Below are 57,671 nucleotides of genomic sequence, written 5' to 3'. Positions count from 1 at the left end.
CGCGGCAGCGGACGGCGGCCCGGCCGGCTTCCTGACCGTCATGACGACGACCGACAGCGCCGAGAAGGCGGAGACGCTGGCACGCGGCGCGGTGGAGGCGCGGGTGGCGGCGTGCGCGCAGATCAGCGCGCCCGTCACGTCCGTGTACCGGTGGGAGCGGGCGATCGAGACGGCACAGGAGTGGCAGGTGCTGTTCAAGACGGCGGCCGCGCGGTACGAGGCGCTGGAGGCGTACCTCGTCGCGGCGCACGACTACGACACGCCGGAGATCATCGCCACGCCCGTCACGCGGGGCGGGGCCGGCTATCTCGCGTGGGTCGCGGAGGAGACGAGCTGACGTGGGAGGGCGATCCGGGGCACGGGACTCCGAGGCACGGGACTCCGGGGCACGGGACTCCGGGGCACGGGACTCCGAGGCACGGGACTCCGGGGTACGGGGGGCAGCGGGGCGGCGCGGCCGCGGGCGCCGGGGCGGACGGCGGGCCCGCGGCCGGCTGAGCGCCGCCGGTGCCGGGCTGGCGCTGTGCCTCCTCGTGGCGCCCGCGAGCGGCGCCGTCACCGACGCGGCCGATGACGGCGGCGGCGCGGGCGCCTGGACGAGCGAGGCCGCGGCCCGGTACTGGACGGCCGGGCGGATGGCGGCGGCCGCCCCGGCGGGCGCGGGCAGCGGCAAGAGCGCCGCTCCGCCGGGGGAGAGCGCCGGTGCGCCCGGCGCGCGCGCCACGGCGGGCGCCGCCCGGTCCGCCCAGCACTTCGGCGGCGTGCCCTCCGTCGGCGTGCTGTTCTCCGTCGACAAGGACGCACGGGCACACCACTGCACCGCGAGCGTCGTCCGTAGCCCGCACCGCAACCTGATCCTGACGGCCGGGCACTGCAAGCCGGGGTCCCGTGCGGCCTTCGTCCCGCAGTATCGTTCCGGCGCCACCACCCAGCCGTACGGGGTCTGGGCGGTCGAGCGCGGCTTCACCGACCCGCGACGCGCCGGCACCGGCCCCGGATCGGACCTGGACTTCGCGTTCGCGACGGTCGCGCCGGACAGCCGGGGCCGCACCCTGGAGTCGATGACCGGCGGCAACATCCTGCTGCGCACCCCCGGTTACACCACGGACGTCACCGTCATCGGCTACCCGACCGTCCGCAACGACCCCGCCGACCAGGCCGTCCGGTGCGACGTACGGACCGGCCGGCTCACCGGGCGGCGGCAGCTGCGCATGGAGTGCGGCGGGTTCTACGGCGGCACGTCGGGCGGCCCGTGGCTGAGCCGCTTCGACGAGCGGACGAAGACCGGGTACGTGGTCGGCAACATCGGCGGCCTGAACGGCGGCGGCCCGTCCGGCCCGGACGGGCACCGGACGTCCTACAGCCCGTACTACGGCTCGGAGGTCTTCCGGCTCTACGCCCGCGCGGTCGCGGCCTGAGGGCGGAGGCGCCCCCACGGCCGCCGAGGGGGCGCCGTCACCGCAGTGCCACCGACACCCCGTCCTCCTTCGGCCCGAGGAAACGCGGATCGGGCCGTACGGCGGCCTCGGCCGCCGCCTTCGCCGCCGCGAACACCTCGCGGGTCCCGCCGTAGTACCAGGTCACGTCGTGCCGGGCGTCGACGCCGACCCCGTACGCGTCGATACCGGCCGCGCCGCACAGCGCCAGCGCGCGCCGGATGTGGAAGCCCTGGCTGACCAGGACGGCCCGGTCCACGCCGAAGACCCGGTGGGCGCGGGAGCACGAGTCCCAGGTGTCGAAACCCGCGTAGTCGCTGACGATCCGGTCCGCCGGGACGCCGTGCGCGACCAGGTACCGGCGCATGGCGTCCGGCTCGTCGTAGTCCTCGCGGCTGTTGTCGCCGGTCACGAGGAGCGCGCGGACCGTGCCGCGCTGGTAGAGGCGGGCGGCGGCGTCCAGCCGGTGCGCCAGGTACGGGGAGGGCTCGCCGTCCCACAGCCCCGCGCCGAAGACCACGGCGACCGGCGCCGCCGGGACGTCCTCGACCGTACGGATCCGGGACGCCGCGGCGGCGTTCATCCACGTCGCCGGCAGCAGCGCCAGGACGCACGCCAGCACGGCGACCTGGAAGACCCGCCGCTGTCCGCGCCGCGTCCGGGGCAGCCGCACCCGGCTCCGTATGCGCCGTAGCCACCCTTCCCGCTGTGCCCGCTGTGGCTGGCGTGTCTGCTGTGACCGCTGTGTCATCCGTTGCCCCCGTTGTTCTTGTTGCTCTCGCAAGCAGCGACGCGCCGTGGCCTGGCATGGTTGCGGGAACGAGGGGGCCGGGCCCCCGCCCCGTACCGCACCCGAAGGAGCCCGCCCGGATGACCACCGAGCCCGAGCGCCTGCCGTTCTTCGTCTACGGAACGCTGCGCCCCGGCCGGGCCAACCACGCCCGGTGCCTGCGCGGCCGCACGGCGTCCGAGGAATCCGCGCTGGTCAGAGGCGTACTGCTGTACGAGGGACCAGGTTATCCGTACGCCGTGCCGGGCCCCGCCGAAGCCGTCGTGCACGGCGACCTCATAGCGCCGCGCGAGGACGTCTACGACTCCGTGCGCGCCGCCCTCGACCGGCTGGAGGGGTACGTGCCGGGCGGCCCCGGCAACCTCTACGAGCGGGTGGCGCGGGAGGCCGAGTGCGCGGACGGCCGGAGCGTACGGGCCTGGGTGTACGTGGCCGCCGCACCGCTCGCCGCCCGGCTGCGCGCGTCCGGCACACCGATACCCGGCGGCGACTGGCTGCGCGGACGCGCTGCGGGAACGGCGCACCGTACGGCCGCCCCGGCCGCCCGTCCGGCGCCGCCGCCCGGTTAATCTGGACGACTTCCCCCGAACCGCACAGGACCCGGCGGCCCCGCCAGTACCGGAAGCCCCGGCAGCCCCAGCAGCAGACAGGTGTGATCCCAGCGTGCCCCCTCCACCCCGAGCCCGGCGAACCCCCGTTCCCCAAGGCGGAACTGCACCTCCACATCGAGGGCACCCTGGAACCCGAGCTGGCCTTCGCCCTCGCCGAGCGCAACGGCGTCACCCTGCCCTATGCCACCGAGGACGAGCTGCGCCGCGCCTACTCCTTCAGCGACCTCCAGTCGTTCCTGAACCTCTACTACGCGCTGATGGCGGTCCTGCGCACCGAGGACGACTTCGCCGACCTGACCCACGCCTACCTGGCGCGCGCGGAGGCACAGGGCGTCCGGCACGCGGAGATCTTCTTCGACCCGCAGGCGCACACCGCGCGCGGCGTCCCCGTCGGCACGGTGATCGAGGGCCTGACGCGCGCCCTGGACACCGCCGAGGAGCGGTACGGCATCACCACCCGCCTGATCATGTGCTTCCTGCGCGACGAGAGCGCCGAGTCGGCCCTCGCCACCTTCGAGGCGGCCCGCCCCTACCTGGACCGGATCACCGCCGTCGGCCTGGACTCGGCGGAGGTCGGGCACCCGCCGTCGAAGTTCAGGGAGGTCTACGCGCTGGCGCGGGAGGCCGGGCTCAAGTGCGTGGCGCACGCGGGCGAGGAAGGCCCGCCGTCGTACGTCTGGGAGGCGCTGGACGTCCTCGGCGTGGACCGGGTCGACCACGGCGTGCGCTGCCTGGAGGACGAGCGGCTGGTCGCCCGCCTGGTCGCCGACCAGGTGCCGCTCACCGTCTGCCCGCTGTCCAACGTCCGGCTGCGCGTCATCGACGAACTGGCCGACCACCCGCTGCCCGCCATGCTGGAGGCGGGCCTGCTGGTCACCGTCAACTCCGACGACCCCGCCTACTTCGGCGGCTACGCCGACGACAACTTCACCGCGGTACGCGACGCCCTGAACCTGGACGAGGAGACCCTGCGCACCCTCGCCCGCAACTCCTTCCGCGCGTCCTTCCTGGACGAGCCGACCCGCGAGGCGTACCTCAAGGAGGTCGAGGCGCACGGGCGGGGCTGAGCGGGGCCCGGCCGCTGTTGACCTCAAGTCGGCTTGAGCTTCTAGGTTCTTCCTCACCAGGGCGCCACGCCCACCACCCACAGGTGAGGACACGACCGTGCAGTACTCGCACAGCGACGCCGAACTGGCCGGCCAGCCCATCGGTTACTGGGCCTGGGCCGCCCACACGGCGGCCGTCACCCACATCCGCGCCGGGCTGGCCCGCCACGGCCTCGGCCAGCCCCAGTGGTGGGTGCTGAACCAGGTGGTGGGCCACGCCGGCGGCCGCGACCGGGCCGAGGTCACCGACATGCTCAAGGACTATCTGGACACCGGCGCCGAGGGCATGGCCACGGCCGTCGACAGCCTCCTCGGCCGGGGCCTGCTCACCCAGGACGGCGGCCGGCTGCACATCACCGCCGACGGCACGGCCCTGCACACCCGCTGCGCCGCCCTCCAGACGGAGATGCGGGCCCGGATCCACGACGGCATCAGCGACGAGGAGTACGTCCGCACGCTGAAGGTGCTCCAGCGGATGATCCACAACGTCGGCGGGAAGATGCGGCACCACTGAGGCCCTCATTACCCCGGGAGTAATCGACCGCACGCCCCTCCCGCGACAGGATCGGCCCCGTCAAGGAAGCCGCATCCGCCGGAACCGCCCGCAGCAGCGAGGAGCACGCGATGACCGCCGAGCCCACCCCGCACACGCCGACTCCAGTCGCTCCCGCGCGATCCGCCGCCGAAGCCACCCGGACCGTCGTGCAGGAGTTCCTCACCGCCCGGCTGGCCGGTGACACCGGGCGGCTCACGGAACTCTTCGCCGACGAGGTCGACTGGCTGCTCGCCGAGAACCCGGCCGTCCCGTGGATACGCCCCCGGCGCACGGCCGCCGAATGCGCCGCCCAGGCCGAGGAACTGGCGGCCCACACCGTGCCCGAGCAGTCGCGCGCCTCCGTCGACACCTTCCTCGTGGACGGCACCGACGCCGTGGTGACGGGGCACGTGGCGGGAACGGTGCGGGCGACGGGCAAGTCCTTCGAGGGCCCGTTCGCCCTGCGCCTCACCGTCGAGAACGGCCGCATCACCCGCCACCACCTCTACGAGAACAGCCTCTCGATCGCCGAAGCCTGCACGCCGTGAAGGCGCCATGCATCGCCCCTACGTCTCCTCCACCCGTTCCAGCCGCACCGCGCACGTCTTGAACTCCGGCATCCCCGACACCGGGTCCAGCGCCGGATTGGTGAGGGTGTTGGCGCGGCCGGGCCCCGGCCAGTGGAAGGGCATGAAGACGGTGTCCGCGCGGATCGCCTCGCTGAAGCGGGCGGGGGCCACCGCCCGGCCGCGGCGGGAGACCACCGCGACCGGCCGGCCGTCCTCGATGCCGTACCGCCGGGCGAGCCGGGGGTGGATCTCCACGTACGGGCCGGGCGCCGCGGCGTTCAGCTCCGGGACGCGGCGGGTCTGGGCGCCCGACTGGTACTGGGCCAGGACGCGGCCGGTCGTCAGCACCACCGGGTAGCGGTCGTCGGGCTCCTCGGCCGCCGGGCGGTGGGTGACCGGGGCGAAGCGGGCCCGGCCGTCGGGGGTCGCGAAGCGGTCCAGGAAGAGGCGCGGGGTGCCGGGCTGCTCCTCGTCGGCGCAGGGCCAGAAGACGCCGTCCTCGGCGGCGATCCGGCGGTAGGTGATACCGGCGTAGTCGGCGGGGCCGCCGGCCGAGGCGCGGCGCAGTTCGTCGAAGGTCTCCTCCGGGTCGGCGGGGAAACCCTTCTCCCAGCCGAGGAGGGCGGCGAGGGAATGGAGGACCTGGAGGTCCGTACGGACGCCGGGGGCGGGGGCAGGGCGCGGCGCCGCAGCAGGACCCGGCCCTCCAGGTTGGTCGTCGTCCCGGTCTCCTCGGCCCACTGGGCCACCGGCAGGACCACGTCCGCGAGGGCCGCGGTCTCCGAGAGCACCACATCGGCCACCGCGAGGAAGTCCAGGCTCCGGAGGCGCTGTTCGACATGGGCGGCGCGGGGTGCGGAGACGACGGGGTTGGAGCCCATCACGAGCAGGGCGCGGACGTCCCGGCCCAGCGCGTCCAGCAGCTCGTACGCGCTGCGTCCGGGGCCCGGCAGGGACTCGGGCGGTACGCCCCACACCCCTGCGACGTGCGCCCGCGCGGCCGGGTCGGACAGCTTGCGGTAGCCCGGCAACTGGTCGGCCTTCTGGCCGTGTTCGCGGCCGCCCTGTCCGTTGCCCTGGCCGGTCAGGCACCCGTACCCGGAGTGCTCGCGTCCGGCGCGGCCGGTCGCCAGGCACAGGTTGATCCACGCGCCGACCGTGTCGGTGCCCTTGGACTGCTGCTCGGGGCCGCGGGCCGTGAGCACCATGGCGCTGTCCGCCGCGCAGAACAGGCTCACCGCCGCCCGGAGTTGCGGGACCGGTACGCCGGTGATGCGCTCGACCAGCTCCGGCCAGTGCGCCATCGCCGCGGCCCGCGCCGCCGGCCAGCCGCTGGTGCGCGCCGCGATGAACTCCTCGTCCGTACGGCCCTCCGCCACCACCAGGTGCAGCAGGCCGAGCGCGAGGGCCAGGTCGGTGCCGGGGCGCGGCGCCAGGTGCAGGTCGGCCTGGTCGGCCGTACGGGTACGGCGCGGATCGACGACGATCAGCCGGCCGCCGTTCTCCTTCAGCTCCGTCAGGTAGCGCAGCGCGGGCGGCATGGTTTCGGCCAGGTTGGAGCCGACCAGAATGACGCAGCCGGTGCGGGCGACGTCGGCCAGCGGGAAGGGCAGCCCGCGGTCCAGACCGAAGGCCCGCTGGTGTGCGGCGGCGGCCGAGGACATGCAGAACCGGCCGTTGTAGTCGATCTGCGACGTGCCGAGCACCACCCGCGCGAACTTGCCCAGCGCGTACGCCTTCTCGTTGGTCAGCCCGCCCCCGCCGAAGACGCCCACCGCGTCCTTGCCGTACACCGCGCCGGTACGGGACAGGCCCGCGGCGACCCGGGCGAGGGCGGTGTCCCAGTCCGCCGGTACGAGACGGCCGGTCGCCGTGTCGCGGACCAGCGGCCCGGTCAGCCGGGCGCCCGGCGCGAGCAGGTGGGCCGCGGTGCGGCCCTTGCCGCACAGGGCGCCCCGGTTGACGGGGAAGGCGGGGCGTTCCACGACCTCGGCGGGGGCGTCCGCGGCGCCCGCCGGGAGGAGGCGCAGGCCCATGCCGCACTGGAGGGCGCAGTACGGGCAGTGGGTGTCGACGGGCGCGGCCGGGCCCGGGAGCGTGTCCGAGGCAGGGTCAGGAGTCGGCTTCGGGAGTGCGGCCGCCGGGTCGGCGGTGGTGCGGGGGCTGGCGGCGTTCATGGGGCCAGCCTGCGACGCCCGTGTTTCCGCCGGTCCGGGACGGCGTTACGGGCCGGGGAAGCGGGCCTCACGGCGCCCGTACGGGGGAGGTGAGGAGGCCGGGGCACCGGACCCGTACCCCTCACGCCCGTCCCGGCGGCCCGTCAGCCACCGGAAACCAGCCGTCACACCCGCGCAACGGCCCGGCAACGCCCGGCTGCCAGGCTCCCCCATGAAGGCGTCGACCCCGCCCCCGCCGCCCGCGGCCCCTCTGTGCGCCGCGGTCCCCTTCGACAGTACGGCGCAGCTCATGACGGAGATCAGCGTCCAGCTCGGCGACCGGCTCAGCCGGGTCCGGCTGCACGGCCTGCCCCCGCGGCCCTCCGCCGCCCGCCCCCCGGAGGCCCGCCGCCCGGGCGCCCCCTGCCCGGCCGGACCACCGAACGACTCCCGTCCCGTCCGCCCACCGGACGCCCCCGCCCTCGTCGCCGTGGCCCACGGCAGCCGCGACCCCGCCGCGCTGCGCACCGTCACCACCCTCCTGGACCGGGTACGGGAGCTGCGCCCCGGGCTCGTCGTCCGCCTCGGCCACATCGAGCTGAACGCGCCCCTGCTCCCGGACACGCTGGCGGAACTGGACGGCCAGGCCGTCGCCGTACCGCTGCTGCTCGCCCGCGGGCACCACGTCGGCCACGACATCCCGGCCGCGCTGGCCGGCGCACCGCACCTCGCCGCGCGCCTCGCCCGCCCGCTCGGCCCCCACCCCCTGCTCGCCGAAGCCCTGCACGCCCGCCTCGAAGAGGCCGGCGCCCGGCGTCCGAGCGCCGTCGTGCTGGCCGCCGCAGGGTCCCGCGCTCCCGAATCGGCCGTCGACACGGCCCGTACGGCGCGACTCCTGTCCCAACGGCTCGGTGGCATACCCGTCCTGCCCGCCTACGCCTCGGCGCCCCCGGAAGGCGGCCCGCCCGGCACCCCGCTCTCCGTCCCCGCCGCGCTGCGCGTCCTCGCCGCCCGCGGCCACCGGCGGCCCGCCCTCGCCTCCTGCTTCACCGCTCCCGGCCGCTTCGCCGCCCAGTGCGCCGCGGCCGCCCCCGGACCCGCCGCCGCACCGCTCGGCGACCACCCCGCGCTGGCCCGGCTGGTCCTGCACCGTTACGACCAGGCACTCGCCGCCCGCGGCGGGTGCGTCCAGGACTCCCTCGGGGCGGCTACCGTCACCGTATGACGGGCACACGAACGACGGGCCGCGAAGCGGGCCACGACGGTACGGGGTACGGAGCGGCCGACACCGAACGCTGGGTCCCCGAGCCCGACAAACGCCCGGGCCGCACCGCCTTCCAACGGGACCGCGCACGGGTGCTGCACTCCGCCGCGCTGCGCCGCCTCGCGGGCAAGACCCAGGTCGTCACCCCGGGCAGCACCGAACACCTGTGGGACGCCAGCCCCCGCACCCGCCTCACCCACTCCCTGGAGTGCGCCCAGGTCGGCCGCGAACTCGGCGCGGCGCTCGGCTGCGACCCGGACCTGGTGGAGACCGCCTGCCTCGCCCACGACCTGGGCCACCCGCCGTTCGGGCACAACGGCGAACAGGCGCTCAACGAGGTCGCCGCGCCCTGCGGCGGCTTCGAGGGCAACGCCCAGTCGCTGCGGCTGCTCACCCGCCTGGAACCAAAACGGTTCGTCCCCGACACCGACGGCACGGCCGTCAGCGTCGGCCTCAACCTCACCCGCGCCGCCCTGGACGCCGCGACCAAGTACCCCTGGCCGCGCGGCGGCCACCCCACCGACCCCGGTTCGTCCAAGTTCGGTGTCTACGAGGAGGACCTGCCCGTCTTCACCTGGTTCCGGCAGGGCGCGCCGGAGGCGGCCCGCAGCTTCGAGGCGCAGGTCATGGACTGGGCCGACGACGTGGCGTACTCGGTGCACGACGTGGAGGACGGACTGCACGCCGGCTACCTGGACCCGAACTGCCTGCTCGCCGAGCCCGAACGTGCCGAAGTGTTCGCGATCGCCGCCGGACGTTACGCACCCGGCGCCGACCCGGCGGAACTGGGCGAAGCCCTCGACCGCCTGCTCGACCAGGAGTGGTGGCCGCACGGCTACGACGGCACGGCCGTCGCCCAGGCCCGCCTGAAGGACGCCACCAGCCAGCTCATCGGCCGCTTCTGCCTCGCCGCCGAGACCGCCACCCGCGCCGAGTGGGGACATCTGCCGGGCCGTTCCGGCACCGGGGGATTCACCCGGCACCGCGCCCGGCTCGTCGTACCGCCCGGAATCCGGCTGGAATGCGCCGTGTTGAAGGCGGTCGCGGAACGTTACGTCATGCGCCGCCCCGACCAGGAGGCGCTCCGCGCCGACCAGCGCGTCGTCATCGCCGAACTGGCCGAGGCGCTGGTCGCCCGCGCACCCGACGGCCTGGACCCGCAGTTCCGCGCCCTGTACGACCGGGCCGAGGCGGCGGGCGACGACACCGCCCGGATGCGCGCCCTGATCGACCAGATCGCCGCCCTCACCGACGCCTCGGCACGCTCCCTGCACGCCCGGCTCACCCGGCCACGGGGCACGCTCTGACCAGCGGCGCCCGCGCCGCCGGGCCACCATGGCCGGGACCGGTGCGCCCCCTGGGGCACGGGCCCTCTTCCCGCGGCACGCCGGCTGCGGGACGCTCAAGCTTGAGTGCCGCGAACCGGGGAAACAAAACAGGGGCACGACGGGGTGGACGGCCGCGGAACGCGATATGACAGATCCGCGTCACACGACCGGGCGGTGACACGCGGCCGCCCGCGCCGGGCAGTACGCGGCGCAAGCACTGCGGGGGGTAGAACGGGGACACGACCGGGGGCGTTCACGGACGCGGACGCACCGCGCCGCAGCGAGGAGGAAGCAAGTGGTCGACGCACACCAGACGTTCGTCATCGTCGGGGGTGGCCTGGCCGGGGCAAAAGCCGCCGAGACCCTTCGTGCGGAAGGCTTCACCGGCCGGGTGATACTGATCTGTGACGAGCGCGACCACCCGTACGAGCGCCCCCGCTCTCCAAGGGGTACCTGCTCGGCAAGGAGGAGCGCGACAGCGTCTTCGTCCACGAGCCCGCCTGGTACGCCGGCGCGGACATCGAACTGCACCTCGGCCAGCCCGCCGTCCACCTCGACCCGGCGGCCCGCACGGTCCGGCTCGGCGACGGCACCCTGATCGCGTACGACAAGCTCCTGCTGGCCACCGGCGCCGAGCCGCGCCGCCTGGAGATCCCCGGCACCGACCTGGTCGGCGTCCACCACCTGCGACGTCTGGCGCACGCCGAGCGGCTGCGCGGCGTCCTGCAGTCCCTCGGCCGGGACAACGGCCACCTCGTCATCGCCGGGGCCGGCTGGATCGGCCTGGAAGTGGCCGCCGCCGCCCGCTCGTACGGCGCCGAGGTGACCGTCGTGGAGCCCGAGCCGACGCCGCTGCACAGCGTCGTCGGCCCCGAACTGGGCAGCCTCTTCACCGACCTGCACCGCGAGCACGGCGTCCGCTTCCACTTCGGCGCCCGGCTGACCGAGATCACCGGACAGGACGGCGTGGTGCTGGCCGCGCGCACCGACGACGGCGAGGAGCACCCGGCCCACGACGTGCTCGCCGCGATCGGCGCCGCCCCGCGCACCTCCCTCGCCGAACAGGCCGGGCTCACCCTGGTCGACCCGGCGCACGGCGGCGGCGTCGCCGTGGACGCCGCGCTGCGCACCTCCGATCCGCACATCCACGCGGCCGGTGACGTCGCCGCCTTCCCGTACTCGCTGCTGCCCTCGGAGGACGGCGAACCGGCCGGGCTGCGCGTCGAGCACTGGGCCAACGCCCTCAACGGCGGCCCCGCCGCGGCCCGCGCCATGCTCGGCCAGGACGTGACGTACGACCGGATCCCCTACTTCTTCTCCGACCAGTACGACATCGGACTGGAGTACTCCGGCTACGCGCCCCCGGGCTCGTACGACCAGGTGGTCTGCCGCGGCGACGTCGGCAAGCGCGAGTTCATCGCGTTCTGGCTGAGCGAGGGGCGGCTGCTGGCGGGCATGAACGTCAACATGTGGGACGTCACCGGGCCGATCCAGCAGCTCATCCGCTCGGGCCAGGTCCTCGACCCGAACGCGCTGGCCAACCCGCAGGTGGCCCTGGACTCGCTGCTCTGAGCCCGCACCGCCGGGCGCGTCCGCGCGCCCGGCGGGGGAGAAGGCGCACGAGAACCCGCACCGCAGCCGACACCCAGGGAGACACCCACCCGTGAGCGGAGTCACCGTCACGCTCGACGACGTCCAGGACGCCGCCGCCCGCATCAAGGGCGTCGTCCACCGCACCCCCGTGCTCCGGTCCCGCACCCTCGACACCCTCGTGGGCGCCGAGGTGCACCTGAAGTGCGAGAACTTTCAGCGGGCCGGTGCCTTCAAGTTCCGCGGCGCCTACCACGCCATGTCGCGGCTGGCGCCGGAGCAGCTCGCGCGCGGCGTCGCGGCGTTCTCCTCCGGCAACCACGCCCAGGCGGTCGCCCTGGCCGCCCGGGAGCTGGGCAGCAGCGCCGTCATCCTCATGCCGGAGGACGCGCCGCGCTCCAAACGGGACGCGACCGAGGGCTACGGCGCCGAGATCGTCACGTACGACCGCTACACCGGCGACCGGGCCGCGCTCGGCGCGCGGCTCGCCGCCGAACGCGGCCTGGCCCTGATCCCGCCGTACGACCATCCGCACGTCATCGCCGGCCAGGGCACCGCCGCCCTGGAGCTGATCGAGGACACCGGCCCGCTGGACGCCCTGCTCACGCCGGTCGGCGGGGGCGGTCTGATGGCGGGCTCGGCCGTCGCCGCCACCGCGCTCGTCCCCGGCATCCGCATGATCGGCGTCGAGCCGGAGACCGGGGACGACACCCGGCGCTCGCTGGCGGCCGGGGAGCGGGTCCGCGTCCCCGTACCGCGCACCATCGCCGACGGGCAGGCGCTGCCGGAGCCCGGCGAACTGACGTTCCCGATCAACCGGCGGCTGCTGGACTCGGTGGTGCTGGTCGGCGACGACGAGATCAGGGCCGCGATGCGGCTGGCCTTCGAACGGCTGAAGATCGTCACCGAGCCGAGCGGGGCGACCGCGCTGGCCGCCCTGCTGGCCGGGGCCGTCGACCCGCTGCCGCGCCGGGTCGGGGTGGTGATCTCCGGCGGCAACATCGGGCTGGACCGGTTCCTGGAGCTGATGGCCTGAGGACCCGGGAGGCCGAGGACCCGGGGACCCGAGGGCCCGAGGGCCTGAAGACCCGAGGACATGAGGACCCGGGGGCCTGAGCACGGCCGTACCGGGCGTTCCGGCAGGTTCCCACCGGGTCCGGCGTCCCCCGCCGGGCGGGGGCGGCGGGGACTGTCGTACCCCACCCGTAGAATTCAGGGGTGGCTGGCAGGATCAACGATGACGACGTGAAGGCGGTGCGGGACGCGGTCCCGATCGACGCCGTCGTGTCCGAGTACCTCCAGCTGCGGAACGCGGGTGGCGGCAACCTCAAGGGCCTGTGCCCCTTCCACGACGAGAAGTCCCCGTCGTTCCACGTCAGCCCGGCCAAGGGTCTCTACCACTGCTTCGGCTGCCAAGAGGGCGGGGACGTCGTCGACTTCATCATGAAGCTCGACCACCTCTCCTTCGCCGAGACCATCGAGCGCCTCGCCTCCCAGGCCGGCATCACGCTGCGCTACGAGGAGGGCGGCTACACCCCGGGCCGCCAGCAGGGCGAGCGCACCCGCCTGGTCGAGGCGCACAAGATCGCGGCGCAGTACTACGCCGAGCAGCTGGACGGCCCCGAGGCCGAGATCGGCCGCAAGTTCCTCGCCGACCGCGGCTTCGACCAGGCCGCCGCCCAGCACTTCGGCGTCGGCTACAGCCCGGCCGGCTGGGACCACCTCACCCGGTTCCTGCGCGGCCGCGGCTTCAGCGACCAGGAACTGATCCTCTCCGGCCTCTCCCAGGACGGCCGCCGCGGCCCCATCGACCGCTTCCGCGGCCGTCTGATGTGGCCGATCCGGGACATCGCCGGCGAGGTCGTCGGCTTCGGCGCCCGCAAACTGCGCGACGACGACAACGGCCCGAAGTACCTGAACACCCCGGAGACCCCCTCTACCGCAAGTCCCAGGTCCTGTACGGCATCGACCTAGCCAAGAAGGAGATCGCCAAGACCAGCCGGGCGGTCGTCGTCGAGGGCTACACCGACGTCATGGCCTGCCACCTGGCCGGCGTCCGCACCGCCATCGCCACCTGCGGCACCAGCTTCGGCGAGGGCCACATCAAGATCCTCCGCCGGCTGCTGATGGACAACTCCGGCTCCGAGGTCGTCTTCACCTTCGACGGCGACGCGGCCGGCCAGAAGGCCGCACTGCGCGCCTTCGAGGACGACCAGAAGTTCGCCGCCCAGACGTCCATCGCCATCACCCCCGGCGGCATGGACCCCTGCGACCTGCGCCTGGCCGAGGGCGACGCCGCCGTCGCCGGGCTGGTGGAGGCCCGTACGCCGCTGTTCGAGTTCGCGCTGCGCCAGGTCGTCGCCCGGCACAACCTCGACACCACCGTGGGCCGCGCCGCCGCCCTCGACGAGGCGGCGCCCATCGTCGCCAACATCAAGAACAGCTCCATCCAGCACGAGTCCGCCGTACAGCTGGCCGGGATGCTCGGCATCCTCGACACCCAGTTCGTCGTCCGCCGGGTCGGCCAGCTCGCCCGCTGGGCCCGCGACCGCGGCCGCGACGGCCAGAACGGCCAGGACCCGTCCCGTACGGGCCGCCGCGCCGGACAGCAGGCCCCCGAGGGCGCCCAGCCGCCGGCCGGCCCGCGCGGCCCCGCCCTGAACCTCCGCAGCCCCGCCCACCGCGTCGAACGGGAACTGCTCAAGCTGGCCCTCCAGCGCCCCGACCTGGTCTCGCCCGCCTTCGACGCGTACGGCGTCGACGAGTTCACCGCGCCCCCGTACGCCACCGTCCGCCGCTGCATCGAGGACGCGGGCGGCGCCCTGTCCGCCGCGGGCGACACCACCTACCTCGCCCGGGTCCGCGAAGCCGCCCCCGACGACACGGTCCGCGCCATGGTCACCGAACTGGCCGTGGAGCCCCTGCACACCCGCCGCGACCCCGACGAGGCGTACGCGGGCGTCCAGTTGGTCGCCGTCCGGCTGGCCGCCGTCAACAGCCGCGTCACGGAGATCCGCGGCGCCCTCCAGCGCCTCGGCCCGAACGCCGACCCCCAGCACCTGGCCGCCGTCCAGAACGAGCTCTGGGTCCTCCAGCAGTACGGCCAGTCCCTCCGCGAACGGGGCTACGCGGCGCTGTAGCCGCCTGCGCCCGGCGGCCGGGCACCGGAAGCCGCCGCCCGCCCGAACGGCCCCGTACGCGCGGGCGGCGGCCGCGGACGCCCCGCACCCCGGCACCCGTACCCCGGCGCCCGTACCCCCGCACCCACCCCGCCGTAGCCGCGCGGTCACCGTCCGGACCCAAAAGTGCCCGCACGCCCCTCGTGGCGGGACTGTGTCGTACTCCACACTGAGGAGCGGTGCCTGAGTCCTCGGAGCGCGGCGGGCCCGGACGTACGGAACCGGAAACCCCCGCGGAACCGCTCTTGATGTACGGGACGGACAGCGGCTCGGCCGCAGACGGTCCCGGCCTTTCCGCCGCCTCAGCAGCGATCACACTGGAGGTCGCCCCCGTGCAGACCCGGACCCTCGCCGACGCGCCGGCCGCGGATACGGCCACCGTGCCGCAGCAGGCCGAGCCGCCCGCACCCGAAATCCTCGTGGAGGAGATCGCCCCGGAGCCGCCGCCCCGCCCCGAGGCCGGCGGTCCGTCCTCCGACCTGTTCCGCCAGTACCTGCGCGAGATCGGCCGGATACCGCTGCTCACCGCCGTGGAGGAGGTCGAACTGGCCCGCCGCGTGGAAGCCGGCCTGTTCGCCGAGGAACGGCTGCGGCTCGCCCCCGACCTGGACTCCCAACTCGCCCTGGACCTCGACAAGCTGGTCGTCCTCGGCCGGATGGCCAAGCGCCGCCTCATCGAGGCCAACCTGCGCCTCGTCGTCTCCGTCGCCAAACGCTACGTCGGCCGCGGCCTGACCATGCTCGACCTCGTCCAGGAGGGCAACCTCGGGCTGATCCGCGCCGTCGAGAAGTTCGACTACGCCCGCGGCTACAAGTTCTCCACCTACGCCACGTGGTGGATCCGCCAGGCCATGTCCCGCGCCCTGGCCGACCAGGCCCGCACGATCCGCGTGCCGGTGCACGTCGTCGAGCTGATCAACCGCGTCGTCCGGGTCCAGCGCCGGATGCTCCAGGAACAGGGTTACGAGCCCACCCCCGAGGAGGTCGCCGCCCAGCTCGACCTGCTCCCGGAACGCGTCAGCGAGGTGCTGCGCCTCGCCCAGGAACCGGTCTCCCTGCACGCCCCCGTGGGCGAGGAGGACGACGTGGCCCTGGGCGACCTCATCGAGGACGGCGACGCCGCGTCCCCGGTCGAATCGGCGGCCTTCCTGCTCCTGCGCGAACACCTCGAAGCGGTCCTGTCCACCCTCGGCGAACGGGAGCGCAAGGTCGTCCAACTGCGGTACGGCCTGGTCGACGGCCGCCCCCGCACCCTGGAGGAGATCGGCCGGATCTTCGGCGTGACCCGCGAACGCATCCGCCAGATCGAGTCCAAGACCCTGAACAAACTCCGCGACCACGCCTTCGCGGACCAACTGAGGGGCTACCTGGACTGAGGGAAGCGCACCCCCTGCCCCCTACGCCCCTCATCCCCTACTGAGCGGACAGAAACGCCCCCGCGTAGCTCTCCTCCCGCACCGCGATGTACTGCTGGCGCACCGCCTGTCCGACCGGCAGGTCGTCGCCCGGCTCGAACACCTGGCTGGCGGCCGCGGGCCAGCGCGGCGGCTCGTGCGGAGCCAGCGTGCCGTGCGCCACGCCCAGCGCCCAGGCCGCCTGCCGCGCCGCGCCCAGCGCCGCGTAGTCCGCCGGCTGCGGCACCACGACCTGCGCGCCGAACAGTCCCGGCGCCGCCGCCTGCACCGCGCCCAGCTCCGCCGCCGCGCCCAGCAGGAACACCCGGCGCACCTCGACGCCCCGCCCGCGCAGCACGTCCAGCGCGTCCGCGAGCCCGCACAGCATGCCCTCGAAGGCCGCCCGCGCCAGATGCTCCGGCTTCATGCTCTCGCGCCGCAGCCCGTGCAGCGATCCCGCCGTGTGCGGCAGGTGCGGCGTCCGCTCGCCCTCCAGGTACGGCAGCAGCACCATGCCGTACGAGCCGGGCGTCGACTTCAGCGCCAGCTCGGACAGCCCCTGGAGGTCGGTGCCCAGCATCTCGGCCGTGCCGCGCAGCACCCGTACCGCGTTGCTCGTGTGCACCACCGGCAGGTGCATCCCCGTCGCGTCGGCGAACGAGGTGATCGTGCCGTTGGAGTCCGCCAGCGCCTCGTGGTGGATGCCGAAGACCGAGCCCGAGGCGCCCAGCGACACCACCGCGTCGCCCGTACCGACCCCCAGCCCGAAGGCGGCCGCCATCGTCTCGCCCGTCCCGGCGGAGATCAGCAGCCCCTCGGGCGTGAAACCGGCGGTACCGGACGGCCCCAGCACCTCCGGCAGCCGCACCTGGTGCCCGAGCGCCAGCTCCACCAGATCCGGCCGGTACGCACCGGCCGCCGCCGACCAGAACCCGGTGCCGGACGCGCCGCCCCGGTCCGTCGTACGCCGTGCCGGGCGCCCCAGCAGCTGCCACACCAGCCAGTCGTGCGGCTGCAGCACCTCGGCGACGCGCGCCGCGTTCGCCGGCTCGTTCCGCGCCAGCCAGCGCAGCTTCGTCAGCGGCTGCGCGGCGTGCGGGACGGCACCGACGGCCTGCGTCCAGGCGGCCCGCCCGCCGAGCGCGTCGATCAGATCGGCAGCGGCGCTCTGCGCCCGCTTGTCGTTACCGACCAGTGCCGCCCGTACGAGCGCGCCGTCGGCGTCCAGCGGCAGCAGCCCCTGCTGCTGAGCGGAGACCCCGATCGCCTGCACGCCCTCCAGCAGCCCGTTGCCCGCGGCCTCGCCGAGTGACATCAGCCACGCCTGCGGGTCGACCTCGTGTCCCTTTTCGGCGGGGTGCGGCGCGTACCCCTGCCTGATGACGGCACCCGTGTCCGCGTCGCAGACGACGATCCGTGTGCTCTCGGACGAACTGTCCAGCCCGGCGACTATCCCCATGCCCCCAGATGATGCCCCATGGACGGGACGGTACGGCTGCCAGGTTCACACCCCCGGGGCGGGGGCGGCGGACGCGGACGGCCGGTCCCGGCCGTCCGGCCCCGGCCGCCCGCGCGGTCCCTTGCTCAGGTGTTGCTGGTCCCCCAGTCGTCCTCACCGCTGCCGCGCTGCTCGCGCAGCGCACGGATGCGCTCCGCCACCGGCCCCGGCATCCGGTCCCCGACCTTGGCGGACACCTTGTCGAACGCCTTGGTGGCCACCTCGCGGCCGCCGAGCGCGGCGGACTCCGCGGTGTTCCGGACGGCCGGGTTCTGCGCGATCCGCCGGGCACTCTTGCGGAGCTGCTCGTACCGCTCGCGGCCCGCCTTGCTGCCGAGCACGTATCCGATGGCCAGTCCCGTGATGAACGTCAGCCGGTAGCGCATCGTCGCTCCACCTTCCCTCTCGTCGGTCTCGCTCGCGCGCACGGTGCGGGGTTTCGCCGGTCCGCGCCGCCCGCCTACCCGCGGGTCCGCAGGGCTGTGCTGCCCGCCTACCCGCGGACCAGAAGATCATCCGGGACCACCCGCGGCCATACCGATTGGCGGAGCACCCCCTGCTTGCGCTAATGTATGTGCAGCAGCGAGCGCACGCCGTCCGGAGGCCCCGGACCGGAGTGCATTCGAGGCACACAGAGCATTCCCCTGTAGCTCAATTGGCAGAGCAGCCGGCTGTTAACCGGCAGGTTACTGGTTCGAGTCCAGTCGGGGGAGCTCGGTCCCCTGTAGCTCAATTGGCAGAGCATTCGGCTGTTAACCGGAGGGTTACTGGTTCGAGTCCAGTCGGGGGAGCAGGACGGAAGAGGACCCCCGCGGGGGTCCTCTTTCCTGTGCGCGGGAACCGAACACGGGTCGGCCGAAGTCCTCTTGAACGAGCATGGCAGCCCAGCGAGGACCCACCCGCGCAACAGATCGTATGAGCGGCTATGCTGCGGCAGACGGCGCGCACAAATGTGCGCGGCGCGCCGTATCGGGGCGGTAGCTCAGCCGGTTAGAGCAGCGGACTCATAATCCGTCGGCCGTGGGTTCGAGTCCCACCCGCCCCACCGCTGCACCTAGGTGCAGAAACGATGTGGCCTGCGGAAACGTCTCGTCGAGGAAGTTTCCGCAGGAACTTCTGCCACACATGCCCCCGTGGGCGGGTCGTCATGGTGAGCGTCAAGACCCACGTGAAGCAGTCGGGCGCCTTGACCCACAGGGTCGTCTGGCGCGTCGGCGGAGGCCCTGATGGGGCGGGGTAGGGCGCGAGCTTCGATGAGCGATCGCGGACAGCAACGGCCGCCCGGAGCTAAGGGCAAGGGGTTCGTCGAGGAGTCGGCCGAGCCTGAGCGTCCGGTAGGGGAGATTTTCCCCGCACGCGCCCGCAGGTACGTTGAGCTACTCACGGACGTATCCGGGCATAGCGTGCGAACCCTAAGAGGAGATCCGTAGAAAACCACACGGTCCCGTGGCGAGGAGGTCTTCCTTGAGCCGGAGGAGTACGAGCTCCTGTGCGCGCACCTGAAGACCGACGCTGTCGATCCCGTCGACGCCTTGATCGGCACCGGCCTGCGCTGGGGAGAGGCGACGGCAGTCAGGATCAGGTGAAGCTGTTCCAGCGAGCCTGCCGGGGCGAGTAGCCGCAGGACCTGACCTTCACCGCCCCCGGCGGAGGGTCCTGGCACTCCGGCTTCTTCTTCGCGAACCGCTGGAAGCCCGCTTTGGACGCCGCCAACGCCGCCGGCCTGACGAAGAGGCCCCGCATCCATGACCTCCGCCACACACACGCCTCGTGGCTGATCGCCGGAAAGGTCCCGCTTCCCGTGATCCAGGGAAGACTCGGACACGAGTCCATCACCACCATGGTCGACCGGTACGGCCATCTCCTGGAGTCCGCGGACGACGAAGTGGCGGCGGCCGTGGAGTGGGCTACGAATCCGGTTGGGGCGATCCCGTCTGCTGACGGGTTCGGGAGTGCGGCCTGAGCCTGAGAGGGCGGCCCGCTGTCCGCGCCCCTTCCTTGCTTCCTCCTGGGGCAGGCCCCGCGAACGTGGCCCAGGTATTCGACTCCCCTAGGCTCCCTCTATCGAGAGGCCCCGTGACCTTCGGAAACGTAGGTTATGGGGCCTCTCCGTGTCCATAGTGTCGGCACCGTGTCAACACGCCTCCGCCATAGCCGTGCCATTCATGGCTCCCTCAGACCGCGACTCGTCCCAGTGGCTGGGCGAACTGCGCCTCGTACAGCCGCGCGTATGCGCCCCGGCTGCGAGCAGCGTGTTGTGGGTGCCGTGTTCGACGATCCGGCCGGAATCCATGACGAGGATGACGTCTGCGTCACGGATGGTCGATAGACGGTGGGCGATGACGAAACTTGTGCGCCCGGCACGCAACTGGGACATGGCTTGTTGGATGAGGACCTCGGTGCGGGTGTCCACCGAGCTGGTCGCCTCGTCCAGGACAAGGATCTCGGGCTCGGCCAGGAAGGCTCGGGCAATAGAGATCAGCTGCTTCTCGCCGACGGAGAGATTGGAGCCTTCGTCGTCGATGACGGTGTCGTAGCCGTCCGGGAGAGTGCGTACGAAGCGGTCGGCGTGGGTGGCGCAGGCGGCCTCGACGACCTTGTCTCGGGAGGTGCCCTCGGGGGCTCCGTAGGCGATGTTCTCGGCGATGGTGCCCCCGAAGAGCCAGGCGTCCTGAAGGACCATGCCGATGTGGGAGCGCAGCTCCTCGCGGGACATGGCGGCGATGTCGACGCCGTCGACGGTGATCCGGCCGTCGCTGAGCTCGTAAAACCGCATCAACAGGTTGACCAGGGTGGTCTTGCCCGCACCGCTCGGACCGACGACGGCAACGGTCTGGCCGGGGCGGACGGCCAGCGAGAGGTTCTCGATGAGGGGCTTGTCGGCCTCATAGCGGAAGGAGACGTCCTCGAAGGCGACGCTGCCACGGACGTGCTCCGGTCGCACCGCATCGGCCGCGTCGGGAGTCTGTTCCTCGGCATCGAGGAGTTCGAAGACGCGCTCTGCGGAAGCCACACCGGACTGCACCAGGGTGGCCATCGACGCAATCTGCGTCAGCGGCTGGCTGAACTGCCGCGAGTACTGCACGAAGGCTTGGACATCGCCGATCGACAGCGAACCACTGGCGACTCGAAGGCCACCCACGACCGCGACCATCACGTAGTTGAGGTTGCCGATGAACATCATCGCGGGCTGAATCATGCCGGAGAAGAACTGGGCCTTGTAGGTGGCCCGGAAGAGCTCCTCGTTCTCCTTGCAGAATGTCTCCGCGGATTCCTGTTGCCGGCCGAAGACCTTCACCAGCGAGTGTCCGGTGTACATCTCCTCGACGTGCGCACTGAGTGTGCCCGTCGACTGCCACTGCACGACGAAGTGGGGCTGCGCCCGCTTGCCGACCTTGGCGGAGACCACGACCGACACCGGCACGGTGAGCAGCACAACGAGAGCCAACAGCCAAGAGATCCAGAACATCATCGCCAGCACCCCCACAAGCGTCAGCAGTGAGACGACGATCTGGTTGAGGGTCTGCTGGAGCGTCGTGGCGATGTTGTCGATGTCGTTGGTCGCGCGGGAGAGCAGCTCACCCCGCGCCCGCTTGTCGCAGTAGCTCAACGGCAGCCGGGACAGCTTCTCCTCAATCTGCTCGCGCAGCCGGAACACTGCCCGCTGTACCACCGAGGTGACGGTACGGGCCTGGAGGTAGCTGAGGACCGATGCCATGACGTAGATCAGCAGAGCACACAGCAGAATCCGTCCGAGCGCGCCAAAATCGACTCCGTGGCCCGGCACGACGTCCATCGACCGGACCATGTCGGCAAGGGACTGCTGCCCGTGCTCGCGCAGGGTCTCAACCGCCTGTCCCTTGGTCGTGTCGGCAGGCAGCTGTCGACCCACCACCCCCGCGAAGATCAGGTCCGTCGCATGACCGAGGATCTTCGGTCCGACGACGGAAAGAATCACACTGCCGACTCCGAGCACCAACGAGGCCAGTAGCAAGAGGCGTTCTGACCGCACCACGGAGAGGAGCCGTTGGAGAGTTCCCCGCGCTCCGGTCGTCATGCCCTGTGCCGGGTTGCTCATGCGGCTTCCTCCTCGGTGAGCTGGGAGAGCACGATCTCCCGGTAGATCTCGTTGGACTCCACGAGCGCGGTGTGCGTTCCGGTGCCAACGATGCGTCCCTCGTCGAGGACGACGATGCGGTCGGCTTCGCGGATGGTTGATACGCGTTGGGCGACGATGAGTACGGTCGCGTCACCGGTCTCGCGAGCAAGGGCGGCCCGCAAGCGGGCGTCAGTGGCGTAATCGAGGGCGGAGAAGGAGTCGTCGAAAAGGTAGATGTCCGGCTTGCGTACCAGGGCACGGGCAATGGCCAGCCGCTGGCGCTGGCCGCCGGAGACGTTGGAACCGCCCTGCGCGATGGGAGCCTCAAGCCCTCCCGCCATCGCCTCGACGAAGTCGCGGGCCTGCGCGACCTCAAGGGCATGCCACAGCTCCTGGTCGGTGGCGTCCGGGCGGCCGTACCGCAGGTTTGAGGCGACGGTTCCGGCAAACAGGTACGGCTTCTGAGGCACGATGGACACGGCTGCGGTCCGTGTGGGGGCGTCGAGTTCGCGTACGTCCACGCCGTTGACGCAGACGGTTCCGGACGTGGCGTCGAACAGTCGGACAGCCAGTCCGAGCAGCGCGGACTTACCGCTTCCGGTAGAGCCTACGACGGCTGTGACCTCGCCGGCGCGCGCGACGAGGAGATGTCCTTGAGGACCGGCTCATCGGCGCTCGGGTAGCGAAACTCCACACCGGTGAACTCCAGACGACCGCGCCCATGCAGTTCCGTGACCGGTGCGAGGGGCGGCTCGATGCTGGAGTGCGTCGACAGGACCTCATGGATGCGCTCGGCGCACACCTCGGCCCGCGGCATCATCATGACCATGACGGTGGCCATCATCACCGACATGAGAACCTGTGCCAGGTAGCTCAGGAACGCCGTCAGCGCACCGATCTGCATGTGCCCCGCGTCGATTCGGTGACCGCCAATCCACATGACAACGATCCCGGCACCGTTGACCACCAGCATGACAGCGGGGGACATGAACGACATGAGACGTCCGGCGCTCAAGGACGTGTCCCGAAGCCCGGTGTTGGCATCGTTGAACCGTTCGCGCTCGTGCCGGTCCCGGACGAAGGCGCGGATGACGCGCATGCCGGCGATCTGTTCCCGCAGTACCTGGTTGACCTGGTCGATCTGTTCCTGCAATCGGCGGGAGAGCGGGTGCATGACGCGGAGGATCAACACCACGACGAGGGCAAGTACCGGGACGACCGGCAGGAGAAGAGCGGACAGCGGCGGGTCCTGCCGGAGGGCCATGATGAGGCCGCCGACGCTCATGACCGGCGCCGACACCATGAGGGTAAGCGCCATGAGCACCAGCATCTGGACCTGCTGGACGTCATTGGTGGTCCGGGTGATCAGGGAGGCCACCCCGAAGCGGTTCAACTCGACGCCGGCGAAGGACTGGACGCGCCCGAAGACGGCGGCTCGGAGGTCACGGCCCACAGCTGCGGAGACCCGGGCCCCCAGAAGGACGGCGCCAAGAAGACAGATGACCTGCAGCAAGGTCACCGCGATCATGACACCGCCGGTGCGCAGTACGTACGCCGTGTCTCCCTCGACGATGCCGTTGTCGATGATGTCCGCGTTGAGGGTCGGCAGATAGAGTGTCGCGACCGTCTGCGCCAACTGCAGCAGTACGAGCAGTGCCATCGGCCGGGCGTGCGGCCGTAGGTGGGACCTTGCGAGTCGAATGAACACGCGAACACTTTCAGAATCGAATTAATCGGACATGTCGGGTGCAATCGCCGCTTGTGGACGGCGCCGCATGCAGGCGGTCCCCTCGGCTCCCCGCGGGTGAGCCCCGCGGTGGGTGCAACGTTAAATTGTCGGGCTCGCCCGCGAAACGGGGTTCAGTGGCAGATGGCTGGCATTGCGGCGCCATACATTGGCAGTGGCGTGCCAGCGGGGAATGTGGCGCAGCGGTGCGGGCAGATGGCAGTGTTGTCCGTGCACGATGGTGCACGGGGGATGCAGTAGGGGGATTCCGTTTATACGGCGGCTGATGTTGCCGTATTGGCCGTCCCTGACCCTCGACATGGTTCAACTGCAAGAGCATGCAATTGCTCGGGGGTAAGGAATGGCGAAGGTCGGGTACGCTCCGTCGGACCTTGATTCGGTCCCAGAAGTGGATGCACTGTTGGAGCGCCTTGGTTTTGGGGCGTACGACAGGACGACGCTCGCTTCCGCTCCCGGGCGCAACGATGCGTGGACCGGCACGACGACCGAGGGCCGCAAGGTCTTCGTCAAGCGGCTGAGAGGGCCCGAGGACGATGTCCGCGGGCGCATGGCCAGACTGCTTGCATTCGAGGATTTCGCCGGCAGTAGCCAGCTCGGCATGCTGAAGCGCCCAGCTCTGCTGGGTAGCGACTCCGATGCCCGACTGTGCGTCTTCGAATGTATCGAAGACGCACAGAATGGTGCGGAACTCATGGTCGATCAGTCGTTCAGCGACACCCTGGCCTTTACGGCCGGACAGGCCGTCGGCAGCCTGCACGCCGCTGATCCCGGTGATGCGGACCTGGAGACCAAGCCGCCTTCCCTGCCCGCACCGCGGCTCCTTCGCGGGATTCCGGAGAGCCTTTTCGGTAACATCAGCTTCGGGCAGATTTCGGCGTGGAGCCTGATGCAGAATGACCCGGCGTTGATCGAGGGTGTGGAGGCGCTCCTCGAAGCGGAGCGCGACGCCGAAAAGGTGCCGTCCCACTGCGACCTGAGAGTCGACCAATTCCTTGTCCGAGATGGCCTGCTGTATATCGCCGACTGGGAAGAATTTCGCCTTGCGGATGCGGCCCGCGATGTCGGCGGGTTCGCCGGAGAATGGCTCTACCGGTCGATCCTGGACATTGTCACCACGCGTGGGGATGCCGAGGGCGGCTCGGCCTTCGTGGACTTCGAGTTGACCCACGAGTTGATCGTCAGCCGTGGCGTCGAAAAGCTGGAGCGGCTCCGTCCCCTCATCGAGAACTTCTGGCGTGGGTACCGCAGCGTGCGCCCGAAGGTCGATCCCGGGCTGCAAGAGCGTGCGACGGCCTTCGCCGGCTGGCACACCCTGGACCGGCTCATGGCAAGTGCACCACGCAGCGCCCGCCTCTCCGGGATCGAGCGGGCGGCCGCCGGAGTGGGGCGGGCGGCCCTGCTCGCCCCCGCGAAGTTCGCCACCACTCTTGGATTGGAGGAGATCGTATGACGGTATCGGACACCGTGTCCCTGCCCGGGCAGCTTCACCGAATACTGGAGCAGGTACGGATCAGCGACGACCGCACGGCTGCCACCGTGGGGCATCGAGAAATCGAGGCGGACAATCCGCGCGATCTGCAACGGCTGCTCTCGGGCGCGCTGTACGACGTCCTCCACGCAGGACTGGACGCCGAGCCCGGATCGCTTCCCTTCCACATCCGGTCGTCGGAGTTCGAGAAACGGTTGTTCGATGCGGTTCCCCATCGGACGACACAGGTGTCCGGAGTCGTCTGCGCCGCTCCTGAGGCGGAGGACAGCCAGGTTCTCCTCCAGCGTGACGGGGTGCGGGTGTGGACGGCACGAGAGAAGGTACTGACGCCCGGCCCGCTGACCGAGGGGCAGCACGTGAGGGTCTCGGCTGCGGCGGCTCGGCCCGCTCTCTCGCCAGGGTTCTTCCTCGTGGACGGCTCGCAGCCGGTGCTGCGGCGCGGCCAGGTGCTGCGGGTGTACATCCATCTCACCGATCCGGACCTGGCTGTGGAGGCGTGGCGCGCTGTTCTTCGGCTGCTGGAGGCCAGGCAGGCCCACTATCGAGCCAAGGTGTTGTCCACCGAGCGGCTCTATCCACGCAGGGATGCACTGGTGGTGTATCTGCGGGACGGGTCGTGGGACCTCGCGGGAGTCCTGGCGGAATCTCTCGGCGATCTGCCGGGTCTGGGTGACGGCGTCTCGCTGTTCGCGCGCCCGCTGGCGAAGGGCGTCGCGGCGGCCTGGGAGCCCAGCGACCAGCGCACGGGAATGCGCGGACTGAGTTTCGGTCAGCACCGGGCGGGCGCACTCGCCCAGGCATTGATCGACCACGGAACGGGGTCGGGCCCGCTGCACGAGAAGATCGCCGAACGGTTTGCCGAGGCCCGGATCGCCCTGGGCGACATGGCGTCCAATACCGATTCGCCAACAGCCATCGGCTGAGACAACCATATCCCTCGCGCAAATGCGCACTACCCGCACAGAACCTGCTTGGTGCGGTTGCAGGGAGCGAGTGCACGCGCTCCCCGCTTCCGGCCCAAACGGGTACGGAAAGCAACAAACAGGTGACCACCAGAAAGGGTCAACGATGAACCGCAATGCCGCCACCATGGAACTCGTCGCTGGTTACGGCGCGTACGCCGACGTGACCGAGCTGAACGCGGTCGCAGCCTCGGACGCGCCGGCAACCACCTTCGTCTGTGTCTCCGTGGTCTCCCTGGAGAGCTCGACCGGTTGCCTCACCCTCGGTTCCGCCGCGGCGAGCGCCATCACTTCGACCTTCGACAAGGGATGCTGAAAACCTTCGAAGAGGTCTGCCGACAGCGCGGAATGCGTTGACGGGCTAGGAACTCATTTCTTCCACGCCGGTTGCTCCGGCCTCAAGAAAGCAGGTTTCACCATGACCCCAAACACGATCGCCATGGAGCTCGTGTCCAGCTACGGCGCGTACGTGAGCGCGGACGGTCTGGCCGCCGACGCCGTGACCGATGCCCCGGCCACCACGCCGGGCTGCATCGCCAGCATCGTCTACTCCATCGAGAGCGCGGCCTCGGGCTTCTCGGTCTCGCAGGCCGTCACGGCCACGTTCGACCACGGTTGCTGAACAGACCGTTGCCGGACAGATTGTGGTGAGCCGCAGCGGGTGCCGGTGGAGACGGCACCCGCTGCGGCGGTCTGTGTGTTCTCAGGACTCTTCCCCGAAACCTCGTCTGTCAACCCACACGGCCGGCACCAGAAATACCTTGGAGAACTTCCGTGGCTGTGATTTCCGTGCTCGTTCCCTTTGTGCCGCACCGGCCCGAGCATATCGTTCCGTTTGCGGCGTACCTGCAGTGGAGCCCGGCACACCGCCTGTGGCAGGGACAGTCGACGCTGGTCGAGTCCAGTCAGGCATTCGCTTTTGCGGCCGGGGCGGGCTTCCGGGTGCCGGTCGGGACCGGCGTGACGCTGATGCCGCTGCGTCATCCCTATGAAGCCGCCGTCCAGGCCAGGTCGCTCGCCGCCACGACCGGCCATCCCATGGTCGCGGGGTTCGGACCCGCCGCAGCAATATTCCAGCAAGGCCTGATGGGTGCGCCCTACACCAGCCAGCTGACCGCTGTCGCCGAGTACGTCTCCGCGGTCCGGGGCCTGCTCGAAACCGATGGTGTCGAGCAAGACGGCGACTATTTCCGGATGCGCACCGGGCTGCATCCCCTGCCGACCCCTCCCGTAGAGGTCGGGCTCGGCGTGCTCCGGCCCCGTATGGCACGCCTGGCCGGCGAGCTGGCCGATGTCGCGATCACCTGGCTGACCCCGGCGGACTATGTGCGGGACGTGGTGGCGCCGGCTCTGCGTGAGGGCGCGGAGCGCAAGGACCGCGAGGCTCCGCGTGTGGTGTCCATCGTGCCGATGGCGCTGAGCCGTCCGGACCGGGACCCGGTGCAGCTCGCGACCGCCAGCAACACCGGCCACCTGAGGATGCCGCACTACCGTGACATGCTGCACAAGGCCGGTATCGAGACGGATCCCGCTGACCTCGCCGCCGGTGCCAAGGGGCTGGTGGACGGCGGAGCCTTCCTCTACGGGACGGTGGAAGAACTGGCCGAGCGCATCCGGTATTTCTGGGCTTCCGGAGTCGACGAGGTCGTCGTCAACCTGACCGGGGTTTACGCCACGTACGGTCCCCAGGCCACGCTCAACGAGCTCGACGAGATCGTCAGGAAGGCCGCACCGTGACTGCCGCCGGAGAGGAACTGCCGTCGCTGGGCCTGTCCCGGCTTCTTCTGGTGGTCACCGGTTCCTATTCGGCCGCGACCATGCCCTTCTGGCTCAACTGGCTCGGCGAGGTATACCCCGCGACCGAGGTCAAGGTGGTGCTGACCCACAGCGCGCAGCGGTTCGTCACCCGGCAGGGCATGTCGGGCCACCGCTCGGGAGAGGTCCTCGTCGACGCCTGGCCCGATGACGACGGCCCCGCGCGGCATGTGGAATGGGCGGAATGGGCGGAAGGGATCCTGGTCTACCCGGCGACGTTCCACTTTCTCGCGCGGCTCGCCCTCGGCCTCGCCGACAGCCCGGCCCTGCTCGCCGCCCAGTGCACCACCGCGCCGGTGGTCGTGGCACCGGGTCTGCCACCGGGCGGCTGGCAGAGTCCCGCGTGCGCTGGGCATGTGGCCGTCCTGTCGGCGCGGCCCAACACGGTGGTCGTGCCGCCCCACCCGGGGACCAGCAAGACCACTGGACGACCGGATGCCTGGGCACCTGCGCTCTTCCCCCGCGCCCTGGGCGAGTTGGCGTGTCTGCGCAATGACCTTGCCGCAGACTCCTGCGAGGAGGCACTGGGATGACGTCCGCGGAGACCACCGACCGCGACGCTTCCCACGTGTACGGCACGGGGTTGCTGCGCACAGCGATCCGGCCCCGCCCCGACGGCGGCTGGCTGTGGAGCCGCGAGCCCGGCCCGCAGGCACCGCATGCCTTCACCACAGTGCCGCCTGCGCTCGCGGCGCTGATCAGGGGCCTCGGACACGGCGGTCCGTACCATCTGGTGCCGGGTCGGGAGGAAGGCACCAAACGCCATTACCAGGTGACGGGCAACGAGTCACTGGCCATCCGCCTGCTGCGGGACGGGCCCACAGCGCAAGCGGAGGCCGCACTGCGGGGCGTCGGTACCCTGCTCGGCCGCCTGCACGGGCTGACGCCCCACTCCAGCGTCCCGCCCCGCCGGCCGGCCGGCCTGGGCCGCCTCACCCGCTGGTTGTCGGACGAAGCGGAGGGCGGCCCGGCGCGCAAACTGCTGCGGACGTCCCTCGGAGAACTTCGCTGGGGCATCCTCGACGCGTGGTGTTCCGAGGTCGCCGCAGACACCAGGGGCGTCCTCTCCCACGGCAGCCCCTCCCTCGGCGCGACGGTCATGTGTGCGACCGGCGCGGAGCTGCTGACGGGCGAGGATCTCTGCCTGGCCCCGTGGTACGTCGACCTGGGCTGGGTGGCAGGAGAGCTGGTGGAACTCGCCTGGCGCCAAGGAGGCACTCACTCACGCTGGCAGGCACTGCTGACGGCCCTCTACGCCGGCTACGGATGTGACCTCGGTACCCGTTGGAACCGTGCGGCCGCCCTGCGCAGCGCACTGCACCTGCACGACTTCAGCGCCTACGTGGCATGGCATCCACAAGAGGTCCAGCGCTACGCCGGATTTCTGACCTTTCTCATCGACCTGTGACGACAAGGCCCCAGACTGTGACAACGAGACGGAATCCGACAGCCGAGGACCCGAGTGGCCCGGAACTGGTGCGCGCGGTGCTGTCGAACGGACTGCGGATCCTGCTGGCCCCGGTGCCTGAGGTACCCCGCGTCGCCGTCTGCGTCACCTACGGGGTGGGGTTCCGTTCCGAGCGACCGGGCGAGGAAGGGCTGGCCCACCTCTTCGAGCATCTGATGTTCCGCGGCAGCGCAAGCCTGCCCGACGGCCGGTTCTACGAGCACCTCCGCCGGCTGGGCAGTGAAGCCAACGGCACCACGCACCAGGACTACACGGACTACTACCAGGTGGTCCCGTCAGCCGGGCTGGAGCTGGCGCTCTTCAGCGAAGCGGACCGCATGCGCGCCCCACGGTTCACGGCGCGTGGCCTTGCCGAACAGATAGCGGGCGTCGAGGCCGAGATCCGGGAGCGCACCCTCGACCGTCCCTACGGCGGCTTTCCCTGGCCACTGCTTCCTCAAGCCCTATACAGGCTGCATCGCAACGCCCATGACGGATACGGCGACATCGCCCGGCTGAAACAAGTGACGCTGCAGGAATGCGCGGACTTCTTCGACGCGCACTATGCCCCCGGCAACGCAGTCCTCACTCTGGCGGGTGGATTCGACCCCCAGAAGGCACTTCTCCTGGTGGAGCGCCATTTCGGCGGCATACCGCCGCGCCCGTGCCTCCCGAGCCCGGAGCTGGACGAGCCGGCCGGCGGCACGGGCACCACCCTGACCTGCGCCGAACCGGGGATACCTGCCACAGCCGTCGCCCTGGGGTTTCACCTCCCGGGACCGGACCGGGAGGTGAACCGCTACCTCGCCACCGTGGTCATCGCCGGGATGCTGAGTGGGAACGGAGCGGCAGACGCCACGGGACGCGTCTGGAAGGCCAGCGGCAGCTGCGGTTTCTTCGGTCCCTTCGACGCCGTGAGCCCGGACGCGCTCATCGTCGCCGGGCTGCTGCCCGGCGGAGCCACACCTGAAGAGTTCACAGCGGCTGTGCGGTGGACCCTCGAACGATGGGCCGGCGGGGATGTGACCGTCAGCGACGTGGAGACGGTGAGGGGCCGCCTGAGCGTGGAGCACGCGAGGAATCACAGCGACCTCGGCGCACGTAGCCGAGCCCTGGGGCGGTTGGAACACCTCTACCGGCATGCGGAGTTGCTCGACGAGATACCGGAGCGTCTCGCGACTGTGTCCACCCACGACGTGACGGATGCCGCGCGGGCTCTCGCGACCGCGCGGCACGGTCTGCTGGTGATCGACCCTGCCCCCGTACGGAGACGGCCTGTGGCCTCCGGCATGCCCGAGAAGCAGGGCGGGCGTCAGCCACGTCGGCCGTACCGCGCACCAGGACGGCCGGTCCGTGGAGACCAGCAGCCGTATCCAATTCCCTTGTTGGGCAAGCACGGGCGTGCGGCGTTCCGCTCAGCGCGGGACGAGGTGCTGCCCCATGGGCTGCGAGTCTCGGCCGTCGAGGATTCCAGGGGGCGGTGGTCGAGGCACGGCTGCGGCTTCCCCTCGGCTCACTCGGCCTGACCGCGCCGCATGCCGTCGGGAAACTCCTGCGCGACAGCGCGGTACCCGGCTTCCCAGCTGCCCTGACGGCGGTCGGCGGAGCCTTCGCCGTGCGCATGAACGGGGACGGACAGTGGCTCGAAGCCCTTGCCCATGTTCCACGCGATGCCCTGGAGACGGGGCTGGCACCCATCGCAGCAGTGGTGGCGGCCGTCGCTGCGGACGGCCCCGGACCGGTGGCCGACAGAGAAAACGGCATGGCGGAATACCCCGCGGACGCCGGGCAGCTGATGGAACAGGCTCTGTGGCGCGGAGCCCGCGAACCGGACGGACAACGTCAGACGACAGGCCCCAGCGTTCAGGGCGGCTGCTTGGCCATCGTGGGAGCCTTGCCCGCGGATGCGGCGCTGAGTCTGGTGAAACAGGTGCTGCCCGCGGCAGCCCATGTCACAGGAGGCACCGCCGGCTGCGGCGAAATTCCGTGGAAATGCGGCGAGCTGACGCATGTGGAGCAGCAGCCGGGTTCCGCGGAGGCGGGATTCCTCCTCTGCTCCCCGGAAACACCCGCCTGCGATGACGAAGCCGCGCGCTACCTCACCACCGCGCTCTTCGGCGGCTACTACGGATCAAGACTGGCCACGGCACTCGGCAGGCTCGGGACGCCCATTACCGAGCTTCTCGTCGGACGTGACCGCTTCGTGGGCCAGCCGCGGGCGTGGATACGAGCAAGGGCAGCCGTTGCGGATACGGCACGGCTGTTGGACACCGTATGCCGGGAGGCGGACCGCCTGGCCCACGAACCGACCGGTGCGGTCGAGCTCGCGCAGGTGGCTGAGTTCTGTGCCGCGCAGATGACATCGGTCTTCGACTCTCCTGCTGCGCTTGCCGACGGCCTCGCCCGGTTCGGCGCACTCGGCTGGTCGCCGGAGTCGGTCACCACGTTCCCCGACAGGCTGGGCGCTGTCACTGCCGGACAGGTGACCCAAACGGCCGCGCAGCTCTTCCAGCACGAGCTACGCGGCGGAGTCCTGATGGGGGATCCCGCGACGCGGGAGGCACTGCACTCCGTGTGGGCGCGATGGGGGCGCTGAGGAAGTCATGACACACGGTTGGCGCCTCCGGACGGCGTTGGCGTCCGGAGGGCAGCACCTTCTAGTCACCGGCCGAAGAGCCCACGGATGCTCCGAGTGCTGCCGCGTCGGCTGCGATCGCCTGCAGTGCGGCCAAGTGATCGGTGAGAGCCTCCCTGCCCGCAGCGCTCAGACGGAGCCAGGTCCTGGGTCGCTTCCCGACGTAGCCCTTGCGCACCTTGATGTACGAGGCGGAATCCAGGGCTGCGATCACTTTGCTCAGAGCGGACTGGGACACCGCGCACCCCTCCTGGACGGCACGGAACTCCGCCTCGGCGCAGCCGGAGAGAAACGCCATCACCGCGAGCCGGGTGGGGTGATGAATCAGCTCGTTGAGCGCGGGAGGGCGTGGGCCGCTGCTCATTTCGCACCCGTCATGGCGCGCTCCCGCTGCAGCAGCAGCCAGTTCACCAGACCACCGCTGACACCCACCGTGATGAACAGGCCGGCCAGTCCGAAGACGAAGGACAGCACGGTGGCCAGCGCGAGCGGAGCCAGGTACGCCGTCGCGAGACGTCGCCTGCTGATGAACCGCGGGACGGTCTGGATGATTCCGGGGCGACGTTCGATCCGCTGGGCGAAGACGACCTGGACGGCCAGCATGACGGCACCCGCGAGTTGACAGCCGGCCGTCAGCTGCCACGGGGCGGTGACGAGAACCCACTGGAGACCGATCAGTGTGAACCCAGCGGCGAACAACAGCCCGTTGAGGGCTGGATACCACGCCGGCAGAGGCTGGGGCCGTTCGACGGCCGCCGCCCGGGCGGCCTCGGCGATGCGCAGTGCCGCTGCGGCCCTGGCGGCGCTGGGTGCGGGTGTGTCCTCCATTGGCAGACCTCCGAACTCCGGTAAGAAGCAGACACTTGAATTCTGGCATTTACATTCCCAGTAGGCAAGTACTAGCGTGGTGGGCATGCGGGCCGGTGCGCAGCGCACGGCCCGACGTGGGCACAGTCGTGCCGTTACACAACACCGCAAGCGCGATGGGGGGACGTCTGTGTTCCATGGGTTGAGCAAGGGGACCGACGACAGGCTGGTGGAGGGGACATGACGGTGACTGCGGACGCCGTTCCGTTGGCGGACGGCGGAACGTACGACCTCGCGATTCAGGCCACCGGGCTGCGGATGCGGTACGGACAGCGGGACGTCCTCGACGGACTGGACCTTCAGGTCCGCCGCGGAGAGCTGTTCGCGCTGCTCGGCCCCAACGGGGCCGGCAAGAGCACCACGATCGAAATCCTTGAAGGTTACCGACGCCGCTCCGCGGGCACCGTCGAGGTGCTGGGGACGGATCCCGAGTGGGACGACTCCGCTTGGCGGGCGCGGATCGGTATCGTGCTTCAGTCTAGTCGGGACCACGGCCGCTGGCAGGTCGGGGACATGCTCGCCCACTTCGCCCGGCACTACGCCGACCCCTTCGACCCAGCCGAGCTGATGGAGCGGGTAGGTCTCACGGCGCAGGCATATCAGCCGCTGAGCACGCTCTCCGGCGGGCAGCGCCGACGACTCGATGTCGCCATGGGCATCGTCGGCCGCCCCGACCTGGTGTTCCTGGACGAGCCGACGACGGGCTTCGATCCCGAGGCGCGCCGTGACTTTCACGAGCTGATTGCGGAACTGCGCAACGAACGCGGCATGACCATCGTACTCACGACACACGACATGACCGAGGCCCAGCAACTCGCCGACCGCATCGGCATCCTGCAGACCGGCCGCATCACCGCAGTCGGCACGCTCGACGAACTCGCTGCGGCGGCCAGCGCCCGCTCCGAGGTCCGGTGGACGGACAAGCACGGAGTGGCACAACGGCTGTTCACCGCGGACCCGTCACAGACCCTCTGGGAGCTGCACCGGCAGTTCAACGGCCCGATCCCCGGAATCGAGGTGCGACGCCCAACCCTTGAGGACGCTTACCTCGGCATGGTCGGCGCCGACCTGCCCGAGGAGGCCCACACCGACCTCACCGCCGCCCGTACGGAGACATCGTGAACGCATTCCGCCTCGGCCTGCAGCGCGGCGCTATCGAGCTGCGTCAGGTCCTGCGCACCCGCAAGGACCTCTACGCGTATCTGTCGACTCCCGTGGTCTTCCTGGGCATCAGCTATTGGCGGGCCGGAGGGGGCAAAGGCGAGATGACACAGTTGTCGCTCGCTGGCGGCATCGCCTCGACCATCGTCATGTTCGGTCTGATGACGGTGCCGCAGTTCCTCTTCGGTGACCGGGAGGACGGGACGCTGCTGCGACTGCGCGGTATCCCCGGAGCGATGACGTCCTACCTCACGGGCAAGACACTCTTCGTCCTGGTCAACCTGATTGCTTCGGTTGTGCTGCTGCTCGTGGGCGGCGCATTGCTGCTGGGAGCCGATCTCCCGAGCGATCCGGGACAGTGGGTCACCCTGTGCTGGGTGGTGCTCCTGGGTATCGCTGCCGTGGTACCGATGGGCGCGGCCATCGGAGCGATGCTTCCTGCGGCGCGGGAAGCCCTGGCCCTCTACATGCTGCCCGTCTTGGGCCTGATGTTTGTCTCCGGCGCCTTCTCGCCGCTGCGGAACCTTCCGTCCTGGCTGCAGAACTTCGCCTCGGTGTTCCCGCTACGCTGGATCGCCCAGGGGGTACGCTCCGCATTGCTTCCGGACACCGCGAAGGTGTTGGAACCCGTAGGGAGTTGGCAGCACCTTCCCATGCTCGGGGTGCTCGCCATCTGGGTGGCTCTGGGCTTTCTGCTGGCTCCCGGGTTGCTGCGCCGGATGACCAGCCGAGAGTCCGGCAGCCGACTCTCCGAACGGGAGCAGAAGCGGATAGCCAAGGCGGCTTACTGAGGAAGCGGGTCGGGTCTGTGCGGGTTATCGCCTGGTTTCGCGCAGACCCGGCCCAGGTTCCACCATCAGGCTCTCATGTATTCGCGTGCCACCAGGGCGGCTTCGGTACGGCTTGTCACGCCGAGGCGTTCGTAGAGGTCGGCGACGCGTCGGTGGAACGTCCGCAGCGATACGCCCAATTCACGCGCCCGAGCCAGGTCTTTTCCTGGCTTGAGGATGAGATTGATGAGTTGTTGGTCGGTGGGTTCCAGGCAGAGACGCACTTCCGCGAGCTGCCCGAGTGTGGTGGCCTGTTTCCACGCCTGCGAAAAGAGTCCCCGCACCACGGCCACCAGATCGGCCTCCGTCGTGACCATGGCGCCGTCGTCCGGGTCTTCGGGGTTCGTGTAGAGGAGAGCTGAACGGTTGTCGCAGATCAGCAGGTTGCTCTGCAGACCTGGTGCGGTACGGATCTCTGCACCGGCAGCGCTGATCTGCCGGACGTATGCGCGAATTGAAGCATCATCCAGCGCGGCGGAGTCTAACAGGTAGCGTATTGCCACACCCCGTCGGATCCAACGCAGCGTCAGGTATTCATGAAGCTCGAAACGGGCGGGTGTCAGCCGGTCCAGCCGGAGGGCAGCGAGCACGTCACGATGGGTGGCGAAGGCCAGGTCTTCGATCTGTTCGCGTATTTCCGCCGTACCGCTCAGGCGGTCTATGCGGACGCCCTCTTGACGCCGTTCCCTCGGCGCCGTAGCGATACCGTTGAGAAGTGGTTCCGCGTTCAACACGTTCCCCCCACGAGGCTCACAAGCCCCCTGCATGCGACTCGGTCTGGTCAGGACTCGTCCGCTCGATGGCGATGAGTCGGAATCACCCCACTCGATCGCAATGAGCCGGAATCGGTCTCCTGATCATAATGAGTCGTAGATGGGTATTCCACTGTTTCCGCCTGGTTTTTGCGGGCTTATACCAAGTCTTGCCCAAGTATCGCAGGCAAATATGAGCCATTTGCTGCCGCGTCTGCACTGGCGCAACAGAAAGCCGGCGCAGCATGCCGGACATCCAGGACAAATGAAAGGTTTTTCATCGATGGTCTACTTGCCGCTGCCGAACCGCCCGTCGCCCCCTGACCTCGCCCCCGTCCGAGACGCCATTCAGAGTGCGCTCAATGACGCCGATGAGGCGGAACGTCCGGGTTTGCGAAGGGCGCTCGACATTGTCAACGAGTTCACCCCTGCCGACGGGTCGCCTGCTACGGAGGAGTGGGCGCGGAAGGCGCTTGCCGTGGCCGGGGTCGACCCGAGGGTTAAGGAGATCAAGGCGATCCAAGCACTCCGGACGGCACGACCAAGCCTGGGCATGAAGGAAGCTACCGCCCTGGTCCGCTCCCTCAGGGCGTAGCTCCCCCGATCGGCCCGAGCCGGCGCCCCTGAACCCCGCACACGTCTCCCTGCGGGCGAGGGGCGCCGGTGGAGCGCATCCCCTTCACGTTTCCTGACCGACGGCACGCATACCGCCCGGTAACACTCCGGCGTCGGCGGGCCTTAGCTTCGCTTCTGTCCCTGCTCCGCGGTCGTCTGCGGTTGGTCGGCGCATGGGCGGAGACGTGGAACGGTCATCTTGAACAGGCGAGGATGACAGGCCGGAGCGGCGCGCAACGCGCAAAGCCAGCCCTCGCGTACGGGAGAGGGCCCTGACGTGAAGCCTTACCACCGATGCGTGAGGCGGAACCGCAGCAGGAGGCCCGCGCCCTGCTCAGCGCACGAGGATCAGGCCGCAGCTGTATGCACGCGCGTGGCCGATGCCACAGGTGAGGGCGGCGACGAATGTCTTCGGGTCGGTGACCGTCAGGGTGCCCTTGATCTCTGCACGGGCGATGCGTAGCCCCTTGTGCGGCGCTGGGCTGGAGACTCGTGGGAGCATGCGCAGAGCGAGCCGTTCGGTGTCCGTGTCGGCGCCGATGCGGGTGACACCGTTGGGGGCGACCGCAGGTTCGTCGGCCGGTTGCAGACGTTGCGAGAACCACGTCCTCACGTGCTCGGGGCGGGTGTGGGCGACGCGGACGCCGCGCGTCGTAGGTGAGCCCGGCGGAGGCGGAACGCTACGGACCGGGTTGACGACCGTACGGAAGTCGACACGGTCACCGGTGCGGAAGGTGCGGTCCACGGTGAGGGGCTCGGGCGCCTCGGACAACACTCTCCGGGGAAGGTGGCTCCAGTCGGCGGGAACGGACGACTGGATCACCAGGTTGAGCCGTGCCTGCCGGAGATCGACGGTCCAGGTCGAAAGGACGCCCATCTGGGATCGGGCGTCGCTGCTGCCGTTGTCCACCCAGCCGGCGAAACCACTCATGACGGTTCGATGCATGTCCTGCGCGTCGATGAGTGATTTGGCGGCGAAAGGGTGCCGGGCGTCCAAGGTCAGCAAGGTCTGGGTGGCGACGAACCGGGCTCCACCGCCCTGGCTTGGCAGCGCGTCCGATGTAGGGGCTGTCGTGTTCACAGGATGATGTCCCATCCGCGGGCGTGCGAAGCGATGGTGATGCGGTGCCGAGTCTCCCAACGGAGGCTATGGACGGCTGCGTCCGAGCCGAATTGCACAGGCTGGTCCGCCAGGGGGCCGACGCCGGGGAGCGGGTGCGGGCTCTCGATCCAAGCCCACGGTCGAGCGCCCGTCACGGGAGGCGGTGGCTCACTGCCGTAGGAAGGTTCTTCAGGGAGCAAGGAATGTGTCTCGAAGGCTTCCATGAGGTTGCCTGGAACGACGCCGAGGGCGAGTTCCCCCGAGGGCGGGCAGGCTTTGCGCCCGAGCCAGAGCAGGTGCTTCGGATGCTCCAGAGCGTGCGAGATCCGCTCCAGGAGCGCTGCGTCCGGGTGCTGCAAGCCGACGAGGAAGGTGGCGTCGGCCAGGTACCAGCGTTCCGTGATGAGGGCGTGGCGGCGGACCTGTCCCGAAAAGAGGGCTCCCGACGTCGGGTCTGCCGTGACGTACTTCGGCGAGCCGTACCAGGCTTCCAGCTCTTCGCGCCCGAACGGGCCGGGTTCCGAACCCGTTGGCGCGGAGACCGCAGCGGTCTTCGCGGCACGCTGGTGGTCGGTGAGGAGGTCCCGGGGGCGCAGCGGAAAGGTGCCTCCACCGACCGTGTGGTAGTCGCGAAGAGGTGTGCCGGGCCGGTCGGCCCGGACTCCGAAAAGGACCTCTGCGAGTTCACCGAGAGGTTGCTCCCGTGGGAGGCCGAGAGCAGCGGCGCACAGGCCGATCACGCCGGACTTCGTGGGACGGGTGTGCGTGTCACGGCGCGCGAACCGGCCGTTGAGACCCCAGGACTGCAGAGGTGCGGCCAGCCGAATGAGCAGGACGTGCGCTTCGTTCACGGGGTAAGGTCCTCTGCCCGTTCCACCACGGTCAGTGATCCCGGCAGTTCCAGTTCCTCCAGCAGCGTGTCGATCTCGGGGTCGTACGTGATCACCCGTTGCGTACGCAGATCTTCGCGGCGGCGACTGACGAAGGCGTGGTGACGCATCAGCCGGCGAACGGCCGCAGGGCCTGCCGGCCCCTCCCCACCGGCCGACACCGAGCCTTCATCCACCGGCCGCTGGTAGGCCGAAGCGTAGTTGTAAGGGCGCTCTCCCTCGAAGGCGAGGACGAGCGCGGGAAGTGATCCGGTGGAAGCGGTGGAGTTCTTCTTCGCTTCAGGGAACGCCTCAACGAAGGCGTTTACGAACTCTTTCTCAGCCTCGGACGCGGCCGTCTCGGCTTCCCGCTCCTCCATTCCGGCGGCCCGCAGATTCGTGCGCAGCTGCGTGCGGTCGAGGACGGCGTGCCGGTAGAAAGTGCCGGAGATCAACGACTGGTATCCGGTCATGCCGGCGCCCGCGTCGTCGGAGGAGTCGAGGAAGCTGAGGGCGTTGCGCTTGCGGTCGAGCTTCGCGTCGTCGGCCGCCGCGTAGAAGTCCTCGATTTGCTCTGCTTCGTGCACGGTAAAGGCGTGCCCGGTCTGGACGGCGCCGTCCACGTTCGGAGAATCGGGGATCTCGGCCAGAAAGCGGCCGTAGAGGGCGATGTCCACGGCGTCGCGGGGGGCCAGTGCGAGCAGAACGGCGTCACGTGTGGCTTTGGGCAACGGCGGCAGGGAAACAGAGCCGGCAGGTTCCACAGCAGGCCTCTCCTCCGTCCCTTCCGCCTCGGACGTCGAAGCCGTCTTCTTCTTGGCGCCACGGCGGGCCTTCTTCACTGCTTCCACGTGAGCCTGGGCTTCGAGGTATTCATCGCGCCACTCCTCGACCTGTGCTGCGTGTCCGGCGATGTGGCTCGCGATTCTTGCCGCGGCATCGGACGGCGCAAAGACGAGGACCTTGGTCAGGTTGGCCACCGTCCTCTTCTTCGGATCGCCGAATTTGAGGCCGCTCGCCTCCATCACCGCACGGGTCGTGACCAGGGCCTTCTCCTTTTCCCAGCCGTACGCGGACTCGAGCTCGCGGCCGGCCAGGAGCGCCCACTCCCGGGTGCGGACGCCCATGCTCCGTCCCTTGAGCGCCCCGCGACCTGCGTTGGCACGGTTGCGGGCGTGGACCCGCTCAGCGCGTCGGCGGGCCTGGCTGGTGATCATGTGGCGCTCCACACCGCCATAGACAAGAGATTTTGGCTGCGCGTTTTCGTCGCGCACCGGGAGGACGGCCGCCAGCGTCTCGATGAGGTGCAGGGAGAGGTACTGGCTCCGAGGGGCCTCGGTCACGAGGTGGTGTCCTTCCGCATTGTCGATTCGTTGTGTGTGTTCCGGCCCAGCGCCGGCGGGGTGTGGAACTCGACCGACCAGCCATAGGCAATACGTGCCTTGCGGTCGTTCCACTTGATGAGGTCCTCGGTCAGCTCAGTCCAGAAGGGCGGTGGTTGTTCGCAGGACCGCAGCCGGGTGACCACATGCTGGAGGTGACGCCAGGGAATGCGGCGACTGGCCACAACACGGTCCAGGAGGCGCTGGGCTCCGGGATTGTCCGGCCCGCGCCCGGTCCCGTCTCCGATCCGGCGGGCTGCGGCACCGAGGCTTCCGTGGCCGTACGAGGGAGTCGAGTGTCCTTGGTGGTAGATGGCGAAGAGGAAGGCCATCCGCTCGAACAGGTCGCGGTAGTCGTCACCGCCGTACCAACCCGCGCGGATGTGGGCGTTGGTATCACCTCTGGCACGGCGGAGCGAGGCAAGGGTTCCGTACTCGCGGTTGCGGACGAGGGTGGTGAGCCAGGCAGTGAGCGCCGCGCTGTCGTGCGGGGCCCGGGGGTGCTCCAGGCCTGCCCCGGCAGGTGGGTGGTGCTCAGTCACGGGCGATCTCCCCTCGCAGTTCGGCCGGGGCCCAGTCACCGGACATGTCTTGGTCGAAGCGTGCGATGGCCCGGGCCCGTGCACGGTGGTTGCGGTCGTTGGGCGGCAGGGTGTCGAGATGCTGAAACATCTGGGTACGAGCCGTTGTCATCAGACGCGATGCGTAGGCGATAAGGGGCTCGGACACCGGGTCGTCGTCTTCCGGCCCTCTGTCGATCACTTCGTCCAGCAGTTCGTGGAAAGGGTTCTCCGCTGCGGGCCAGAAGGCCGACCGGGCGTCGAGTCGTGCCACTTGTCCGGCCTCGTCCGCAGCTCTAACGGCTGGGAAGGCCGTCTCGGCGGCCAGGATGGCCGCGTTCTTGAGGCTTCTCGCGATGTGTTCGGCGATATCGGAGCCCCGGCGGGAAGCTCGGTAGAGGTGGGCGGCCATACCGGGGGCGTAGGGGTAAGCGCCTTGCGTCCAGGCGACGGGCAGTGTCTTGTTGGCCAGCAGGCCCACTGCCCACAGTTGGTACGGTGCGCCCACCCCTTTTCGCTCGTAGGGAAGGGACCGGAGTCGCGCGTACAGGCCGGTGCGGTCATCTCTGACGGCGCTGTAGAGAGCGTGGGCCTCCTGCCAGAGCGCCCTGCTGGGAGACGGCCATAACGGCTTCTTTGTTCCGTTCGTCGTCTTGCTGAACACCGCGTCTTGCAAATGCAGGTCCGGGTCGAGCTCCAAGAGCTCACCGGCGCCGATCAGGACTCTGTCGACGACGATCTGTCCGTGTGGTCCGTGGCCCGCGTGCAAGAGCACGGACCGACCGAGCGCGCTGTGGAGGTCTGCGGGCCCACGGGGCACTCTGGGCTTCGCCTTTTCGCGGAACGTGCGGCGCTCGGCCATGCCGGTGGTCCAGGATGTGTTGAGTGTGCCCTCCGGGCCGTGGGGCGGGTAGAGGTTCAGGCGTAGTGTCTCGCCGAGTGTCTGCCCCAGGGCGACGACGCGGATTCTTGGAGTGAGCCGGCCTGCGGCTAGATTGGTCACTGCGGCGCCGAGCTGCTTCCCGGACATGCGGGCTCGCCCGTACGGGCCGTACACGTGCTGCGTGAGTGTGGCACGGAACGCGTGCGCTGCCGGGAGCGGGTTGTCGAGCGCAAGGTGATGGTGGTCGAAGTGCTGGTTGTAGTCACCAGCGTGCTCGATGATCAACTGAGCCGTTCCCGTGCCGCTCTCGTCGAGGTCTGCCGCCAGCTGGGAGTTCTGCACCAGAGGGCTCGTGGGATGGAACAAGTCCCACGAGTCGTCCGGTTGGCGAGCCAGCCATGCAGCCGCAGGAGCGAGATTGTGCCTGCCGATCACCCAGGTACGCCATTCGTCATCCGAGGACGGACAGGTGCCGGAAGCGAAGCAGATGGCCAGCAGGTGCTCGATGACGGCGACGTTCTCACCTGGTGACGCGCAGTTGAGGAAAGCCAGTTGGTCGGCCAGTGCAAGGAGTGCGCGCAGAGAGTGGTGGGCGGTGGCGCCATCGACGGCCACGGTGGGGATACAGGGTTTGTGACGTGGGTCCCAGGTGGGCCGTTTCCTCGGAGGTCCGCCGGGCGGGAGGGCTTCGGGCAATGCGCAACCTACCGTTCTCTTGGGCATGACGTGGGCCAGAGCGGACCCCGCCGAACGGTGCGGAGGTCAGCAACCTGCAGGGGCCGAGGGCAGGACGTTCTACGCGTCCGCGTCACCCCTGTCGTCCGGGGTCGGACATCCCCGCACGCGCGGGGAGGAACACAGCAAGCGCACTGGAGGCCGTCGACGGGACACCCCCGCTGCAGCGGGAAAGATTCGTAGATGTGCGTCGCCTCTCCTTCTTGCAAGGGCGCTAGGTCAGTCGTTCTGCAGCCCGACGCATTGAGGTGTCTTAGAGTGGAGACTGCCGAGCTATCGGCAGTCTCGGCAGGCCGGCGAGGCCGTGAAGCGGTTCCCGCCCCGTAGGCGCGGGACGGGAACCGCTCAGTGCTGGGACGGGCCGTTCTTGGCGCGCTCACCGCGTCAAGAACGGCTGCCTACCAAAGGCGATCGATGATGTTGCGTATCACCGCAGTAACCACGATGAGCACCAACCTCCCTCCATGGCGTCGTAGCCAATCGCGTGCAGCTCTGCTCGTAAGGCCCTCCGTATTGAGGCTCCAGCCCTGCGGCCACAGGGCGGGGGCGTCGATACGGCTGGCAGCAGAGGCCTGCACGGGTCCAGTTCTACAGCAACTGGTGGGAGGCAGGGGGTAGTTCGCTCATACAGATCTTGACTTAGGCAGGGCAAGAGCGCTTGAGGCTGTCGAGTTAACTACGGGAGTGCCTTGTGGAGGATGTCGACTTGGCCGGAGCAGCGGCATGGGGCATGATCCTGTCGGCCTGAAGGTAGATGCCAGGACCAGCCCTCCCATGAGCACTCCAGCCGTACCCCGGTCATCGCGCCCGACGACGCACGAGCATGCTGAGCGTGGTACGGGCGTCCTTCCGGCGTTCCGGGGTGCGGGCGAGGACGGAGACGAGGGCCACGAAGAACAGGGCGCCCGCGTACAGCAGGCCGGCGGCTCCGCTCAGAGCCGCAGCGTAGTAGGCAACTTGAGAAACCTCGGACACGGGTCACCCTTCTGTCGGAAGCCGGGATCGGCTGGTGCGGTGATGGCTTCAGGGTGTCGTGGGTATGGGACAGCGGGAAGTTGTGCACCCTCACGCTCCGTGATCCCCGCAGCTCAGCCACCAGCTTTTTGACGATGCCGAACCGGTGCCCGCCGTTGCGAAGCGAGAGAGGGGAGCGGTGACAGATACGGAGAGATCCGCCCGCAGGGAACTGGGCGCCATGCTGACGCGACTGTGGGAGGAAGCGGGGCAGCCACCAGCTCGGCAACTTGGCCTTCCGAACTCCACTTTCGGGGGCTGGCGCAGGGGAGAGGCCGCTCCTGCGGTGGGGACGGCAGACCGTGTCTGGTCTGCCGTGCGGAAACTTCAGCAGGCTGCCAACTGCCCCGTCTACACAGACGCCGAGTGGGAAACGGCTTTGCAAGCGGCCCAAGAGGAAGGGACAAGGTGGCGGAACCAGCAGCTTCCCCTCGCCCGTGAGAAGGATCCGTACCACCGCTTCGTCCGGCCGCACGGGCCGGCGGCTGAAGCTGCCGCGGTCCCGGTCCGTGGGCGGAAGCGCGAGCGTACGGCCATGGAGGCGTTCGTCAGCGATCCCAGTACCGCGGCGCCGTCGTACCTCTGCTGGCAGGCTGATGCTCCCGTGGGCAAAACCGTCCTGCTCGCCGACTTCGTACAGAGGCCGCCGCGCCGAACCGACATCTTGAACTTCTTCGTCTCCGCGACGCACGGCACCGATACCCGGGCGAAGTTCGAAGAACACATGGCTGACCAGATCGACGCGCTCCTTCGTTCACCTTTGCGTTGTGTCCCCAACGGTGTACGGCAGTGGAAGCGTCGCTTCACGGAAGCCGCGGAGCAGAGCCTGCAGTACGGGCGGAAGCTCCTGCTGGTGGTTGACGGTCTCGACGATGATGTGGCCTGGACAGACCTGGCTTCTGGCAGTAAGACCGCGGCAACCGGGCGCAGGCCTGTGAACCGCGTCGGCAGTGGGAGCATTGCCGCGCTGTTGCCTGCCTCTCCACCCCCAGGCATGCGAGTCATCGTCTCCCTCAGACGCGGCGGCTGTTTCCCTGACGACTTCCCCACCCGGCACCCGCTGCGCCTGCAGAAGTGCCGCCGCTCTCTCGCGCCTGTCCGGGGAGTGGTACAGGTACGGCGGACACTGCCGGACGTCACCACTCTGGGAAACACGGTGGCGAACCTGCTCGCCACGGCGGGAGGTGGTCTGCGCACGACGGACCTGGCGGAGCTCGCTGGCTCCTCGGTCGAACGGATCGACCGCTTGGTGCAGGGGCAGGCAGGACGCTCCGTCGTCCTGGACGACCCTGTGTTCCGGACATATGCCCTGGCTGGGCCGGAACTTGTCCGGTCGGTTCGAGAGAGCCTCGGGGGGCATGGGATCGCGCAGCACACCCGTACGCTGCTCGCCTGGTCGCAGAGATGGCGCACGGCCGACTGGCCCGAAGAGACGCCTCCGTACCCCCTGGCGCATCAGCTCCGGTTGCTGACCGGTGCCGAAACACGAGCTGCCTACATCCTTGACATGCCGAGGCTTCGCCGGCTCGCCCGCTCGGCGGGCCCGGACGCAGCGCTCGCGCAACTGGAAGCGTTCGAGAGCGCGATCGGTGCCGAAGACACCTCACCCGGCAGCCTGGCGGTGCTGGTCCCACTCGCCGCGGTGCGTGCTCTCCTGCAAGCAGAGTCGCGCGAGGTACCTCCTGGCGCTCCTGCCCTCCTCATCCGGCTGGGCGACGTGAAGCGTGCTCTCGGCTTGGCCCGTTCCGCGCCGACGGCGGCCGCGAGAGCCGTACATCTGGCGGATGCGGCTACGGAGATGGCTTACGAGGAAGAGGAAGGGACGGACGCTGTAGCGCAAGAGGCCGCCGGGTGGCTCTCCCGGAATGACCAAGGTTATCCGGGCAACTACCAGGACCCCGAGACGTTCACACGGCTCCTTGGGGCCGCCCGAACCCTCGTGTCACTGAACAGTCTTGTCGCCGCCCGAACACTGTTGCTGGCCATGGTCCGCAACACGGCAGCAACGACCGAAGCCCTCACCGAGGCAGCCGGGATATTGATCGCGACGGGGGACGAAAGTGTGCTGACGGCATTGCGTGAACGGGCGGAGACCCTGGGAGTGGGCAGCACACGCGGCCGGGCGGCCGCGGTGGACCTGTTGGGAGCACTGGCGCGGGCGATGCCGGCACTCAGCAGCGATGCCGGTGATCGCATCATGGCCATCTGCGGGGACTCCGGCACCTCGGACGGGTTGGGCTTCGTTGACGTCATGGCCTCTGCCGGGTCGGCGCTTGTCAGACTGCCGCGGCGTCGGCACGCCGCGGCTCGCACAGCGGCACAGAAGGCACTGGCTCGGATCGTTGGGGCGCTGGCCGAGCCCGATGCGTTGACCGATGGCGATCAGGCGCATCTCCGTCGCGAGCTGTCCGGGACTCTGGTACGTCTCGCTCAGGCCGTGGACGACGCGGGACGTACGAGGAACGACCTCGGTGACATCGGCCGTCTGCTGCAGTCCTTGCCGGAGCACCTGCGCGTCGGGGTACTCGGCGACGACATCACGGAACGGGCATGGGCAGTTGTCGAAGCCGGTGAGGAACGAAGGACACAAGAAGACGGTGAAGCCTCAACCACGGCTAAGAAACGAAGGAATGCGGAGCGCAGAAAGAAGGATAAGGAGCGAAGAGAACTAAATGCGCAGCGAAACAAGGACAGAAGGACTCGGGCGGAACCAGGAGGCATACAGGGAACAGCGCGGCCTGCTCCGGCACCCCCACCCGCGCGCACGCATCGGCTGTCTGCAGGTCTGCGTCCTCCCGGCGACGGACAGTGTCCGGATCACCTGGTCGTTCTGCAAGAGGCGGACGATCAACTGGGCGCAGGTAATCTCCCGCGCAGCCGGGAACTGGTGGAGACCGCGCTGCGACAGTCTCCCGTCTCGTTCTCTCAGCCGCCCGTCCCGGAGAACTGGACGACAAGGCTTTGTGAAGCTCTGGGCGTAGAAGGCGAGTTCGCATGTGCCGAGGCGCTTGTCGAGCGTCTGCACGGCACACTTGATCGCGTACTTCATGTGTCGGCCATCTCACTCGGGTGCTCGCTCGGCGGGCATAGGGGAGAGGGAGATCGTTACGCCCATGAGGCAGCGCGTCTGGTGTCGGGTGATCCCGACCCCAGCGTGGCGAACGTGGTAGCGCAAGCACTTGCCCACGCAGGTGACGGGCCTGCGGCCACAGCCATGGCCATGGGCCGTACCTCGACGGAGAAGCGGCAGGCGTTGACAGCGGTCGCGGCCGGGCTTACGAGTCATTGCCCAGAGGAAGCGGCTCGTATCGCCGAACCTCTTACGGAGGCACTGAGGCGCCGAATCGACGTGGGTAGCCCACTCCGGACCCTCCCGGAATTGGCAGCTCTCCTGCTCGCCTATCCGGACGTCCGGCAACCGGACCCGCGACTGCACGAAGCGATCCGGCTCGCTTCGCTGCACGTCACCGACACACCTCCGCCATGGCACGCAGCGACCATGACTGTTCTCTCCGCCCTGAGGCATTTCGGCTGCCTCCCGGAGGAGAACAACGATCTCGTCGCGGGCCTGCTGAGCAGATGGCAACGCTCGCTCCAGCCCGGGGAAGGACCCTGCGCCGAGCTTGCCTTGCTCTCAGCCATGGGCGGGAACGCCACTGCCGTGTGGCGTCACGCCGAGGCAGCCCGCACTCGTGAGGAGCGAGCGACGGCGCTCTGTGCGGCGGCCACCCACCTTGCGGGTGTACCGGTAGCCCTGGCCACGGACAGTCGAGCTGGTGACCAGGTGCTCCGGACCTGTCTGGCACTCGCCCGAACTTCTGACAGCGGCACCCCTTCGGCCCAGGCCACGGCTCACCGTATCGCGCGGAGCCTGCTGGTAAGCGATTCGTGGATCTGCACCATCCCGTTGCTCCCTCAGCTTGCTCCTCAGGCGCTCGGGCGCCTGAGCGTGATCGCCGGATACGCCGGCTGGCGCACGCGCTGACCGGAATCCGCGGGTGACAGCTCCGAACGTACGGGGCACGGGGTGATCTGCGTTTCCCGGAGCGGCCACCGTCCCCCAGGCCCTGTCCCTATGCCCGCGGCTCGGCCGGTCCGCGTCGGTGTCATTCACGCCGTCCGCGCACCCGAGGGGGACCAGCGTGATGCGAGAGGGAAGCGGCGCCGGAACCGGTCAGTGGTCCACGTGCCGCGCGGCGTTCGTGTTCGAGACTGCTTGCGGGGTGAACCACATGGTCAGCAGCTCAGCCGCGCTGTGACCTGATGCCGATTCGAACGCCTTGCTGGCCGGTTGAGCCGGGTGTGGTCCAGGGGTGGCGGCCATAGCGTGAGCGCGCCTCTTCTCCGTATGCCGACGAGAAAGGAAAGGACGCCATGGCTGTCATCAACCTCATGGTCCTCGAAGGGGACGAGCAGGAGCCCGAGGGCTGGACGAAGATCAGCAAGGACCTGAATGCCGGCTCCGGCGGTCAGTACCTGTACTTCGCCTTCGAGACCGACAGCAAGCTCTCCGCGCCCAACGCCGCGTTCGGCCCCATCACGGACATCATCTTCTTGACCAAGGGCGACGAGGTCCCGCACGGCTACCGCAAGCTCAACAAGGACCTGAACGCCGACGCGGGCGGCGAGTACATCTACGCCGCCTACACGCGGAGCGCCGAGCAGGGTTCGCCCGTCAACTCGCTGGACGTCGCGCTCACCGACAACCGTGACTACCAGCCCCCGAAGCCCTGGGAGCGCTACGACAAGGACCTGAACGCGGGCGCGGGCGGGAAGTACGTGTACCTGCTCCACATCTGATCCGGTCGGTTACGGGCGGGACGGCGGTTGCCGTCCCGCCTTTCGCGTGGGGGCGGCGTGGTTCGCGGCCTACGCTCCGCCGCCGGTCGTCCCCGTGCGGCACAGCAGGGCGGCGTGCAGGTCGAGGCGGTGGGGGAGGCGGGTGAGGTCGCGGCCGGTGAGGTGTTCTATGCGCTGGATGCGGTAGCGGACGGTGTTGACGTGGAGGTGGAGGGCGGCGGCGGTGCGGGACCACGAGGCGTCGTGGCGGAGGAAGACCTCCAGGGTGTGCAGCAGGGTGCCGGTCCTGTCGTGCTCGGGGAGGAGCGGGCGCAGGGCGCGGGCGCTGAAGACGGCGCGGACGTCGGCGGGTACGGCGGACAGCAGCCGTTCGAGGGTGGCGGGGGCGGAGCTGCCCCCGGGGGCGGGCGGGGTGGTGTGCGGCATGGGGTGTGCTCCTCGTACCGTCCGGGCGCCGGGCCCGGAGCTCTGCCGTGCGCACTCGCCAGGTGAGAGCGCGGAAATGCATCGTAAATGCCAGGGGAGGGGGTGTGTAGTTGCGCTGATGCGGGAGAGAGGCCGAGGAGGTGGATTGGGGTGGTGGGGGCGGGAGGTGTGTGCGTGGCTGCGGGTGGTGGAGGGGTGTGCTTGTTTCACTCGATTCATGGATCTGCATGTGGTGCGGGAGGTTCTGGAGGTCGGGGGGCTCGGGGAGGGCGGGGAGGCCGGGAGGGTTGGAGGACCCGGAGAGGGCGGGGGTGCGGGGGGACGTTGGGCGTGGCGGCCGGGTGATGCCTGGCTGGGCGGCGGTACGTATCTCTTTTCCGAGCCTCAGCCGGGGGTACGGCGGCTGCTGGACCTGAGCCGGACGGGTTGGGAGCCGTTCCGGTGGTTGCCGGACGGCGCGCTGGAGATCGCGGCGACGTGCACTGTCGCTGAGGTGTCCCGGTTCGGGAGTAGTGGCGGTGGTGGCTGTAGTAGTAGCGGCGTTGGTGGGTTGCCGGTGGGGGTGCTCTTCGAGCAGTGCTGCCGTGCGTTTCTGGCCTCGTTCAAAATCTTGAACACGGCCACCGTCGGCGGGAACCTGTGCCTCGCGCTGCCCGCCGCGCCGATGGTCTCTCTCTCGACGGCGCTGGACGGCACCTGCCTGCTGCTGGCAGTGGACGGGACCGAGCGGCGACTGCCGGTGGCGGACCTCGTCACCGGCGCCGGGCGCAACGCGCTGGCGGAGGGTGAGTTGCTGCGTTCGGTCTCGTTGCCGGCCCGTGCGCTGGAGCGTCGTACGGCGTTCCGGCAGGCGTCGCTGTACGGACTCGGGCGCTCCGCCGCGCTGCTGATCGGGACGCGGGACCCGGTGGACGGGGCGTTCGCCCTGACGATCACCGCCGCCACCGTACGGCCGGTACAGCTGCGGTTCCCGGAGCCGCCGTCCGCATCCGAGCTGCGGGCGGCGATCGGGCGGGCCGTGCCGGACGACGGGTGGTTCGACGACGTTCATGGGCTGCCCGAGTGGCGGCGGCACATGACGTATCGGATGGGGGAGGAGATCCGGGAGGAGTTGGGGGAGGAGGGGCGGGTGGGGTCATGCGTGTCATGGGGGCAGGGGGCGTCTTCGCGGGCGTTGGTCCGGTCGGCCGTCCCGATTCCGTCCGCGTCCGTACGTCCGCGTCTTCGCGCCTCCTTCCGTGCCGAGGTCAACGGCACCCCCACCCACACCGCACCCCGCCCCGGCCAGTGCCTGCGTACCTACCTGCGCGAGCGGGGCTGGTTCGGCGTCAAGAAAGGGTGTGACGCCGGGGATTGCGGGGCATGCACGGTGCACGTGGACGGCGAACCCGTGCACAGCTGCGTGTATCCGGCCGTACGCGCCGACGGGCGGTCGGTCACCACCGTCGAAGGGCTGTCCGCCGCGGGGACGGAGGGTGAGGCGAGCGGTCGGCTGCATCCCGTACAGCGGCAGTTCCTGGAGGCGCAGGGGTTCCAGTGCGGGTTCTGTACCGCAGGGTTCGTGATGACGGCTGCCGCGCTCGACGAGGGGCTGCTGGCCGACCTGCCGCGCGCCTTCAAGGGGAATCTGTGCCGCTGTACCGGTTACCGGGCCGTCGAGGATGCCGTACGGGGCGTCCGGCGCATCGCGGAACCCGCGGCGGCAGCCACCGTCGGCTGCAACGCGCCCGCGCCCGGCGGCCGGGAAGTGGTCACCGGCACGGCCCGCTACACCTTCGACCTCGACCTCGACCCCGATGGCGGCACCGGCGTCCTGTCCGGCCTCCTGCACATGAAACTGCTGCGTTCGCCGCACGCCCACGCCCGGATCACCGCCGTCGACACCCGGGCCGCGCTACGGGTGCCGGGCGTGCATGCGGTCTTCACCCACCATGACGCTCCCGACCGCCGCTTCTCCACCGCGCAGCACGAGCATCCCGAGGACGACCCGCAGGACACCCGGCTGCTGGACGACACGGTCCGTCACGTGGGTCAGCGGGTGGCCGCGGTGGTCGCGGACAGCGAGGCGGCGGCGGAGGAGGGCTGCCGCCGTGTCGAGGTGACGTACGAGGTGCTGCCCGCGGTCCTCACCCCGGAGGAGGCGATGCTGCCGGACGCTCCCGAGGTGCACGTTAGGGGGAGGCGGAGCGGTGCGGAGGCGGGCGGTCCGTGGCCAATGTGGCGGGTGAGGTGCACGGGGAGACCGGCGACGTGGAGCGCGGGTTCGACGCGGCCGACGCGGTGTACGAGGAGACCTTCCGCACGCCCCGGGCGCAGCACGCGAGCCTGGAGACGCACGGCGCCGTCGCGTACTTCGAGTCCGCCGTCCCGGACCAGGCCCCGGTCCCGGACCTGGGCGCGCGGCGCGGTGGTGGTCCGGGCGGCCGGCGGCTGGTCGTCCGTACCAGTACGCAAGTGCCGTATCTCGTGCGCCGCTCGCTCTGCTCGCTGCTGGACCTGCCGCCCGAGGCCGTACGGGTCGTCGCGGGGCGGGTCGGCGGTGCTTTCGGCGGGAAGCAGGAGATGCTCGTCGAGGACGTCGTGGCGCTGGCGGCGCTGCGGACCGGACGCCCGGTCAAGCTGGAGTTCACCCGGGCCGAGCAGTTCCACGGCGCGACGACGCGGCACCCCTTCACCGTACGGGTGAAGGCCGGCGCGCGCCGGGACGGGACCCTGACCGCGCTCCAGCTGCACGTGGTGTCGGACACCGGCGCGTACGGCAATCACGCCCGGACCGTCCTGACCCACGGATGCGGTGACGCCCTGGCCCTCTACCGCTGCCCGAACAAGAAGGCGGACGGTTTCGCCGTCCACACCCACACCGTCCCCGCCGGCGCCTTCCGCGGTTACGGGGTCGGGCAGGTCGTCTTCGCGCTGGAGAGCGCGCTCGACGAGCTGGCGCGGCGGCTGGGCATCGACCCGCTGCTGTTGCGGGAGCGCAACGTGGTGCGGTCCGGCGACGCGCTGGAGACGGTGGTGGGCGGGGTGACCGACCTGCATATCGGGAGTTATGGGCTGGGTGCGTGTCTGAAGGTGCTGAGGGTTATTTCCGCGTCGGCGGAGGTGGGTGGGCTGGAGGGGCCGGGTGGGTCGGACGCGCTGGACTCGTCGGGCGGGGCGGGTCGGTCGGATGTGCCGCCCCTGCCGACCCTGTCGGACCCGCCGGACCTGTCGGACCTGTCGGACCTGTCGGACCCGCCGGACCCGTCGGACCTGCCGCCCGGATGGCTGGTGGGCTGCGGCAGCGCCGTGTCGATGAACGCCGCGGCCGGGCCGGGCGGGCACTTCGCCGATGCCCGGATCACGCTCACCGCCGACGGCACGTACGAACTGGCCGTCGGGTCGATCGAATCCGGCAGCGGGACCACCACCGCACTGCGCCAGATCGCCGCCGCCGAGCTGGGCACCACGAGTGCGCGGATCGCCGTACGGCAGGCGGACACCGACGCGGTCGGGCACGACACCGGCGCCTTCGGCTCGGCCGGGACCGTGGTCGGGGGCGAGGCGGTGCTGCGCGCGGCCCGGTCCTTGGCGGGGCGGATCAGGGACCGGGCCGCGCGCGGAGGCGGCGACGGGCCGCTGACCGGATACGGCCACTTCGGCGGGACGCCGCGCACGGTCGCCTTCAACGCGCACTGGTTCCGCGTCGCGGTCGATCCGGACAGCGGGGAGATCCGCATCCTGCGCAGCGTGCACGTGGCGGACGCGGGCACCGTGATCAACCCCATGCAGTGCCGCGGCCAGGTCGAGGGCGCAGTGGCCCAGGCACTGGGTACGGCGCTCTTCGAGGACGTACGGCTGGACGGGCGCGGCGCGGTGCGCACGGCGGCGTTCCGCGAGTACCGGCTGCCGGCCTTCGCGGACGTACCTCGTACCGAGGTGTATCTCACAGCCACGTCCGACACGATCGGCCCGGCGGGCGCGAAGTCGATGAGCGAGAGCCCCTTCAATCCGGTCGCGCCGGCCCTGGCCAACGCGGTCCGGGACGCCACCGGAGTGCGCTTCACCCGGCTGCCGCTGGCCCGGGACCGGGTGTGGCGGGAACTGGCGCGAGGGGGCCGGGGACGCCGCCGTACGGCCGTGGAAATTCATATGGATAGGTCGGCGTTTGCTGGGCAGGGGTGCGGGACGGTCCGGCGTGCGGAATAGGTCGGGCGACGCACCCGTTGTCGCAGCGGGACCGAGAAGAGACCGGAACCGGAAGCAGGGAAGTACGCATGAGCACCGTAGAGCTCACCAAGGACAACTTCGACGAGATCGTCTCGGGGAACGAGTTCGTCCTGATCGATTTCTGGGCCGAGTGGTGCGGCCCGTGCAAGCAGTTCGGCCCGGTTTTCGAACGGTCGTCCGAGAAGCACGACGACCTGGTCTACGCGAAGGTCGACACGGAGGCGCAGCCCGAGCTGGCGGCCGCCTTCCAGATCCAGTCGATCCCGACCGTCATGATCGTCCGCGAGAACATCGCGGTGTTCTCGCAGCCCGGCGCGCTGCCGGAGGAGGCCCTGGAGGACGTCATCGGCCAGGCCCGCAACCTGGACATGGACGAGGTCCGCGCCTCCGTCGAAGAGGCCCAGCAGCAGGAGGCCCAGAAGCAGGAGGGGCAGGCCGCCGGTGAGTGAACTGCTCCTGATCCGCCACGGCGAGACGGAGTGGAGCAGATCGGGGCAGCACACCAGCTGGACCGACCTGCCGCTCACCGCCCGCGGTGAGGAGCAGGCCCGTTCCCTGCGGCCGGTCCTGGCCGGCCGGAAGATCGGCGCGGTGCTCTCCAGCCCGCTGCAGCGGGCCCGGCGCACCGCCGAGCTGGCCGGCCTGCCGGACCCGCGGGTCGACGCCGACCTGAGCGAATGGGACTACGGCGGGTACGAGGGCATCTCCACCGACGAGATCCACCGCACCCGGCCCGACTGGTTCCTGTTCAGCGACGGCGTGACCGCCGGGCCCCGGAGCACCCGGGCGAGTCACCCGAGCAGGTCGGCGCGCGCGCCGACCGGGTGCTCGCCCGCATCGAGGAAGAGCTGCGCACGGCGGACGGCGATGTGGTGCTGGTCGGCCACGGGCACTTCCAGCGGGTGCTGACGGCTCGCCGGCTGGGGCTGTCGCCGTCGGCGGGCGCGCTGTTCACCTTCGAGACGGGCACGGTCGGCATCCTCGGCGAGGAGCACGGGCGGCCCGCGGTGGTGGGGTGGAACACCCGGACGTTGTGAGGGGTGGGGCGGAGCCGGGACGCCCGGTCGTATCGGCCGGCCCCTCGGCGGGCCGGCCGTACCGGTCGCCCCTCACGTAGCCATCGGATCGAGGTGCAGGGGCTCCACCTTGCCCTCGATCATGGCGCCCAGCCCCAGCACCGCACAGGTGTCCGGCCGGTCCGCGATGTGCACCGGCATGGTCGTGGCCTGCCGGATCATCGACTGGAGGCCGGGGATCAGCGCGCTGCCGCCCGCCAGCATGATGCCGCGCTCGCCCAGGTCCGCCACCAGGTCCGGCGGACAGCGCCGCAGCACCGACCCGATGCCGTCCAGGATGGTGGTCAGCGGTGAGGCGATGGCCCGCTGGACCGGCTCGGTCTCGACCATGACCGAACGGGCCAGTCCGCTGACCACGTCCCGGCCGTGCACCTCGGTCGGACCCGCCGCCAGGTCGCCGTTGCCGGAGAGCATCAGGTGCAGCGGCCGTACGGACTGGCCCGGCAGCAGCAGCTTGTGATGCAGCCTCAGGTGCTGGACGACGGCGTGGTCGATGGCGTTGCCGCCCACCGGGACGGTCTCCGCCGCCACGATCGAACCGAGGGAGAGCACCGCGATCTGCGTGGTCCCCGCCCCGCACACCACGATCATGGTGGCCTCGGGGTGCTCCACCGGCAGGTCGCAGCCGACCGCCGCGGCGACCAGCGTGTCGACCATCTCCACCCGGCGGGCGCCGATCCCGTTCAGGGTCTCCACCGCGGCCCGCTGCGCCAGCGGCTCACTGCCGTACGGCAGGCAGATCGCGGCCCGCATGGTGGGCCGGCGCCGCCACGCCTTGCGCAGCTTGTCGTCGACCAGGTTGCGCAGCAGCCGCTGGGCCATGTCGATGTCCACGACGGTGCCGCCGGAGACCGGGCGCACGACGCGGATGTGGTCCGGCGTGCGGCCGTCCATCACCTCGGCGCGGTCCCCGACGGCGATCAGTGCGCCGGTGCGGATGTTGACGGCCGCGACGGTCGGCTGGTCCACCGCCAGGCCCTGGTTCTTGACGTACATCCGGGTGCGGGCCGCGCCCAGGTCGACGGCGACCGAGCAACGGAGCAACTGTGCCAGGCTGGCGGTCATGGATGGTGCCTCCCCGGGGAGCGTTCGGCAGTACGGGCCGAGTGGCCGCCGGCGGCCACTCGTGATCCATCGTGTGCCAACGGTTCGTCAGGTGCGCGTTGGGAAGGTCCGGTTGGGGGACGCCGGGGGCCGAGAGGCGGGGGAGGGGCTGGAAGTGCCGGTGGGGCCGGAGCGCTGTGCGGCGTCGAGCAGGCGGCTGCCCAGCTCGTGCAAGTAAGCGATCAGTTCCGGCGGTTCGTGCACCTCAAAGGGGACACCCAGCAGGCCGAGCCGGAACGCGAGCCAGTCCAGCGCGTCGCCTCCCGTACGCAGCAGGCAGGAATCCGGGGTGAGCGGCTCCAGGAGGCCGCTGCCCGCGGGGAGCCGGGCGGCCGCGTCCTCCAGGGTGGTGTGCAGGGTGACCAGCGCCCGGTGCCGGGCGCGATGGCTGGTGACGGATTCGGCGACGAACGCGGCGGCGTCGGCGGCCGGCGGACGGCGGTCCGGTACGCAGCGGGCTCCGGTGAGCCGCGGGCCGTCGGCCCGGTCCACCCGGTCCACGCGGTACGTACGCCAGTCGGCGCGGTCCAGGTCGTACGCGACGAGATACCACCGCCGGTCCGCGCTGACCAGCCGATACGGCTCGGCGTGCCGCTTGCTCGGGGTGCCGTCCGCCGCCGCGTACGCGAAGCGGACCCGCTCGCGGCGGTGGCACGCGGTGGCGAGGGCGATCAGCACGGCCGGATCGGTGACGGGGGCCTCGCCACCGCCGGTGAGCAGGCCGTAGAGCGGGACGGTGGCCTCTTGGAGGGCGGTGACCCGGTCCCGCAGCCGGGCGGGCAGCACCTGTTCCAGCTTGGCCAGCGCCCGTACGGAGGTCTCCGCCACGTCGGCGACCGTGCCGCCCGCCGCGGCGTGCAGGCCCACGGCGATGGCGACGGCCTCCTCGTCGTCCAGGAGGAGCGGCGGCATCGCGGTGCCGGAGGCGAGGCGGTAGCCGCCGACGGCGCCGATGGCCGCGTCCACGGGATAGCCGAGGCCGCGCAGCCGGTCGATGTCGCGGCGGACCGTGCGCGGGCTGACGCCCAGCCGTTCGGCCAGTTCGGTGCCGGTCCGCTCGCGGCCGGTCTGGAGGAGCGTGAGCAGCTTCAGGAGGCGCGCCGGGGTGTCGCTCATGGTGCCAGGGTGCCTGAGAAGGCGGCCATGTTCTGACCTACTTCGTTCCTAGCGTGGCGGGTATGGGAGCAACGTACGAGGACAGCATCAGGATCACCGGCGCACGGGAGCACAACCTCAAGGACGTGCGTCTGGAGATCCCCAAGGGGCGCATCACCGTCTTCACCGGGGTGTCCGGCTCGGGCAAGTCCTCGGTGGTCTTCGACACGGTGGCGGTGGAGTCGCAGCGCCAGCTGAACGAGACCTTCACCTGGTACGTGCGCAACCAGCTGCCCAAACACGAACGGCCCAAGGCCGACACCATCGAGCGGCTCTCCCCGGCGATCGTCGTGGACCAGCGGCCCCTCGGCGGCGGCGCGCGCTCCACCGTCGGCACGCTGACCGACATCTACGCGATCCTCCGGGTGCTCTACTCCCGGTGCGGCACGCCGAGTGCCGGTGAGGCCACCGCGTACTCCTTCAACGATCCGGCCGGCATGTGTCCCGAGTGTGCCGGGCTGGGCCGTACCACCCGCATCGACCTCGACCGTTTCCTGGACACCGGCCGCTCCCTCGACGAGGGCGCGATCCGCTTCCCGCCGCTCGCCGTCGGCACAGCGGGCTGGCAGATCTACGCGGCCTCCGGCCTCTTCGATCCGGGCAAACCCCTGGACCGGTACACGCCGCGGGAGTGGGACCTGCTCCTGTACGGCAAGGGGTTCACCGTCAAGCGCGGTGAGCGGGCCTACAACAACACGTACGAGGGACTGGTCGAGAACTTCGACCGGCGCTACGTGAAGCGGGACCTCTCGGCGCTCTCCGAGAAGACCAGGGACCTGGTGCGCGGCTTCGTACGGGAGGGGACCTGCCCGCTGTGCGGGGGTGCGCGGCTGACCGCGGCGGCATTGAAATCCCTGGTCGTGGGGCGGTCCATCGCCGAGATGGCGGCGCTGGAGGCCAGCGAGCTGAGCGAGGTCCTGCGCGGCGTCGACCCGGCCGAGGAGCCGGTGGGCGCGGCCGTCGCGGCGCGGGCGGTCACCGCGCTGGACCGGCTGACCGGCATCGGCCTCGGGTACCTGAGCCTCGACCGCCCGGCCGCCACCCTGTCCGGTGGCGAGGGGCAGCGGCTGAAGATGGTGCGCCATCTGGGCAGCAGCCTGACGGGCATGACATACATCTTCGACGAGCCGAGCACCGGGCTGCACCCCAGCGACGTACGCCGCCTCAACGACCTCCTGGTGCGCTTGCGCGACAAGGGAAACACCGTCCTCGTCGTCGAACACGACCGGGACGTCATCGCCGTCGCGGATCATGTGGTGGACATGGGGCCCGGGGCCGGGGCGCACGGCGGCGAGGTGGTCTACGCGGGGACGGTGCGCGGGCTGGCGGCCGCCGACACGCCTACGGGGCGCGGGCTGCGGCGCGTGACGGGCGTGAAGGCGGACGTCCGTACGCCGGGGGACTGGCTGACCGTACGGGACGTGACGCTGCACAACCTCAAGGGCGTGGACTTCCGCGTGCCCACCGGGGTGCTCACGGTCGTCACCGGGGTGGCGGGCTCCGGCAAGAGCACCCTGGTGTCCGAGGCGTTCGCGGGGGCGTACCCGGAGGCCGTGGTGGTCGACCAGTCGGCGATCGGGGTGTCCGCGCGGTCCACTCCGGCCACGTACCTCGGGGCGATGGACGCGGTCCGGGCGCTCTTCGCGCGTGAGAACGACGTACCGGCGGGGATGTTCAGCTTCAACGCCGCCGGGGCGTGCGAGGCGTGCCGGGGGCGCGGGGTGATCCACACGGACCTGGCATACATGGACCCGGTGACCTCGACCTGTGAGGCGTGCCGGGGGCGGCGCTACAAGGACGAGGTGCTCGGCCTGACCTTGCGCGGCAGGTCGGTCGCGGACGTGCTGGAGATGACGGCGGAGGAGGCGGTGGCGTTCTTCGGGGCGGGCGGCCCGGCCCCCGCCGGAAGCGGTGGCGACGAGGCGGCCGGGATCGAACGGAAGCTGGCGGCCCTCGTCGAGGTCGGGCTCGCCTACCTGGCGCTCGGGCAGTCGGTGTCCTCCCTGTCGGGCGGCGAGCGGCAGCGCCTCAAACTGGCCACCCGGCTGCACCGTACGGGGAGCGTGTACGTGCTCGACGAGCCGACCACCGGACTGCACATGGCCGATGTGGCGGGCCTGCTGGATCTGCTCGACCGGCTGGTGGACGACGGCAACACCGTCCTGGTGATCGAGCACGACCTCGACGTGGTCAAGCGGGCGGACTGGGTGGTCGACCTCGGGCCCGGTGGCGGCCGGCGGGGCGGCGAGATCGTGTACGCCGGGACGCCGCGCGGCCTGCTGTCGGCGCGCGGTTCGGCCACGGCCGACTGCCTGCGGGACTCACTCGACGGCCGACCGGCTGCGGCCTCGGCCGACGGCCGACCGGCTGCGGTCTCAGTTGACGGCTGACTGTCTGCGGTCTCAGTCGACGGTGCGCTGTAGCAGGCCCCAGGTGAATTCGGCGACCGTCGCACGCGGTTCGCCGTCCGCGTCGGGCGCC

At 70.4% G+C, this 57,671-nt stretch carries 44 protein-coding genes, 3 tRNA genes and 8 pseudogenes (1 of these 55 running past the window's edge); 36 read left to right on the top strand and 19 right to left on the bottom strand.

Going from position 1 to position 57,671, the window contains the following annotated elements; genetic code table 11:
- Positions 1-40: 40 nt before the first annotated feature.
- On the top strand, positions 41-337 hold the full coding sequence (gene cutA, locus ACEXOX_RS17150; RefSeq protein ID WP_406526375.1) for a divalent-cation tolerance protein CutA: 297 nt from the start codon (positions 41-43) through the stop codon (positions 335-337).
- A 1-nt stretch (position 338) separates the two neighbouring features.
- Entirely contained in the window at positions 339-1,418 is a 1,080-nt protein-coding gene (locus ACEXOX_RS17145) for a trypsin-like serine peptidase (protein WP_406521633.1), read from the top strand.
- 37 nt (positions 1,419-1,455) lie between these two features.
- On the opposite strand, the gene ACEXOX_RS17140 is transcribed toward ACEXOX_RS17145, so the two are convergent.
- Positions 1,456-2,187, bottom strand: a complete 732-nt coding sequence (locus ACEXOX_RS17140; RefSeq protein WP_406521632.1) for a vancomycin high temperature exclusion protein — start codon at positions 2,185-2,187, stop codon at positions 1,456-1,458.
- A gap of 119 nt (positions 2,188-2,306) precedes the next feature.
- On the opposite strand from ACEXOX_RS17140, the gene ACEXOX_RS17135 reads away from it, so the two are divergent.
- The 4 genes from ACEXOX_RS17135 (at position 2,307) to ACEXOX_RS17120 (ending at position 5,026) form a co-directional block, all read left to right on the top strand.
- Positions 2,307-2,795, top strand: coding sequence for a gamma-glutamylcyclotransferase family protein (locus ACEXOX_RS17135; RefSeq protein WP_406521630.1), 489 nt, complete (start codon positions 2,307-2,309; stop codon positions 2,793-2,795).
- A gap of 86 nt (positions 2,796-2,881) precedes the next feature.
- Positions 2,882-3,904 (top strand): adenosine deaminase, encoded by a 1,023-nt coding sequence (locus tag ACEXOX_RS17130; protein WP_406526374.1) that lies wholly within the window; start codon positions 2,882-2,884, stop codon positions 3,902-3,904.
- A gap of 97 nt (positions 3,905-4,001) precedes the next feature.
- Positions 4,002-4,457 carry a MarR family winged helix-turn-helix transcriptional regulator gene (locus ACEXOX_RS17125; RefSeq protein WP_406521628.1) on the top strand — a complete coding sequence of 152 codons (456 nt, stop codon included), beginning with the start codon at positions 4,002-4,004 and terminating at the stop codon, positions 4,455-4,457.
- Between the two features lie 110 nt (positions 4,458-4,567).
- A complete protein-coding gene (locus ACEXOX_RS17120) occupies positions 4,568-5,026 on the top strand; it encodes a nuclear transport factor 2 family protein (RefSeq protein WP_406521626.1) in 459 nt (152 codons plus the stop codon).
- An 18-nt stretch (positions 5,027-5,044) separates the two neighbouring features.
- On the opposite strand, the pseudogene ACEXOX_RS17115 reads toward ACEXOX_RS17120, so the two are convergent.
- Positions 5,045-7,083, bottom strand: a pseudogene (locus ACEXOX_RS17115) (molybdopterin oxidoreductase family protein).
- A 352-nt stretch (positions 7,084-7,435) separates the two neighbouring features.
- Between ACEXOX_RS17115 and ACEXOX_RS17110 the strand changes: the two are divergent.
- The 7 genes and pseudogenes from ACEXOX_RS17110 (at position 7,436) to ACEXOX_RS17080 (ending at position 15,940) form a co-directional block, all read left to right on the top strand.
- Positions 7,436-8,428, top strand: coding sequence for a sirohydrochlorin chelatase (locus tag ACEXOX_RS17110; protein WP_406521625.1), 993 nt, complete (start codon positions 7,436-7,438; stop codon positions 8,426-8,428).
- Positions 8,425-9,774, top strand: a complete 1,350-nt coding sequence (locus ACEXOX_RS17105; protein WP_406521624.1) for a deoxyguanosinetriphosphate triphosphohydrolase — start codon at positions 8,425-8,427, stop codon at positions 9,772-9,774. Before ACEXOX_RS17110 ends, ACEXOX_RS17105 begins: the two co-directional genes overlap by 4 nt.
- 316 nt (positions 9,775-10,090) lie before the next feature.
- Positions 10,091-10,983, top strand: a pseudogene (locus ACEXOX_RS17100) (NAD(P)/FAD-dependent oxidoreductase); the annotation flags it as partial.
- Between the two features lie 84 nt (positions 10,984-11,067).
- On the top strand, positions 11,068-11,367 hold the full coding sequence (locus ACEXOX_RS17095) for an oxidoreductase C-terminal domain-containing protein (protein WP_406526373.1): 300 nt from the start codon (positions 11,068-11,070) through the stop codon (positions 11,365-11,367).
- Positions 11,368-11,458: 91 nt separating this feature from the next.
- Complete coding sequence (locus ACEXOX_RS17090; RefSeq protein WP_406521622.1) at positions 11,459-12,421, top strand: pyridoxal-phosphate dependent enzyme; 963 nt, start codon at positions 11,459-11,461, stop codon at positions 12,419-12,421.
- Positions 12,422-12,603: 182 nt separating this feature from the next.
- Positions 12,604-14,525, top strand: a pseudogene (gene dnaG / locus ACEXOX_RS17085) (DNA primase).
- Between the two features lie 218 nt (positions 14,526-14,743).
- Positions 14,744-15,940 (top strand): RNA polymerase sigma factor, encoded by a 1,197-nt coding sequence (locus ACEXOX_RS17080; RefSeq protein WP_406521620.1) that lies wholly within the window; start codon positions 14,744-14,746, stop codon positions 15,938-15,940.
- A gap of 37 nt (positions 15,941-15,977) precedes the next feature.
- On the opposite strand, the gene ACEXOX_RS17075 is transcribed toward ACEXOX_RS17080, so the two are convergent.
- Together ACEXOX_RS17075 and ACEXOX_RS17070 are read right to left on the bottom strand one after the other, a co-directional pair.
- Positions 15,978-17,417, bottom strand: coding sequence for an FGGY family carbohydrate kinase (locus tag ACEXOX_RS17075; RefSeq protein ID WP_406521618.1), 1,440 nt, complete (start codon positions 17,415-17,417; stop codon positions 15,978-15,980).
- A 125-nt stretch (positions 17,418-17,542) separates the two neighbouring features.
- On the bottom strand, positions 17,543-17,842 hold the full coding sequence (locus ACEXOX_RS17070) for a YtxH domain-containing protein (protein WP_125047183.1): 300 nt from the start codon (positions 17,840-17,842) through the stop codon (positions 17,543-17,545).
- 254 nt (positions 17,843-18,096) lie between these two features.
- Between ACEXOX_RS17070 and ACEXOX_RS17065 the strand changes: the two genes are divergently transcribed.
- The 4 genes from ACEXOX_RS17065 (at position 18,097) to ACEXOX_RS17050 (ending at position 19,419) form a co-directional block, all read left to right on the top strand.
- Positions 18,097-18,169 (top strand) — tRNA-Asn (locus tag ACEXOX_RS17065).
- Positions 18,170-18,174: 5 nt separating this feature from the next.
- Positions 18,175-18,247: transfer RNA gene (locus tag ACEXOX_RS17060), tRNA-Asn, on the top strand.
- A gap of 180 nt (positions 18,248-18,427) precedes the next feature.
- Positions 18,428-18,501 (top strand) — tRNA-Ile (locus tag ACEXOX_RS17055).
- Positions 18,502-19,155: 654 nt separating this feature from the next.
- A complete protein-coding gene (locus ACEXOX_RS17050) occupies positions 19,156-19,419 on the top strand; it encodes a tyrosine-type recombinase/integrase (protein ID WP_406521616.1) in 264 nt (87 codons plus the stop codon).
- 211 nt (positions 19,420-19,630) lie between these two features.
- Here the strand turns inward: ACEXOX_RS17050 and ACEXOX_RS17045 are convergent.
- Positions 19,631-21,534 (bottom strand): annotated as a pseudogene (locus ACEXOX_RS17045) (ABC transporter ATP-binding protein).
- A pseudogene (locus ACEXOX_RS17040) lies at positions 21,531-23,263 on the bottom strand (ABC transporter ATP-binding protein). Before ACEXOX_RS17040 ends, ACEXOX_RS17045 begins: the two co-directional pseudogenes overlap by 4 nt.
- Positions 23,264-23,690: 427 nt before the next feature.
- Between ACEXOX_RS17040 and lxmK the strand changes: the two are divergent.
- From lxmK to ACEXOX_RS16995, 9 genes are all read left to right on the top strand, one after another.
- Complete coding sequence (gene lxmK / locus ACEXOX_RS17035; RefSeq protein ID WP_406521614.1) at positions 23,691-24,752, top strand: class V lanthionine synthetase subunit LxmK; 1,062 nt, start codon at positions 23,691-23,693, stop codon at positions 24,750-24,752.
- On the top strand, positions 24,749-25,714 hold the full coding sequence (locus tag ACEXOX_RS17030; protein ID WP_406521613.1) for a T3SS effector HopA1 family protein: 966 nt from the start codon (positions 24,749-24,751) through the stop codon (positions 25,712-25,714). The genes lxmK and ACEXOX_RS17030 overlap by 4 nt, the downstream gene beginning before the upstream one ends.
- Positions 25,715-25,859: 145 nt before the next feature.
- Positions 25,860-26,069, top strand: coding sequence for an LxmA leader domain family RiPP (locus ACEXOX_RS17025; protein ID WP_406521611.1), 210 nt, complete (start codon positions 25,860-25,862; stop codon positions 26,067-26,069).
- Positions 26,070-26,171: 102 nt separating this feature from the next.
- On the top strand, positions 26,172-26,375 hold the full coding sequence (locus ACEXOX_RS17020; RefSeq protein WP_406521609.1) for a hypothetical protein: 204 nt from the start codon (positions 26,172-26,174) through the stop codon (positions 26,373-26,375).
- A 152-nt stretch (positions 26,376-26,527) separates the two neighbouring features.
- Positions 26,528-27,490: an LLM class flavin-dependent oxidoreductase gene (locus tag ACEXOX_RS17015; protein WP_406521607.1), complete on the top strand. Its 963-nt coding sequence runs from the start codon at positions 26,528-26,530 to the stop codon at positions 27,488-27,490.
- Complete coding sequence (locus ACEXOX_RS17010) at positions 27,487-28,101, top strand: flavoprotein (protein WP_406521605.1); 615 nt, start codon at positions 27,487-27,489, stop codon at positions 28,099-28,101. The genes ACEXOX_RS17015 and ACEXOX_RS17010 overlap by 4 nt, the downstream gene beginning before the upstream one ends.
- Positions 28,098-28,976: a hypothetical protein gene (locus tag ACEXOX_RS17005; protein ID WP_406521603.1), complete on the top strand. Its 879-nt coding sequence runs from the start codon at positions 28,098-28,100 to the stop codon at positions 28,974-28,976. The genes ACEXOX_RS17010 and ACEXOX_RS17005 overlap by 4 nt, the downstream gene beginning before the upstream one ends.
- A gap of 17 nt (positions 28,977-28,993) precedes the next feature.
- Positions 28,994-30,541, top strand: a complete 1,548-nt coding sequence (locus tag ACEXOX_RS17000) for a M16 family metallopeptidase (protein WP_406521601.1) — start codon at positions 28,994-28,996, stop codon at positions 30,539-30,541.
- Positions 30,496-31,611 (top strand): hypothetical protein, encoded by a 1,116-nt coding sequence (locus ACEXOX_RS16995; protein WP_406521600.1) that lies wholly within the window; start codon positions 30,496-30,498, stop codon positions 31,609-31,611. Before ACEXOX_RS17000 ends, ACEXOX_RS16995 begins: the two co-directional genes overlap by 46 nt.
- 61 nt (positions 31,612-31,672) lie before the next feature.
- Here the strand turns inward: ACEXOX_RS16995 and ACEXOX_RS16990 are convergent, their stop codons facing one another.
- Together ACEXOX_RS16990 and ACEXOX_RS16985 are read right to left on the bottom strand one after the other, a co-directional pair.
- Positions 31,673-32,014, bottom strand: a complete 342-nt coding sequence (locus tag ACEXOX_RS16990; protein ID WP_406521598.1) for a transcriptional regulator — start codon at positions 32,012-32,014, stop codon at positions 31,673-31,675.
- Positions 32,011-32,478: a hypothetical protein gene (locus ACEXOX_RS16985; protein ID WP_406521596.1), complete on the bottom strand. Its 468-nt coding sequence runs from the start codon at positions 32,476-32,478 to the stop codon at positions 32,011-32,013. Before ACEXOX_RS16985 ends, ACEXOX_RS16990 begins: the two co-directional genes overlap by 4 nt.
- Before the next feature lie 219 nt (positions 32,479-32,697).
- Between ACEXOX_RS16985 and ACEXOX_RS16980 the strand changes: the two genes are divergently transcribed.
- Positions 32,698-33,639 carry an ABC transporter ATP-binding protein gene (locus tag ACEXOX_RS16980; protein WP_406521594.1) on the top strand — a complete coding sequence of 314 codons (942 nt, stop codon included), beginning with the start codon at positions 32,698-32,700 and terminating at the stop codon, positions 33,637-33,639.
- Positions 33,636-34,469, top strand: a complete 834-nt coding sequence (locus ACEXOX_RS16975; RefSeq protein WP_406521592.1) for an ABC transporter permease — start codon at positions 33,636-33,638, stop codon at positions 34,467-34,469. The genes ACEXOX_RS16980 and ACEXOX_RS16975 overlap by 4 nt, the downstream gene beginning before the upstream one ends.
- Positions 34,470-34,534: 65 nt before the next feature.
- Here the strand turns inward: ACEXOX_RS16975 and ACEXOX_RS16970 are convergent, their stop codons facing one another.
- Positions 34,535-35,242: a hypothetical protein gene (locus ACEXOX_RS16970; protein WP_406521590.1), complete on the bottom strand. Its 708-nt coding sequence runs from the start codon at positions 35,240-35,242 to the stop codon at positions 34,535-34,537.
- Positions 35,243-35,381: 139 nt separating this feature from the next.
- Here ACEXOX_RS16970 and ACEXOX_RS16965 point away from each other — a divergent pair, with 139 nt between their 5' ends.
- A complete protein-coding gene (locus tag ACEXOX_RS16965) occupies positions 35,382-35,855 on the top strand; it encodes a hypothetical protein (RefSeq protein ID WP_406521588.1) in 474 nt (157 codons plus the stop codon).
- A gap of 354 nt (positions 35,856-36,209) precedes the next feature.
- Here the strand turns inward: ACEXOX_RS16965 and ACEXOX_RS16960 are convergent, their stop codons facing one another.
- The 6 genes from ACEXOX_RS16960 to ACEXOX_RS16935 form a co-directional block, all read right to left on the bottom strand.
- Entirely contained in the window at positions 36,210-36,956 is a 747-nt protein-coding gene (locus ACEXOX_RS16960; protein WP_406521587.1) for a type I-E CRISPR-associated protein Cas6/Cse3/CasE, read from the bottom strand.
- Positions 36,953-37,828, bottom strand: a complete 876-nt coding sequence (gene cas5e, locus ACEXOX_RS16955) for a type I-E CRISPR-associated protein Cas5/CasD (protein ID WP_406521585.1) — start codon at positions 37,826-37,828, stop codon at positions 36,953-36,955. Before cas5e ends, ACEXOX_RS16960 begins: the two co-directional genes overlap by 4 nt.
- Positions 37,825-39,189, bottom strand: a complete 1,365-nt coding sequence (locus ACEXOX_RS16950) for a type I-E CRISPR-associated protein Cas7/Cse4/CasC (RefSeq protein ID WP_406521583.1) — start codon at positions 39,187-39,189, stop codon at positions 37,825-37,827. The genes cas5e and ACEXOX_RS16950 overlap by 4 nt, the downstream gene beginning before the upstream one ends.
- On the bottom strand, positions 39,186-39,770 hold the full coding sequence (gene casB, locus ACEXOX_RS16945; protein WP_406521581.1) for a type I-E CRISPR-associated protein Cse2/CasB: 585 nt from the start codon (positions 39,768-39,770) through the stop codon (positions 39,186-39,188). The genes ACEXOX_RS16950 and casB overlap by 4 nt, the downstream gene beginning before the upstream one ends.
- Complete coding sequence (locus tag ACEXOX_RS16940; RefSeq protein WP_406521579.1) at positions 39,763-41,394, bottom strand: type I-E CRISPR-associated protein Cse1/CasA; 1,632 nt, start codon at positions 41,392-41,394, stop codon at positions 39,763-39,765. Before ACEXOX_RS16940 ends, casB begins: the two co-directional genes overlap by 8 nt.
- Positions 41,395-42,204: 810 nt before the next feature.
- Positions 42,205-42,381, bottom strand: coding sequence for a hypothetical protein (locus tag ACEXOX_RS16935; RefSeq protein ID WP_406521578.1), 177 nt, complete (start codon positions 42,379-42,381; stop codon positions 42,205-42,207).
- Between the two features lie 574 nt (positions 42,382-42,955).
- Here ACEXOX_RS16935 and ACEXOX_RS16930 point away from each other — a divergent pair.
- Positions 42,956-46,405 (top strand): hypothetical protein, encoded by a 3,450-nt coding sequence (locus ACEXOX_RS16930; RefSeq protein ID WP_406521576.1) that lies wholly within the window; start codon positions 42,956-42,958, stop codon positions 46,403-46,405.
- A gap of 389 nt (positions 46,406-46,794) precedes the next feature.
- Positions 46,795-47,220, top strand: a complete 426-nt coding sequence (locus ACEXOX_RS16925) for a hypothetical protein (RefSeq protein ID WP_406521575.1) — start codon at positions 46,795-46,797, stop codon at positions 47,218-47,220.
- Between the two features lie 69 nt (positions 47,221-47,289).
- On the opposite strand, the gene ACEXOX_RS16920 is transcribed toward ACEXOX_RS16925, so the two are convergent.
- Positions 47,290-47,646 (bottom strand): PucR family transcriptional regulator, encoded by a 357-nt coding sequence (locus ACEXOX_RS16920; RefSeq protein ID WP_406521574.1) that lies wholly within the window; start codon positions 47,644-47,646, stop codon positions 47,290-47,292.
- Between the two features lie 331 nt (positions 47,647-47,977).
- Here ACEXOX_RS16920 and ACEXOX_RS16915 point away from each other — a divergent pair.
- The 4 genes and pseudogenes from ACEXOX_RS16915 to ACEXOX_RS16900 all read left to right on the top strand — a co-directional run.
- Positions 47,978-48,760, top strand: a pseudogene (locus tag ACEXOX_RS16915) (FAD binding domain-containing protein); the annotation flags it as partial.
- Between the two features lie 81 nt (positions 48,761-48,841).
- A pseudogene (locus tag ACEXOX_RS16910) lies at positions 48,842-51,834 on the top strand (molybdopterin-dependent oxidoreductase).
- Positions 51,835-51,902: 68 nt separating this feature from the next.
- Positions 51,903-52,304: a thioredoxin gene (gene trxA, locus ACEXOX_RS16905; RefSeq protein ID WP_030023070.1), complete on the top strand. Its 402-nt coding sequence runs from the start codon at positions 51,903-51,905 to the stop codon at positions 52,302-52,304.
- Positions 52,297-52,892, top strand: a pseudogene (locus ACEXOX_RS16900) (histidine phosphatase family protein). Before trxA ends, ACEXOX_RS16900 begins: the two are co-directional and overlap by 8 nt.
- Before the next feature lie 72 nt (positions 52,893-52,964).
- Here ACEXOX_RS16900 and ACEXOX_RS16895 read toward each other — a convergent pair.
- Together ACEXOX_RS16895 and ACEXOX_RS16890 are read right to left on the bottom strand one after the other, a co-directional pair.
- On the bottom strand, positions 52,965-53,996 hold the full coding sequence (locus tag ACEXOX_RS16895) for a rod shape-determining protein (protein WP_406521572.1): 1,032 nt from the start codon (positions 53,994-53,996) through the stop codon (positions 52,965-52,967).
- Positions 53,997-54,083: 87 nt separating this feature from the next.
- On the bottom strand, positions 54,084-55,151 hold the full coding sequence (locus ACEXOX_RS16890; RefSeq protein WP_406521571.1) for a helix-turn-helix transcriptional regulator: 1,068 nt from the start codon (positions 55,149-55,151) through the stop codon (positions 54,084-54,086).
- Positions 55,152-55,213: 62 nt separating this feature from the next.
- On the opposite strand from ACEXOX_RS16890, the gene ACEXOX_RS16885 reads away from it, so the two are divergent.
- Positions 55,214-57,580, top strand: a complete 2,367-nt coding sequence (locus ACEXOX_RS16885; protein ID WP_406521569.1) for an ATP-binding cassette domain-containing protein — start codon at positions 55,214-55,216, stop codon at positions 57,578-57,580.
- A 12-nt stretch (positions 57,581-57,592) separates the two neighbouring features.
- On the opposite strand, the gene ACEXOX_RS16880 is transcribed toward ACEXOX_RS16885, so the two are convergent.
- On the bottom strand, positions 57,593-57,671 hold the end of the coding sequence (locus tag ACEXOX_RS16880; protein ID WP_406521567.1) for a hypothetical protein. 539 nt of this gene lie beyond the right edge of the window; 79 of the gene's 618 nt are visible here — the last part of the coding sequence; its start codon lies off the right edge, out of view; it ends in the stop codon at positions 57,593-57,595.

The sequence above is a fragment of the Streptomyces sp. Ac-502 genome (assembly GCF_045222935.1).
Lineage (GTDB): Bacteria > Actinomycetota > Actinomycetes > Streptomycetales > Streptomycetaceae > Streptomyces > Streptomyces monomycini.
Note: the sequence above shows the minus strand (reverse complement) of the source record. Positions and strands in the feature narration are given on the sequence as shown.

Coding starts and splice junctions, on each gene's coding strand:
- cutA (WP_406526375.1), top strand. CDS start 41: ATGACGACGACCGACAGCGCCGAGAAGGCGGAGACGCTGGCACGCGGC.
- ACEXOX_RS17140 (WP_406521632.1), bottom strand. CDS start 2,187: ATGACACAGCGGTCACAGCAGACACGCCAGCCACAGCGGGCACAGCGG.
- ACEXOX_RS17135 (WP_406521630.1), top strand. CDS start 2,307: ATGACCACCGAGCCCGAGCGCCTGCCGTTCTTCGTCTACGGAACGCTG.
- ACEXOX_RS17120 (WP_406521626.1), top strand. CDS start 4,568: ATGACCGCCGAGCCCACCCCGCACACGCCGACTCCAGTCGCTCCCGCG.
- ACEXOX_RS17110 (WP_406521625.1), top strand. CDS start 7,436: ATGAAGGCGTCGACCCCGCCCCCGCCGCCCGCGGCCCCTCTGTGCGCC.
- ACEXOX_RS17105 (WP_406521624.1), top strand. CDS start 8,425: ATGACGGGCACACGAACGACGGGCCGCGAAGCGGGCCACGACGGTACG.
- ACEXOX_RS17095 (WP_406526373.1), top strand. CDS start 11,068: ATGCTCGGCCAGGACGTGACGTACGACCGGATCCCCTACTTCTTCTCC.
- ACEXOX_RS17075 (WP_406521618.1), bottom strand. CDS start 17,417: ATGGGGATAGTCGCCGGGCTGGACAGTTCGTCCGAGAGCACACGGATC.
- ACEXOX_RS17070 (WP_125047183.1), bottom strand. CDS start 17,842: ATGCGCTACCGGCTGACGTTCATCACGGGACTGGCCATCGGATACGTG.
- ACEXOX_RS17030 (WP_406521613.1), top strand. CDS start 24,749: ATGACGGTATCGGACACCGTGTCCCTGCCCGGGCAGCTTCACCGAATA.
- ACEXOX_RS17025 (WP_406521611.1), top strand. CDS start 25,860: ATGAACCGCAATGCCGCCACCATGGAACTCGTCGCTGGTTACGGCGCG.
- ACEXOX_RS17020 (WP_406521609.1), top strand. CDS start 26,172: ATGACCCCAAACACGATCGCCATGGAGCTCGTGTCCAGCTACGGCGCG.
- ACEXOX_RS17005 (WP_406521603.1), top strand. CDS start 28,098: ATGACGTCCGCGGAGACCACCGACCGCGACGCTTCCCACGTGTACGGC.
- ACEXOX_RS16990 (WP_406521598.1), bottom strand. CDS start 32,014: ATGAGCAGCGGCCCACGCCCTCCCGCGCTCAACGAGCTGATTCATCAC.
- ACEXOX_RS16985 (WP_406521596.1), bottom strand. CDS start 32,478: ATGGAGGACACACCCGCACCCAGCGCCGCCAGGGCCGCAGCGGCACTG.
- ACEXOX_RS16980 (WP_406521594.1), top strand. CDS start 32,698: ATGACGGTGACTGCGGACGCCGTTCCGTTGGCGGACGGCGGAACGTAC.
- ACEXOX_RS16965 (WP_406521588.1), top strand. CDS start 35,382: ATGGGTATTCCACTGTTTCCGCCTGGTTTTTGCGGGCTTATACCAAGT.
- ACEXOX_RS16940 (WP_406521579.1), bottom strand. CDS start 41,394: ATGCCCAAGAGAACGGTAGGTTGCGCATTGCCCGAAGCCCTCCCGCCC.
- ACEXOX_RS16930 (WP_406521576.1), top strand. CDS start 42,956: ATGGAGGCGTTCGTCAGCGATCCCAGTACCGCGGCGCCGTCGTACCTC.
- ACEXOX_RS16925 (WP_406521575.1), top strand. CDS start 46,795: ATGGCTGTCATCAACCTCATGGTCCTCGAAGGGGACGAGCAGGAGCCC.
- ACEXOX_RS16920 (WP_406521574.1), bottom strand. CDS start 47,646: ATGCCGCACACCACCCCGCCCGCCCCCGGGGGCAGCTCCGCCCCCGCC.
- trxA (WP_030023070.1), top strand. CDS start 51,903: ATGAGCACCGTAGAGCTCACCAAGGACAACTTCGACGAGATCGTCTCG.
- ACEXOX_RS16895 (WP_406521572.1), bottom strand. CDS start 53,996: ATGACCGCCAGCCTGGCACAGTTGCTCCGTTGCTCGGTCGCCGTCGAC.
- ACEXOX_RS16890 (WP_406521571.1), bottom strand. CDS start 55,151: ATGAGCGACACCCCGGCGCGCCTCCTGAAGCTGCTCACGCTCCTCCAG.
- ACEXOX_RS16885 (WP_406521569.1), top strand. CDS start 55,214: ATGGGAGCAACGTACGAGGACAGCATCAGGATCACCGGCGCACGGGAG.